The organism is Frateuria sp. GZRR35, from assembly GCF_051900415.1.
Lineage (GTDB): Bacteria > Pseudomonadota > Gammaproteobacteria > Xanthomonadales > Rhodanobacteraceae > Frateuria_A.
Window position 1 is genome coordinate 112969 of record NZ_JBHZGL010000009.1, and the last position, 48883, is coordinate 161851.

Here is a 48883-nt window from a genome sequence, read left to right on the forward strand (position 1 = left end):
ATCAGCTCGTTCGGATTGAGCTGGGTCACGTCGTCCTTCAGGCCGAGCGCCTGGCGCACCTGCGGCGAGACCGGGATCGATTTGGCGCTGCGCGGATAGATGCCGCCACCCTCGGAGATCAGCGACTTGTCGTAGTCCTCCCAGCTCGAGCGCGGGATCTTGAACATGCGCTGGCGCTCGGCAAACGACTTCGCCGCATCCGGGTTCGGGTCCAGGAAGATGTGGCGATGGTCGAACGCGGCCAGCAGGCGGATGTGCTCGGACAGCAGCATGCCGTTGCCGAACACGTCGCCGGACATGTCGCCGATGCCGACGCAGGTGAAATCCTGGCTCTGCGAGTCACGGCCGAGCGCGCGGAAGTGGCGCTTGACCGATTCCCACGCACCCTTGGCGGTGATACCCATGCCCTTGTGGTCGTAGCCGTTCGAGCCGCCGGAGGCGAACGCGTCGCCCAGCCAGAAGTTGTGCTCGATCGAGATGGCGTTGGCGATGTCGGAGAACGTCGCCGTGCCCTTGTCGGCCGCGACCACCAGGTAAGGGTCGTCCTGGTCGTGGCGCACCACTTCGTGCGGCGGCACCACCTTGCCCTCGACCAGGTTGTCGGTGATGTCGAGCAGGCCGTTGATGAACATCTTGTAGCAGGCGATGCCCTCGGCGATCTGCGCATCACGGTCGGCGCCGACCGGCGGACGCTTGACGAAGAAACCGCCCTTGGAACCGACCGGCACAATGACGGTGTTCTTGACCATCTGCGCCTTGACCAGGCCCAGCACCTCGGTGCGGAAGTCCTCGCGGCGGTCCGACCAGCGCAGGCCGCCACGGGCGACCGCGCCGAAGCGCAGGTGGATGCCTTCCACGCGCGCGGCGGAGACGAAGATCTCGCGATACGGCACCGGCTTGGGCAGCTCGGGCACCTTGTGCGAGTCGAACTTGAAGCTGATGTACGGGCGGTAGGCGCCGTCCCACTGCTGGAAGAAGCTGGTGCGCAAGGTGGCGCGGATCACCCCCAGGAAGCTGCGCAGGATGCGGTCGTCGTCGAGGCTGGAGACGTTCTCCAGCAACGTGGCGATGGCCTCCTCCAGGGTCGCCACCTGCTCGGTGCGCGGACGCGAGAGCATGCCGACCAGGTTGTCGACCAGGGCCGGCTGCGCGCCCTGCACGTTGCCCGGGATCAGCACGCGCATCTCGGCGTCGAGCAGCTCGCCGGCGGTCTTGAGCTCGTCGGCCGAGAGGCTTTCGCGGCGCGGGTCGAACTTGGCGTTGAACAGCTCCACCAGCAGGCCGGCGATGGCCGGATAGCGGTTTAGCGCATCTTCCATGTACGCCTGCGAGAACGACACGCCGGTCTGCAGCAGATACTTGCAGTAACCGCGCAGCATGGCGACCTGGCGCCAGTTGAGCTTGGCGCCCAGCACCAGCCGGTTGAAGCCGTCGTTCTCGGCATTGGCGCGCCAGACCTGCTCGAAGGCGTCCTCGAACAGCGAGCCGACCTGCTCCACGGTAAAGGTGAGGTGGCCGACCGGCTGCACCTCGAAGTCCTGGATGAACAGCGGCGTGCCGCCGGTGCGCACGTCATAGACGTGCTCGGTCAGCACGCGCAGGCCCAGGTTCTCCAGCTGCGGCAGCACTTCGGAAAGCGCGATGTCGCTGCCGGAACGGTAGACCTTGAAACGCAGTTCGTCCGGCCGCTGCGGCGGGTGGTAGAAGGACATGCGCACGGCATCGTCGCCCTCGAGCTGCGAGAGCTCGTAGACGTCCTCGGCGGCGACCTCCGGGCTCACCTCGTCGACGTAGCCAACCGGAAGCGACTTCACGTAGCGGTTGGCCAGCACCACGCCCTCGTGGTCGCCACGGGCCTGGACCAGCGCGTCGCGCACGTCGTCGTGCCAGTTGCGCACGATGGCGGCGACGGACTGCTCCAGCGCGGCGGCGTCATAGCTGGCGCGATCCCCGATCTTCGGGCGCACGACCACGTGCAGGCGGGCCAGCGCAGCCTCGCCCATCAGCACTGCGGAGTCGACGTGCTCGCCGTGCAGCGCGTCGCGCAGCAGGTTCTCGATGCGCTCGCGCACCGTGGTGTTGAAGCGCTCGCGCGGCACGTAGACCAGGCAGGTGTAGAAGCGGCCGTAGCGGTCGCGGCGCACGAACAGGCGCGTGCGGGCGCGCTGGCGCAGGTCCAGGATGCCGCAGGAGATGCCGAACAGCTCGTCCTCGCTGCTCTGGAACAGCTCGTCGCGCGGCAGCGTTTCCAGGATATGGCGCAGCGACTTGCCGGAATAGGAGTCGCGCTTGAGCCCCGAGCGGCACATCACCGTCTCGACCTTCTGGCGGATCAGCGGCACGTCTTGCGGACGGGCCATGTAGGCGTTGGACGAGAACAGGCCCAGGAAGCGCTGCTCGGCGACCGGCTTGCCGTTGGCGTCGAACTTGAGCACGCCCACGTAATCCATGTAGCCCGGACGGTGCACATGCGAGCGGGCGTTGGTCTTGGTGAGGATGACCGCATCGGTCGAACCCGACTGCGGCAAGGCGGAAGCCGCCAGGCTGCGAAGCGAACGCGGCGCGACCGAACGCTCGCTGCCGCGCAGGATGCCCAGGCCGGAGTCGTTGATGGCGCGCAGCACTTCTTCGCCATCGGCCTCCGTGACTTCGTATTCGCGGTAGCCCAGGAAGGTGAAGTTGTCGTCGGCCAGCCAACGCAGGAACGCAGAGGCCTCGCCCACGGCGCTCTCGCCCACGGGCAGCTTGCGCTGCGGCAGATCGGTGGCGATCGCCAGCGCCTTGTCACGCATGGTCGACCAGTCGTCCACGGCCACGCGCACGTCTTCCAGTGCCGCCTCGACGCGTGCCTTGAGCGCGGCCTGCGCCGCCTCGTCGGCCACGCGATCGACCTCGAAATGCATCACCGATTCGGGCTTGCCGCCCTCGCCGCCCAGCTGCTTCAGCTGGCCCTTGGCGTCGCGCGCGGCGCTGACCACCGGATGGATCACGGCATGGATCTGCAGGTCGTCGGAGGCGACCATGCTCACCGTGTCGACCAAGAAGGGCATGTCGTCGGTGACGACCTCGATCACGCTGCGGCCGGCATGGCCGCGCTCGGGATTGAACACGCGCACCTTGGCGCGGTCCGGTTCACGCTGCTGGACGAAATCCATCAGTCCGCCGATCAGCCCGGCCCACTCGGCCGGGGTATGCAGGTCCACGTCGCTGTGCGCCATCCGCGCGAAGAAGGCGCCGATAAAAAATTGCGCCTCATCAAGGCGCCCGGTCGCAAAGCCGCTTTTCTTCAGTTCCTCGAAGACAGCCGGGGGAACCGTGCTGTCGCTGGTCGCGCGAATGGCATTCATGGCATCTGCTTGTCAGTGGAAACGAGTGGTGCCCACGCTGGGGAGGCGTAAAGCCCGAAAAGGATACGCCTCGCGTCAGGGCGATTCCACCGATGAGGCCACTGTCGACGGGCCGTCGGGCACGCGCATACACCGTCAATTCAAGATGCCGGTGCACCCCCGTGCGTTGCGCACTTCACCGTGCGCCCGCGCACGGATGGGTCGTCCACGCGAACCATGCACGTGCCGCGGCTTTGTCCACATTCCCGTGCCATAAGCAAGTCTTGGCCGCGGCGGCTCACCATATGTAAACTGGCCGGTATAGTTGCGCTTCCCGGCCGGCGGTTGCCCCACCGCCGGCACGTCGTGTCACGACCACTGGCACTGGTCGGCCACGTCGACGCTCGTATGCTCGCCGGCTTCCCCGCCGCGTCCTCAAGAATCACGCCTCATAAGAATGGAGTTCCCATGAAGTCCACGACAACGCGCACCCTGGCCCTGTGCCTCGGCATGCTCGCCCTGGCCGCCTGTGGCGGCAAGGACCAGCCGCAGGGACAGCAGCAGATGCCGCCGCCGCAGGTGGGAGTGGTCACACTCAAGGCGCAGACCGTGCCGCTGAACAAGGACCTGGTCGGCCGCCTGTCGCCGTTCCGCAGCGCCGACGTGCGCGCCCGTGTGCCCGGCGTGCTGCTCAAGCGCACTTTCGATGAAGGCACCGACGTCGAGAAGGGGCAGTTGCTGTTCCAGATCGATCCGGCACCGCTGAAGGCGACGCTGGGCGCGGCGCAGGCCAGCCTGGCGCAGGCGCAGGCGAGCTACACCAATGCCCAGGTCAACGCCGACCGTGCGCGCGAGCTGGCGCCCAAGGGCTACGTTTCCAAGGCCGACCTGGACAGCGCCCTGGCCACCGAGCGCAGCGCCAAGGCCGCCGTGCAGCAGGCGCGCGCCTCGGTGCAGTCGGCGCAGATCAACCTTGGTTACGCCGACGTTCGCTCGCCGATCGATGGCCGGGCCGGCCAGCAGCAGGTCACCGAAGGCGCGCTGGTCGGCCAGGGTGAGGCCACGCTGCTCACCACCGTCGAGCAGATCGATCCGCTGTACGTGAACTTCAACATGAGCGTGTCCGAGCTCGAGCAGCTGCGCCAGGCGCAGGGCCAGGGCAACGTGTCGCTGGCGGTCGCCGGCAAGAGCGACAAGAACGCCAGCGTGCGCGTGACCCTGCCTGACGGCAGCACCTATGCGCAGCCTGGCACGGTCGACTTCTCCTCCACGTCGGTCGATCCGGCCACCGGCGCCGTGTCGCTGCGCGCGCGCATCCCCAACCCCGAGCACACGCTGCTGCCGGGCATGTACGTCACGATCGAGGCCTCGCTCGGCCAGCGCCACAATGTGTTCGTGGTGCCGCAGGCGGCGGTGCTGCGCGACACCGTGGGTGCTTACGTCTACGTGGTCGGCCCCGACGGCAAGGTTGCCCGCCATGACATCACCACCGCCTCCATGCAGGGTGGCAACTGGGTCGTCACCCGTGGGCTGAAGGCCGGCGAGAAGGTGATCGTCTCGGGCGTGCAGAACGTCAAGGAAGGCGCCCCTGCCAACCCGTCCCCGTGGCAGCCGCCGGCCCCGGCCGGCCAGGCTCCGGTTGCCGCCAAGGCGCCGGCCGCCGCCGCGACCGCGCACGGCAAGTAACGGAGCGACCTCATGCCGAGTTTCTTCATCGACCGCCCGATCTTCGCCTGGGTGGTGGCCATCCTGATCTCGCTGGGCGGCGTGCTGGCCATCCTCAACCTGGGCGTGGAGTCCTACCCGAACATCGCGCCGCCTTCGGTGACGGTGAGCGCCTCGTATCCGGGCGCCAGCGCCGAGACCACCGAGAAGGCGGTCACCCAGGTGATCGAGCAGCAGCTGACCGGCATCGATCACCTGCTGTACTTCAGCTCATCTTCCAGTGCCAGCGGCCGCGCCAACATCACGCTGACCTTCGAGAGCGGCACCGACCCGGACATCGCCCAGGTGCAGGTGCAGAACAAGGTCTCGCTGGCCACGCCGCGCCTGCCCTCGGAGGTGACCCAGCAGGGTGTGGTAGTGGCCAAGGCCAATTCCGGCTTCCTGATGGTGGTGGCGCTCAAGTCGGACAATCCGAACATCGACCGCGACCGGCTGAGCGACATCGTCGGCACGCAGGTGCTCGACCAGATCGCCCGCGTGCCGGGCGTGGGCAGCACCAACCAGTTCGGTTCCGAATACGCCATGCGCATCTGGCTCAACCCGGACAAGCTGCACGGCTACGACCTCTCGGCAACCCAGGTACTGGATGCGATCCGCGCGCAGAACGTGCAGTTCGCCGCCGGCTCGATCGGCGCGGACCCGGCGTTGCCCGGCCAGGGCTTCACCGCCACGGTATCGACCGAGGGCCGCTTCACCAGTCCCGAGCAATTCGCCGGCATCATCCTGCGCGCCAACCCCGACGGCACCACCGTCAAGCTCGGCGACGTAGCCCGGATCAGCTTCGGCCCCGGCAGCTACGGCTTCAACACCACGGTGGACGGCAAGCCGATCGGCGCCTTCGCGATCCAGCTGCTGCCCGGCGCCAACGCGCTCAACGTGGCCACGGCCGTGCGCGGCAAGATGGACGAGCTCGCTCCCAGCTTCCCGCCGGGCGTGACCTGGTTCAGCCCGTACGACAGCACCGCGTTCGTGAAGATCTCCATCGACGAGGTGGTGCACACGCTGATCGAGGCGATCATCCTCGTCTTCCTGGTGATGCTGCTGTTCCTGCAGAACATCCGCGCCACCATCATCCCGACGCTGGTGATCCCGGTGGCGCTGCTGGGCACTTTCCTGGGCATGCTGGTGCTGGGCTTCACCATCAACCAGCTGACCTTGTTCGGCATGGTGCTGGCGATCGGCATCGTGGTCGACGACGCGATCGTGGTGATCGAGAACGTCGAGCGCATCATGACCGAGGAGAACCTCTCGCCGAAGGATGCCACGCGCAAGGCGATGGGCCAGATCACCGGCGCGGTGGTGGCCATCACGGTGGTGCTGACGGCGGTGTTCGTGCCCTCGGCACTGCAACCGGGCGCCACCGGCATCATCTATCGCCAGTTCGCGCTGACCATCGCCGTGTCGATGGCGTTCTCGGCGTTCCTGGCGCTGTCGTTCACGCCGGCGTTGTGCGCGAGCTTCCTCAAGCCCGAGCACCACAAGAAGAAGAACGTCGTCTTCCGCAAGTTCAACCAGTTCTTCGACTGGACCACCCGCACCTATACCGGCCACGTCGGCAGCGCCGTGCGGCACGCGCCGCGCTGGATGTTCGTGTTCGTGCTGGTCGCGGTGCTGGCCGGCTTCCTCTACACCCGCCTGCCCGGCAGCTTCCTGCCCGAGGAAGACCAGGGCTACGCGATGTCGGTGATCCAGCTGCCGCCGGGCGCCACCAAGCAGCGCACCGAAGAGGTGATGGGCGAGATGCTGAAGATCCTGAAGAAGGATCCGGCGGTCGACACCGTGCTGCAGGTCGCCGGCTTCAGCTTCATCGGCTCGGGCGAAAACGCCGGCATGGCCTTCATCAAGCTCAAGGACTGGTCCGAGCGCGACGTCACCGCGGCGGAGTTCATCCAGCGGGCCAATGGGGCGCTGTTCCAGATCCACGATGCGCGCATCTTCGTGGTGAACATCCCGACGGTGCAGGGCCTGGGCCAGTTCGGCGGCTTCGATATGTACCTGCAGGACCGCGCCGGCTTCGGCCGCGACGCGCTGACCCAGGCGCGCAATACCCTGCTCGGCAAGGCCAGCCAGGACCCGGTGCTGACCGGCGTGCGACCCAACGCGCTGGAGGACGCACCGCAGCTGCATCTGGACGTCGACCGTGTGCAGGCGCAGTCGATGGGCCTGTCGGTGGGCGACATCTACAACGCAGTCGGCCTGATGCTGGCGCCGGTGTATGTCAACGACTTCACCTACGGCGGTCGCGTCAAGCGCGTGATCATGCAGGCCGATGCGCCCTACCGCATGAGCCCGGACGCACTGCAGCACTTCTTCACCCCCAGCAGCACGCAGAACACCGCCGCGGGTACGCCGGAGATGATCCCGTTGTCCAACGTGGTGCACGCCGACTGGCAGATGGGCTCGCCTTCGCTCAACCGCTACAACGGTTACGCGGCGGTGGAGATCGTCGGCTCGCCGACGCCGGGGCACGCCTCGGGTGAGGCGATGGCCGAGATGGAGAAAATCGTCACCAACGACCTGCCGCAGGGCTACGGCTTCGACTGGACCGGCCAGTCCTACCAGGAAATCCTTTCCGGCAATGCCGCCACGCTGCTGATGGTGCTGTCGATCGTGATCGTGTTCCTGGCGCTGGCGGCGCTCTACGAGAGCTGGTCGATTCCGGTCTCGGTGCTGCTGGTGTTGCCGCTGGGTCTGCTGGGTGCGGTGGTGTTCACGCTGCTGCGCGGGCTGCCCAACGACATCTACTTCAAGGTCGGCCTGATCACGGTGATCGGCCTGGCGGCGAAGAACGCGATCCTGATCGTGGAGTTCGCGGTCGAACAACAGCAACACGGCCGGACATTGCGCGAAGGCGTGATCGAAGCCTCGCGTCTGCGCCTGCGACCGATCCTGATGACCTCGCTGGCGTTCGTACTGGGCGTGTTCCCGCTGTTCATCTCCTCCGGCGCCGGCGCCAACGCCCGCCACGCGATCGGCACCGGCGTGATCGGCGGCATGCTGTTCGCCACGTTCCTTGGCGTGTTGCTGATTCCGGTGTTCTACGTGGTGGTGCGCCGCCTGCTGGGCGACAAACTCGATGGCAACGGTCCCGCGCAGCCAGGCATCGGCCACGGCCCGCACACGTTCGACTCCGATCCGCGCCGCGGACATTGATGCCTGTTCCCTCCTCCCCTCAGGGGGAGGACTGAGGCAAGAGGTTGGGGCACGCCTCAGTATCCAGAAAAAGAAAAAAGCCCGGGCGATGCCCGGGCTTTTCTTTGGGAGGCACAGGCGCCAAGGCGCAGCAAAACGCCGAAGAGCGGCCAAGCATCTGGCGTCACAGGCACCCCGCGAGCCCCGGCCCCTCACCCCAACCCTCTCCCCGGAGGGGAGAGGGAGCCAAGTGCGAAGCTCCCGCACCCGAACGCGCAAGCCCTCTTGCCTCAGCTCCCGAGCGCCCGCGGTAAAGCGGCGGCAGCTCCTCTAAGAGCAAGCGACTGACCAAGCAAAGCGCGCAGGCACCTAGCTTTTTAGCCACCCCGGGCTTAGCCGGGCCATTTCTTTGGTTACTTTCTCTTTGGGCCAGCAAAGAAAGTGACCCGAGCGCCGGCAGGCGATCGGAAGCCCGCCGCAGGCGAGCCAAGTCGCGAAGAGACCACGCAAGAACGACAACCAAAGCGTCCCAATGCGGGAAGCATGCCCGCGAGCCCGCCCCTTCACCCCAACCCTCTCCCCGGAAGGGAGAGGGTGGCAAAAACTCAGCGCAGGCCGGTCTCGTTGCGAGCGATCACGATGCGCTGGATCTCGCTGGTGCCCTCGTAAATCTCGGTGATCTTGGCATCGCGGAAGTACCGCTCCAGCGGCATCTCCTTCGAATAGCCCATGCCGCCATGGATCTGCACCGCCTGGTGGCTGATCCACATCGCCGCCTCCGACGCGGTGAGCTTGGCGATCGCCGCCTCGGTGCCAAAGCGGCCACCGTTCTTCTCCGCCTCGCCCTTGGCCCATGCCGCACGCAGCGTCAGCAAAGTGGCCGCGTCCAGCTTGCACTTCATGTCGGCGATCTTGGCCTGGGTCATCTGGAACGTGCCGATCGGCGCACCGAACGCCTTGCGGTCGCGAGACCACTGCAATGTGGCTTCATAGGCGGCGCGGGCAATGCCCACGGCCTGCGAGGCGATACCGATGCGGCCGGCATCCAGCACGCCCATCGCGATCGCGAAACCCTTGCCTTCCTGACCCAGCAGGTTTTCCTTCGGGCAGACGTAGTCGTTGAATTCGATTTCGCAGGTGGCCGACGCGCGGATACCGAGCTTGGGTTCGGTCTTGCCCGCGTGGAAGCCCGGGCGCTTGGTATCGATGATGAACGCAGACACGCCCTTGGCGCCGATGCCCGGCGTGGTGATCGCGAACAGCACGATGTAGCGCGCGACCGGACCGGAGGTGATCCAGCTCTTCTTGCCGTTGATCACCCAGTCGCCGTCGGCATTCCTTGTCGCACGCGTGTGCATGGCCGAGGCATCCGAGCCCGACTGCGGTTCGGTCAATGCGTAGGCGCCGATGGCCTCGCCCGAGGCGATGGCACGCACGTAGGTCTGCTTCTGCTCTTCGGTGCCGTGCTTGAGGATGCCGTTGCAGAACAGCGAGTTGTTGACCGACATGATGGTCGAGGTAGCGGCGTCGGCCGCGGCGATCTCGATCATCGCCAGCACATAGGCGATCGGGTCCATGCCCGCGCCGCCGTACTCGGTCGGCACCTCGATGCCCATCAGGCCAAGCTGGCCCATCTCCTGGATGTTCTCCAGCGGGAACTGGCCCTTGGCGTCCAGCTCGGCCGCCACCGGCGCGATGCGTCTCGAAGCGAAATCGCGGGCGATCGACTGGATCGAGAGCTGGTCTTCGGTGAAACGGAAATCCATGGGCGGCTCCAAGGCTTGGCGAAGCCCGCTAGTTTAGCCGAACCGGCATGCGCGCCCGTAGGGAGGCGCCACGTGCACGCGCTGACCTTGCAGGAGCCCGCTTGCGGGCGATGCTTTTGCCGCATGGGCAAAGAGCATCGCCCGCAAGCGGGCTCATACAGTGTCCGATCCGGGCCGGTCCCGCCCTTGACGTTCCCGATCCGGCCGCCTAGCCTATCCATCTCTGCATCGCGATAAAAGGATGAAAATGGATCTGGCGACCGCCTCCGGCGTCCTGCGCCTGCTGGCCGATCCCACCCGCGTACGCCTGCTCGCCCTGCTGGAGCGCGAGGAGCTGACCGTGGCCGAGCTGGCGCAGGTGCTGCACCTGGCACAGCCGCGCGTGTCCACGCACCTGGCCAAGCTCAAGGAAGCCGAGTTGGTGCGCGACCGCCGTGCCGGCGTGTCGGCGTACTACCGGGCCAACAACGAAGGTGGCTCGCACCAGCACGCGCTGCTCCATTCGCTGCGCGAGAGCATCGACGATGCCCTGCTGCGCGAAGATGCCGCGCGCCTGCCATCGGTCCTGGCCAACCGCGCCCGCGCCGAAGGTTGGGCCGACACCGTCGCCGGCGACATGGAACGCCACTACTCGCCTGGGCGCACCTGGGAAACCCTCGCCCGCTCGCTGCTGCAGTTGCTCGAAACCGGAGACGTACTGGACATCGCCTCGGGCGACGGCATCACCGCCGAGCTGCTGGCACCGCATGCCCGATCGATCGTCTGCGTGGACTCGAGCGAGCGCGTGGTCGCCGCCGCCGCGCAGCGCCTGCAGGCCTTCCCGAACGTGGAAGTGCGCGAAGGTGACATGCACGCGCTGGATCTTGGCAAGCGCCGTTTCGACCTGGTGCTGATGCTGCACGCGCTGACCTATGCCGAACGTCCGGCCCAGGCCGTGGCCGAAGCCGCGCGCCTGCTGCGCAGCGGTGGCCGGCTGCTGGCCGTGACGCTGGGCAGGCACGCCCATCCCACCGCGGTCGAGCCGTTCGATCATCGCAACCTTGGCTTCACCCGCGAGGAGCTGTCGCGCTTCGCCACTGACGCCGGGCTGACCGTCTCCAGTTGCGTGCGCCTGAGTCGCGAGCGCAAGGCGCCGCATTTCGAAGTGATCAGCCTGCTGGCCCGAAAACCGTAAAACCGCTCCTTCCCCGCGCACGGGGAAGTGCCCGAAGGACGGATGGGGGCAACCGCCTCACGCCCGCAAAGTCGAGAAAAACATGACCACCCTGCCCTGGCTCCACCCCGACCGCGTCGCCCGGCTCGAACAGGCCTTGCGCGAGCGCATCCTGATCCTCGACGGCGCGATGGGCACCATGTTGCAAGGCCATGCGCTGGACGAGTCGGGCTTCCGCGGCGAGCGCTTCGCGCACGGCCACGACACCCGGCATGACCATGCCCATCCGGGCGGCTGCGACCTGAAGGGCAACAACGACCTGCTCTCGCTCACCCGCCCGGAGCTGATCCGCGGGGTGCACGACGCCTACCTCGAAGCGGGCGCCGACCTGGTCGAGACCAATACCTTCAACTCCACCCGCATCAGCCAGGCTGACTATCACCTCCAGCACCTGGCGTACGAGCTCAACCTGGAGGGCGCCCGGCTGGCGCGCGCCGCCTGCGACGCGTACACCGCCAGGACGCCCGGCAAGCCCCGCTTCGCCATCGGCGTGCTTGGACCGACCAGCCGCACCGCCTCCCTGTCGCCGGACGTCAACGATCCAGGCTTTCGTAACGTGACGTTCGAGGAACTGGCGACCAACTACCGCGAATCGGCCGCCGGCCTGATCGACGGCGGAGCGGACATCGTGATGGTGGAAACCATCTTCGACACGCTCAACGCCAAGGCAGCGTTGTTCGCGCTATCCGAGCTGTTCCGCGAGCGTGGCGCACGCGTGCCGGTGATGATCTCCGGCACGATCACCGACCGCTCCGGGCGCACGCTCTCGGGCCAGACCGCCGAGGCGTTCTACTACTCGATCGCCCACGCCCGCCCGCTGGCGGTGGGCCTCAACTGCGCACTCGGTGCGGCCGACCTGCGCCCGCACGTGCAAACCCTGGCCGACATCGCCGACTGCTACGTCAGCACGCACCCCAACGCCGGCCTGCCCAACGCCTTTGCCGAGTACGACGAGACGCCCGAACAGATGGCGAGCGTGGTGGCGAGCTTCGCTCGCGATGGGTTGCTCAACCTGGTGGGCGGCTGCTGTGGCACCACGCCGGCGCACATCGCCGCGATCGCCGAGGCGGTGCGCGGTTGCGCGCCGCGGCGGTTGCCTGTGGCCTCGCGGGAAGCCGCGTGAATATCCGGAACCCGCTCCCTCTCTCCTCCGGGGAGAGGGTTGGGGTGAGGGGCCACTCTAGCGATGGTCCAGCACCAAAGCCCGCTCTTTTAGCCCTTCCCGCAAGCGCCGCCCCCTCACCCCGGCCCTCTCCCCGGAGGGGAGAGGGAGCACAAGAAAAAGCCAAAGCAGACGCATGACCACCATCCGCCACACTCGCCTCTCCGGCCTCGAACCGCTGGTCCTCACCCCTGACCTGCTCTTCGTCAACGTCGGCGAGCGCACCAACGTCACCGGCTCGGCGCAGTTCAAGAAGCTGATCAAGGAAGACCGCTACGAGGAGGCCGTCGAGGTCGCGCGCCAGCAGGTCGCCAACGGTGCGCAGATCATCGACGTCAACATGGACGAGGGCCTGATCGACTCCGAGGCAGCGATGGTGCGCTTCCTCAACCTGATTGCCGCCGAGCCGGACATCGCGCGTGTGCCGGTGATGGTCGATTCGTCCAAATGGAGCGTGATCGAAGCCGGCCTGCGCTGCCTGCAGGGCAAGGGCATCGTCAACTCGATCTCGATGAAGGAAGGCGAGGAAGCGTTCCTCGAACAGGCGCGCAAGGTGCGCCAGTACGGCGCCGCCGCGGTGGTGATGGCGTTCGACGAGGAAGGCCAGGCCGATACCTGCGCGCGCAAGGTGGAGATCTGCTCGCGCGCCTACGCCCTGCTTACCGGGCAGCTCGACTTTCCGCCCGAAGACATCATCTTCGACCCGAACATCTTCGCCATCGCCACCGGCATCGAGGAACACAACAACTACGCGGTGGATTTCATCGATGCCACCCGCGAACTGAAACGACGCTTTCCCGCCTGCCACATTTCCGGCGGGGTGTCCAACGTCTCGTTCTCCTTCCGCGGCAACAACGTGGTGCGTGAGGCGATCCACTCGGTGTTCCTGTATCACGCCATCAAGGCCGGCATGGACATGGGCATCGTCAACGCCGGTGCGCTGGCGATCTACGACGATCTGGATTCCGAGCTGCGCGAGCGGGTCGAGGACGTGGTGCTCAACCGCCGGGCCGACGCCACCGAACGGCTGCTGGAGATCGCCGACCGCTACAAGGCAAGGAAGGGCGAGGTGGTGGTGGAAAGCCTCGCCTGGCGCGCCAGGCCCGTGCGCGAACGGCTCGCCCACGCGCTGGTCCACGGCATCGACCAGTACGTGGTCGAGGACACCGAGGAAGCGCGCCAACAGTGCACGCGCCCGCTGGACGTCATCGAAGGTCCGTTGATGGACGGCATGAACGTCGTCGGCGACCTGTTCGGCGCCGGCAAGATGTTCCTGCCGCAGGTGGTCAAGTCCGCCCGCGTCATGAAGAAGGCCGTGGCCTACCTGCTGCCCTACATCGAAGCGGAAAAGGCACGCACGGGCGACACCGGCAAGAGCAACGGCAAGATCGTGATGGCCACGGTCAAGGGCGACGTGCACGACATCGGCAAGAACATCGTCGGTGTGGTCCTGCGCTGCAACAACTTCGACGTGATCGACCTGGGCGTGATGGTGCCGGCGCAGAAGATCCTGGACACCGCGATTGCCGAAAAGGCCGACATGATCGGCCTGTCCGGCCTGATCACGCCGTCGCTGGAAGAGATGGGCCACGTCGCCCGCGAAATGCAGCGCCAGGGCTTCAGCGTGCCGCTGCTGATCGGCGGTGCCACCACGTCGCGCGCGCACACCGCGCTCAAGATCGAGCCGCACTACAAGTCACCGTGCGTGTGGGTGAAGGACGCCTCGCGCGCGGTCGGCGTGGCGCAGTCACTGGTCAGCAAGGACCTGGTCGACGGCTTCATGGCAAAGATCCGCGCCGAGTACGCCGAGGTGCGCGAGCGCCACCGCCACCGCGGCCCCGGCAAGCAGCTGGTGCCGCTGGAAAAGGCCCGCGCGCAGCGCTTTACCTGCGACTGGGCGAACTACGACCCGCCGCAGCCGGCCCGCCCGGGCCTTACCGTATTCGACGATTACGACCTGGCGGAGCTGCGCGAGTACATCGACTGGACACCGTTCTTCCAGGCCTGGGAACTGGCCGGCCACTACCCGGCGATCCTCACCGACGAGATCGTGGGGCCCCAGGCGACCGAGCTGTTCAAGGACGCGCAGACGATGCTCGACCGCATCGTCGCCGGGAAGTGGCTGACCGCCCGTGCCGTCATCGGCTTCTGGCCTGCCACCCGAGTCGGCGACGACATTGAACTGGACCTGCTCCCTCCCCCCTCCGGGAATGGGGATAGCGTAAGGGGCCAAGGCTTGCCGGAAACTACGGCCGGCGCGGCCGCAGCAAAGGTCATGCTCCTCCACCTGCGCCAGCAGGCTGACAAACCCGTCGAGCGCCCGAACCTCTGCCTGTCCGACTTCATCGCGCCAAAGGAGCACGGCAAGCGCGACTGGATCGGCGGTTTCGCGGTCACCGCGGGCCTGGGCATCGAGCCGCACCTGGAGCGTTTCCACGCCGAGCACGACGACTACTCGTCAATCATCCTCAAGGCCCTCGCCGACCGTCTCGCCGAAGCCTTCGCCGAACGCATGCACGAACGCGTACGCCGCGAATTCTGGGGCTACGCCTCTGACGAAGCGCTGGACAACGAAGCCCTGATCGCCGAGAAGTACCGGGGCATCCGCCCGGCCCCGGGCTATCCCGCCTGCCCAGATCACACCGAAAAGACCACCCTGTTCCGGCTGCTCGACGCCCAGGCCAACGCCGGCATCGAACTCACGGAAGGCTTTTCGATGTATCCGGCCGCGGCCGTCTCGGGCTGGTACTTCTCCCATCCGGGCAGCCAGTACTTCGTGGTCGGCCGGCTTACCCGCGAACAGGTCGACGATTACGCCAAGCGCAAAGGCTGGAGCCGCGAGGACGCCGAGCGCTGGCTCGCATCGAACCTCGATTACGACCCGGACTAGCCCCCGGCGGGAGCGTACCTGGGCGCGACAGTACCCGGTCGCGCACGCGCGGCACCCGATTGCAGGAACGTACGCCCGCGTGACCCGTGTTTGCGTCTACCGTCGGCGTCGTGTCCAGGCGATCGCGCCCGCTTGCCGCCTCAGACCTCGTCGCCGGTGGCGCTGTTCCTGCGATGGCGCATGTGCACCACCAGGTTGTAGACCGACACGAACACCGGAAAGAAATTGGAGAGGATTCCAACCGAGTCGTTCTTGCCCACGGTGAAGTAGGCGAGCAACAGCGCGCTGCCGATCACCGACAGCCACCAGAAGGCCAGCGGCATCACGACCCGCTTGTACTTGCGCGTGTAGTACAGCTGCACGAACCAGCGGCTGGTGAACATGAACGTGCCGGTGAATCCGACCAGCTTCCACGGCGTCAGGTGGAACTGCTGCAACGCGTGCAGGATGGGAGCGAGAAGATCCATGAGGTCGGCGCCTGCCTGAAAGGCGGGCATTCTACCCAACGCCGTCCGCATGCGACGTGGGCATTGACCACGCCCTCGAGGGTCCGTATAGTTGCGCGCTCTCGGGCGATTAGCTCAGCGGTAGAGCACTGCCTTCACACGGCAGGTGTCGCAAGTTCGATCCTTGCATCGCCCACCACGTTCGAAAAAAAAACCCGGCCTTGTGCCGGGTTTTTTCCTTGGGGGCGCCGGCCTCAGCCGCAGCGGCCGCCGGCCTCGATTTTCCGGATCGACGCGCGCCCGGAAGTGGACAGCAACACCGCCGCGCCCTGCACCCGGTCGGTACTCTCGCCGACGGTATCGCCCTCGGACATGGGGCAAACCAGGAAGCTCAGCGGGGCATTACTGGTGGTCGAACCGTCCTGGCTGAACCCGACGTCGTTTACCGCCGTGCCGGTATCGTCTACCAGGCGGACGCTGATGCCTGACTTGGCCTGGGTGACGCGCAACACCTCGTCGGCCGAGGTAAACGTCGCCGCCGACCCCGGCGCGGTCTCCCGGTAAATCACCCAACCGGCCTCGAACGTGTTCGAACCGGTACATGCAGCACCGTCCGTGCTGCCGCAGAGCTCCGTGACCACCCGACGGGTGATGGCGTCGTTGCGCGCGTACTGCAAGTCGGCAAGCACGGCGTTGGACTGTGCAGTGACCGCGCTGCGGCGCATGAAGTCGCGGAAGTTGGGCAAAGCGATCCCTCCCAGGATCGCCAGCACGACCACGGTCACCATCAGTTCGATCAGCGTGAAGCCGCGCGATGGCCTGGACGCACGCGTGCTCATGGCTTGGTCCCCGTTTCGCAGAACTGGGTGATGCGATGCCTGGTGCGGAGCTTGGCCTGGTTGCGCTGTTCCGCATCGAGCTTGGTAGCTGCATCGGGGCTGTTGCCGCTGACCACCATGCGGTTCTTTTCGAGCACCGCCAGATCATTGCGTGCCGCGTCGCAGGCCTGCTTGCGGTAGGCCGCCTGTGCCTCCTCCAGTTGCGGCGTGGGCTCGGCTACCGACGCCGGCGGTGCGGGAGCGGCCTGCTCGCTGCCCTGCCCTTCAAGCGTGAGCGTCTCGGCCTTGTGGCCGGGCGGAGGTGAAGCACTGAAATGGACCGTGCCGCTGGCATCGGTCCACTTGTAATACGTGCCGTCCTGGGCCGTCGCGGCCAGGCACATGCACGCGGCGATACACCCGGCCAGGAGCTTTCCGCGCCTCATGTTCAGCGGCCCCAGCATTTGGGATCGTTGGCGGTCGATCCGGTCGACTCCTGGCGACCGGTCTCGTCGAGGCTGAGCGTCTGGCACTGCGTATCGTCGTCGTGCTGCGAGCCCGTCGCGGTGGCCACCAGGGTATAGGTGGTCGTGCTGGCGCTGGCCGGGTCGATGCTGACCGTGTAGTAGCTGCCGGCCATCGAACTTGTGCCACCCAGCTTGGAGACGCTGTCGGCGTAGGCGTTGTTGCTGTAGAGGAAACGCTCCTGCCTGGCCGCCAATTCGGTAAGCGCGCGCTGCGCATCCACACGATGGGAACGCACCACGTACCTGCGGTATGACGGAATCGCGACCGCCGCCAGGATGGCGACGATCAGCAACACGATCATCATTTCGATCAGCGTAAAACCCTGCTGCCTGCGCATGCGGCGCTCCTTACTTGTCCAGCGGTTCATGCCAGGATACCTCGCTGCTGAGCACCGACTTCAGGGTGGTGATCTCCTTGCAGATGATCGCGCCCGTCGAGGTCTGCACGCAGGCGGTGAGCTTGCGCTGGCCGGTGCCCTCACCCACGTGGAGGCTCGGCGGCGCCGGCAGGCCCGGCCCCATGTCGGTCGACTTGTTCACCCGTTCCTTGCCATCGACGCTGGTGGTGCCGAAGGGGTTGTCGGTCGGGTTGGCCGTGCCGCTCTTGTAGTTGAGGCTGTACAGCGCGCCACGTCCCACGTCCGTGCAGGTGTCGGTGCCGGGGAAGAACGTGGAGGTCAGCAGCACGCCGCCCAGCAGGCTCTGCGAGCTGACCACGCGCTCGGCTGGCGTCTTGTCGGTCGTGGTCGTCGGCGCGGTCAGCTTCTGGTACCAGCCCAGGCGCGTGTCCGTGTCGAAACTGCCCAGCAGCTTGTCGAAGGTATCGATGCTCTTGCCATCCGCATCGGTGCCCGCCCCCGACACCGAGGTGTCGGTGAAGACGTTGACATTCGTGACGTCGACCAGATCAGCCATGGCCAGCGGCAGCACCTTGTATTGCTGGTCGCTCGTCGACAGCAGCGAGGTGTCGATCAAACCCACGATCTTCTGTTGGGCTGTCGACGCCAGATCGTTCTTGGTATACGCACGGCCGGTGCCGAAGAACACCATGGGCGCACCGCGGTCATTGCGGCCGACCGTCGGACGAATGGTGACCGGCAGGTCCAGGTCCTTGAGTATGCGCAGCTTCGTCCAGTTGTTCGGGTCCGGATCGGCTGCGCCGTCGTAGATGAAGTTGAGCTTCCACAACGAGCCGCCGAATGCTCCCGTACCGGTGCCCTTGACGCTGCCGAAGTAGAGGCCTTCGGACCGGCCATCGAGGTTGTAGTCGGAGGCGATGAGATCGCCCGCGAAGCTGGTGGCGCCCGCGTCGGTAGCACCGATGTCCTTGAAATCGAACACCTTGGTTGGTGTGGCGGAAAGCGCCGCAAGATCGTAGGCACGGATCTTCAGCGAGGTGGATGCGACTGCGCTCCCGCCCTCGGTCGTGCCGACGCCGCCGTTGTCCGCCGTGCCCGAGCCGGTGAACAGGAAGAACTTGTTCGGGCTGCCCGAGGTGTTGTCGCGGAACATGGCCGCCGCCGGGATGGATGAGGTGTAGCTATCGACCACCTTGGTGATGTCCACGCACGACGGAGCGTTCAGCTTGTCGTCGCTGGCGCACTTGGCCGTGCCGTCCGACAACGCGGTGTTGGTCAGCTCGGCCAGCAGCTTGGGCGGATCTTCCGGATCGGTCACATCCAGCACGACGTAGGCGGAGAACGAGTTCTGCGTTGCCGTGGTGTTGTCGGTGGCGGTATTGACCGAGATCGGGCCACCGCCGAAGCGGAACGGCACGATCAGGATGGTGCCCCAGCCGTCGGGGTGAACCGTGTCTTCGGCAAAGATCTTCACGTCCTGGGCGATCGGGCTGCCATCGACGTAGAAGTTGTGCTTGTAAGCCGGGTCGGCCAGCCACCGCAGGTGGGGCAACAGGTTGCCTGGCACGTAGGCCCAAAGCTCGCCACCCAGCGGATCGGCCGTCGGCGTGAGGTCGGTGTCGGTCGGGGTCAGCTGCAGCCGATGCTCGCGGGCGTTGTAGAAGCCGCCGTTGAAGGCGTGCAGCATGCCGTCGTTGGCACCGACGTAGACGACCTGGCGACGGTTCCGGTACTTGTTCCTGAATTTGCCATAGCTGGTATCGCCGTATAGCAGGTCAAAGGCTTCCGACGGAGTACCCACGACGACAGGCGTGGAGTCGACGATGTCGCCCAGGCGCAGCACGCGCAGCGTGCCATTGTTGTCGTAGTCGACCGTCCGCGAGCGCCACAACGGGTTGCCCTTGGCATCCTTGTCCGTGAGCTCGTAACCACGGATCCAAGCGACGAGGCGCATGGCCACGTTCGGATCGGCGGTGTTGAGGTAGCGGAAGTTTCCGGTGGTGCTGTTGGTCTTCTTTTCGCCGTAGAAGCCCGCGGTACTGCTCTTGCCGGTGCCGCTGAACGCAAACGGCTGCTGCTCGCCGCTGTCGACCACGCCGTCATGGTCGTTGTCGATCCACGTGAAGATGTAGCGACCATTGCTGGAAAGCGCATCGTAACTGCGGTTCGCACTGGTCAGGTCGCTGCTGACGCCGGTGTCGAAACCGGTGCTCCACAGCTCCTCCTGCGCGCTCCACACTTTCCTCAGCTGATCCAGTTTCTGATCGGTGATGATGGCATCTTCTTTCTTGAAGACCGTCACGGGCGAGCCGTCAGCGTTGGCCGGCATGACCTCACGGTGGAACTTGGTCTGATTGTCGGTCGGATCGTAGAAGAACTCGATTACCGGATCGACGTCGTAGCCATCGAGCACGGCCGAGCCACTGGTGAAGCCGTTCCCGTTCTCCCGAAGGTGTCCAAAGCTGTCCGTCCAAAGGCCATTGAGCGTGCCGCTCCAGGCCGCGACGCGATCACTGGAATCCTTGCGTTCGGCCTGATAGAGCGCCTGGTAGACCAGGCCCACGCCCTTGGCGCTGTTGGCCACCACCGCAGCGGCCGTACCGGAGCCGGCGCGCTTGAGGATGGCATCGAACGTGCGCGAGAGCCGATCCTGCAGCTGGGCCGGGTTGCGGACCATGAAGTAGTTGTCCGGCAGCCCGTCCTGTCCGATGACACCCGAGTCGTTGACGATCGAGTCCCACTCGGGCGAGTCCGCCTTGTCCGGCTTGTTGTTCTTGTCCTGGTCGGTGAAGCCGCCGTACTTGGCGGCGTAGAACAGCGGATTGGGCAGCGGCAACTGCTCGGACGGACCGGTGCTCAGCTTGTCCGCGGACGGGCGGCTCCAGCTGTCGGCGTCGCCCTTGCTGCCGTACAGGAGACTGCCGTTCTTGTCGCCAGGCCTCAACACCGTGAACTTCGCAGCCTGTCCGGTGGAATTGTCCGCACCGGCCATGGTGTAGCCGATGCGCAGGGCATTGCCCGCATAGGCCGAAAGCGCCTGCACCCGGGTCACCAGGAACTGGCCGTTGCTGGTGTTGACCTTGCCGTTCTTGCAGATGTTGGAGTCGAGCGTGTCGACGCAGATGTCGTCGTAGCCGTCGTTGTTTCCGTCGTAGGAGCAGTAGGCACCCACGCAAAAGCTCAGCATCTCGACCACGTCGTTGTCGTGGTCGTTGCCCCATTGCGAGTCTTCCCACGTGATCGTAAAACTGCCGCGCACGGGGCGACGCTGCCCGTTGTAGGTCACATCCAGCGAGGGAAGGCCATAGACCTTGTAATTGCCCTTTGAGTCCTTCTGGGTCGTGGACGTCTTGGGACCCACGGTCAGGTTGCCCAGATAGCAACTGCGCCAGCCCGTAGTGCTCGCCAACCCTGCCGAGCCGTTGTTGTTGGCCTGGCATGCCGGCGTGATGGTGATGAAGTCGACCGGGCAATTCCCGATGTCGTTGCCGGTCTCGCACACCGGGATGGTGAAGCTCGGCAGCGACTCGGCCAGGGCGATCGCATAGGTCTGCACCTTCTGCGTTCCGGTCTTGTCCTTGCGCATGTCATTGGTCCAGGCCTCGTAGGCCAGACCCGCCATCTGGTAACCGCCTTCGAGCGAGGGCACGTCCGGGCAGATGCCGTGCGCCAGCGCGAGATCGTCGATCTCGTAAGGCGTACACACGTCCTGATACGTGGTGCCATCCAATGCGCCGTAGCGACCCACCAGATACTTCGGTGGCGAACCGCTGGTCTTGGAGCCGGCCAAATTCTCGTTGGTGCCGACCAGCGTAGTCGCCGCATCAGCCTGGGTCGGCAAGGACGCCACGCTCGGAATCTGATCGCTGTCGAACGAATTCAGGCCCGTGGTGATGACGATGATGCTGCAGTTGGCGCAGTACGCATTGCCGCCGTCTTCCGGCTTCCTGTAGGGGTCCTTCCAGGTCGCCAGCGGCAAGCCCGCGACGCCGTTGATGGACGCATCGCTGACGTTGAACAATGTGGTGGGTGCGCTCTCGCCGCCGATGTAGCGCAACGCCTCGGCATACATCTCCGCGAGCGGGTTGCCCGAATCCTTGCAATCGTACGCATCGGTGCCCGAAGCGCCCGGATCGTTCAGGTGCTTGGTACCCGCCGAGCCGCGCTGCAAGATGCCATAGGTGCCGCAATCGTCGTAATTGTCCGTGCTCGGATTCCATGACGTCAGGCGGAACCGGCTCAAGGTATTGACGATGCCTTCGTTTCCAGCGGCTACGTTGCAGAATTGACCGGTCTGCAGGTTGACTTCGTCCACCTTGCCGTTGGCCGGATCGTAGGTACAGCCGGTGGTGGCATTACCGGCAAACAGGCCGATATTGCGGCGCAGGACGCCGCCCGCACGGGGTTTGCTGTAGGTGCCGGTGATCAGTCCGAAACGCATGGAGCCGTTTTCACCGTAGCGCTGCAGCAACCCGGCGGGCTTCCAGTGATCGACCGACGTGCCGTCAGTGAGCGTTTCGGTGTACTTGCGGCAGAACTTTTCGCGATAGTCGGCCGCATTGCAGGCGAGCACGCGCACGGTGTAGACCGAGTTGCCCAGTCCGTCGCTCTTCTGCGGCGAGTCGGACTTGTTGATGTCGCTGCCCGACTCGGAAATGTCGTCGCGCCAACGGCATTGCTCGCGCGCGGTCGACGCCCACTCGGTATAGGAACCCTTCGCTACCCTCAATTGCGGAGCACCAGTGGTGCTGGGCGAAACGTTGCACATGGACAGACCCTTGCCACCCGTGCTTGTGGTGGTGAAGGGAGTGAACTTGTTGACGTCGGTGCCCAGGTAGACCTTGGACCAGGCATGCAGGTCGCTCGGGATGTAGGAGCGCTCCAGTACCGTGCTGGTCTTGGTATCGGTGGAGCGATTGCCGCCGTAGAGAACCAGCCGCAACACGTCGATACGGCTCATCGCGGCCCAGTTGAGGAAGTTGCCGCTCCACTTCGTGCCGTCGCACTCGTGCGCCTTCTCGTTGCCGTTGTCGTCCGTCGCGTCGGCGCCGGCAACGAACTGCCCGTTGTTGTAGCCGTAGCAGAGATTGGCGTCGAAATAGCCGGAGTAATCGAACCCGTCCTGATAGGTGGTGTCGACCACGCCATCGCCGTTGAGGTCGGTGTAGTCGGTGTACGCCTTGATGTAGAGCTGCTCGTCGCGGGACATTACCAGCATGACCAGCGGGGGCACCGAGCCGACGTTGAGCAGCGGGTAGGCGGTGTAGTTGTCCGCCGTCGCATCGCTGCCGTTGCTGGTGGTCGAGATCGGAGCATCCAGGCCGACGCCCGCGGTGATGCTCGCCGCGTGGGCGGGCGGCAGGTATGAAACACCGGAAACCAGCGTCAGCAGAGCCAGTGCGGTGACGTTGGAAAACAGTTTGCCAAGTTGCATGTTCATTCCCCTGCCCGCTTTAGTTGCGGATCGATTGGCGGTACTGGGCCATGGTGACGGCACGGCCGTCGCCCGGTACGGTGCCAACGCTCATTACTTCGAAATACATGCTGCCGCCGCCGGCCGCGGCACCGCCGCCAATGCCGCGGTAGCCGGCTGCCTGGGCGCCGCCGGAACCTTCCGCGAGCACCGTGCCGTCCGGGATGATCGATATCGTGGCCGAGACGTTGCGCGAGCAATTGCTGCTGGTCACGTCGCACAGGGACAGAATCGCGTCCGGATGCCAGGTGCCGCTGTCGTAGCGCTTCTCCTCCGGCAGAGTGCCGCAGGTCGGCTGCAGGTTGGCATAGAACAGATCGACCACGCCGTCACAATCCTTCTGCAGGCCGTCCTTGACCACGGCCAACATGTCGTCGGTGAGGCTGAAATCGAAGTCATCGTTCGGCAACGAGCCACCGAGATCTTCGGGCCAGCCACGCTGGAAGACGTGCTCGTCGAACATCGCAATCGGTACCGAGCGGAGGGTTTCGGAGGTCTCGAACGCCCGCTGGTGATTGGCCACGTTGGTGACCAGGCGCATTTCCATAAGGGTGCCGCGCATGGCGATCACTGCCACCAGCGAAAGCACCACGAGGAAGACGAGGCCGACAAAAAGCGCGATACCGCGCTGGCGTGAACGTGTCGCGGAAATGTTCATCGGGTTGCCACCAGCATGCGGATGCGGTTGCGCAATTGCACCACCTGGGTCAGTGGGGTGCGGGCGAATTGCCAAGGCTGGCTGCCGGCGACGGAGAAGCTGGCGCAGCCGGTCGTGGTCGTGGATGCGGTGCCGATGACGTAGGTGCAATTGCCGACGCTGAACGTACCTGTGTGCGGCATCGACACGTCGCGCTGTTGCGACACCGCCACCAGGCCGACGTTGACGGTAATCACGCGCGTCCACTCGTCGGCCGAGACGGTACTTGCATCCTCGTAGTTTGCCGGCACCAATTGGTTGATGTCCGTACCGGTAATGCCATAACGGAACTGCAGCTGTTCAATCCCCTCCACCAGCGGCTCCTCGGTGAGGTTGCCGGTGCTGTCCAGGCGCATGCGCATGAGCGTGGGGACCGGATTTCCGCCGTCGTCCGACGCGTCGCAATGGGACGCGTCCGAGCCACCGGACGGATCGCTGCAGGGCCGCAGGTAATACATGTCCAGGCGGTAGGGGTACACGTAACGACCGATGGCGGAGGCGGGCGGCGTGGTCGGCACCGAATCGCTGCCCAGGAACAATGCCGCCTGTTGCCCGATCGCCGACACCAGGTATACCTGCTTGGGTGCGGCGCCGATGGTGGTACTGGCGGCCGGGTCCATGCCGTCGGCATCGACGTAGCGCGTCACCAGTACATCGGAGCCCTTCACGTAATCCTTGTCGTCCACGCAGCCGGAAAGCGGGAACGCGGCACCGCCCTCGTAGCCGAAGACGCCTTCCCGGGTATCGAGGATCCAGGCTGCCTTGCAATCGCCGCGCGCGGTTACGGCGGGCGAACCGGTCACCACGCCACCCGCATTGCCGCCCCAGAAGTCGGCCATGCGCAGCGACCAGCCAATGCGGTCAGAGGCAAAGCGCACGTTCTGCTGCAGGATGTTGGTGCCCTGCTGCAACTGGTAGGACTTGCGATTCGCCAACAGCACCTGGATCAGGCCTGCGACAACGATAAGGCCCAATACCACGGCGATCATCATCTCGACCAGCGAGAAACCGCCGGCGGCGCGGCGGGAACGGCTCGATCCCATGCGTGGTGTCCTCATGGCAGCATGCTGAAGCTGTAGGTGCCGTTGTCGGCGGCGGTCAGCTGCTTGTCGCCGTTGAGATCCAGCCCGTTCCACGACACCGTGATGGTGAAGGTACCCAGGCTGGCGTCGCGCTCCACCTTGGCCGCCGGCACGCCCTTGGCGGCGATCGTGCTGTTCTTCAGGCTGTCCAGCCAGCCCTTGAGATCCCTCTTGGCCTGGGCGCACGGCGCATTGCTGGTACAGCTGGCCGGATCCGGTGCGACCGAACCGTCATAGATGTAGTAGCTGCTGCTGCCATCGGCCGGGTCGACGCCCTGCGGATTGGCGCGCATGGCATCGGCCAGGCTGCGCGCCTGGATGATCGCGTTGGTGCGCGAACTCGATTCCTTGGTGAACTGGGCGCCCTTGGTCTGCAGCAACGCCAGGCCAAGCATGCCGATGCCGAACACGACGATCGCGACCATCACCTCGATCAGCGATACGCCGCGCTGGCTGCGCGCGTAACGATTCATTTCCGTCCCCTACCGGATCACGCCGACTCCAGCATAGGCGGCCCCGCGGCAACCGCCAGACCCGGACGGACGAAAGGCGGCTTTTTTCCGACGAACGGCATCCACCGTCCGGCCGGATGAGGCATGCGTCACACCACCTGGGCGCGGCCGCCGACCTCCACGCGGTTGCGCCCGGCATCTTTGGCGCGGTACATCGCATTGTCGGCGCGTCGAATCAGTTCCGCGAGATCGTCCGCATCATGGTCGGCCATGGCCGCGCCGACACTGGCGGTGATCCGCAACCCCGGAGCGAGATGGGCCAACGGGAGGCATTCGACCCTCCGGCGCAGGCGTTCGGCGATCTGCAGGGCCACCTCCGGTGTGGTGTCCGGCAGCACCACCAGGAATTCTTCACCACCCATCCGCCCGATCATGTCGAAGCGGCGCAGCGCCTGTTTGCACGATTGCGCCACGCGCACCAGCACCTGGTCGCCGACGGCATGCCCGAAGGCGTCGTTCACCGCCTTGAAGTGGTCCACGTCCACCACCAGCACGCACAACGGCTCACCGTCGGCGCCGGCACGCGCCAGCGCCCGCTGGGCCAGTTGTTCGATATGACGGCGGTTGGCGATGCCGGTAAGCGGATCGGTCATCGCCAGCCGGTGCAACTTGCGCGAGCGCCGGAATTGCCGGGCCGCCAGCCATAGCAGCAGCACGATCAGCACGCCGCCCAGCACCAGCGCCAGGCGCTGCCAGTGGCGCACATGCTCGAGCGACTCCAGTTGCTGCTCCTTCAACGCACGATCCGCGGCCAGCCGGCGGTTCTCCTGGTCGCGCTGGGCGGTCTGGAACTGGTAATTCATCAGCGTGGCGTTGTCCGAGTGCGCCTTGCGATCCAGCGCCTCGTGCACCGAAACCAGCCGGCGCAGGTCCGCCACCGCCAGATCCAGATGGTCGAGCGCCTGGTAACTGCGCGCGCGGGCATCGAGCAGTTCCGCCAGGTAACGCAGGTTGCCGCTCTGCCGAAGCAGCTTCTCGGCCTGGTTGTATTCGTCGATCGCCTGGGCGTGCTTGCCCATGCCCGCATGCGCCTCGGCGGTCTGCAGCATGATCATGTCGCGATTGGAGCGATCACCAATGCGCGCGAAACCGGGCTTGGCCCGTTCCAGCTCCACCAGCGCTTCCTGGTGGCGCCCCTGCAGGTTGTCGACCTGGGCCAGTCCCAGATGAATGCTCGCGCCGCGCGAACGGCTGTCCACCTCGTGCGCGAGCACCAGCGCCCGGTGCAGATGCCGCTCCGCCGCCGCCTGGTTTCCCGCTTCGCTTTCGAGGAAGCCCAGCTCCATGTGAGCGCCGAGCTGCTCCGCGCGGTCATGACGCTGTTGGCCGATGGCGAGCAGTTTGTCGAGGTATGCGCGCGCCTGCGTTTCCTCGCCCAGCCGACGATAGGCCACCGCGATATTGAACAGGTTGTCCTCGCTCTCGACCGGGGCACCGCTGCTTTCGTAGAACTTCTGCGCCTCCAGGAAATCGACCAGCGCCAGCGCGTGCTCGCCCAACAGCGACTGCACGCTGCCGCGCCAGGTCAGGCCGTCGGCGACCAGCCGCTGGTCTTCGTGCTGGCGGGCCAGGGAGATGCCGGCGTCGTAGTCGGCCAGCGCATCTCGCGGCGTGGTCAGCGCTTCCTGGTTGGCGCCGCGGCAGAAATGGAAATTGACTTCCGCCTCGAAGTAACCGAGGCGCCGGGCGTCGGCAATGCCCTTGTCGGCGTACGCGATAGCCTGTTCAGGAGAGGTGTCCAGGCCAAGGACGCAGTACATGTAGCGGTAGCGCAACTCGCGCCGGGGATCATCCGGCGGCAGCAGGTTCTTCATGTGCTGCAACGCTTCGAGGACGCCCGCCTGGGTATCGGGCGAGATTTCGCCCCGCTCAAGTTGGCCTGCGTACTGGTCGAAGGCAGCCGCCTGGTCGGACGGCACGGCGGCGAGCGCCCGCCCCAGGAACAGCAAGGCGATCAGGATCGACACTGCCCGCAGCAGCGGTTTTGCTCTGGCTGTCGATTTGGGCAAGGTCGAGGAATCCGTTAGGTGCCTCTCCCTGGCGAGCTCTGGCTGCATGTCTCCCCCATGTAGCGGCAGAAGACCTGGAAACTGTAGTGGGCGGCGCCCCCTCCATCCATCCACCATCCACTGCAGTCCCCAAGCTTGCCACGGCTCGCGCGCTTGCGTGTGCCGCGGTCGATCCGTAGAATTTCCGTCTCTTTGCCGGAATAGCTCAGTTGGTAGAGCGGCGCATTCGTAATGCGTAGGTCGTAGGTTCGATTCCTATTTCCGGCACCAGCTCATGAAAAAGGCCCGCGCGAGCGGGCCTTTTTTCTTTTGTGAGAGCCACTTGCGTCAGAGGCTGGCAGGTACGTTGCCGCCATCCAGGCGCAGCTCGCGCGGCAGCGCGAAGGTGATGGTTTCCGCCTCGCCCTGCAGCTCGCGTACGTCCCCGGCACCCCAGGACTGCAGGCGGGCGATCACGTCGCGCACCAGTTTGTCCGGCGCCGAGGCGCCGGCCGTGAGGCCGATCCGGGTGACGCCATCAAGCCAGGCGCGGTCGATGTGCTCGGCACCGTCGATCAGGAAAGCGCGCACGCCCTGCTTTTCGGCCAGCTCGCGCAGGCGGTTGGAGTTGGAACTGTTGACCGAGCCGACCACCAGCACCAGGTCGACCGCTGCGGCCAGCCGGCGCACGGCGTCCTGGCGGTTCTGCGTGGCGTAGCAGATGTCGTCCTTGCGCGGCCCCTCGATATCGGGGAAACGTTCGCGCAGCGCGGCGATGATCGCCTTGGTGTCGTCCACCGAGAGCGTGGTCTGGGTGACATACGACAGCTGGTGCGGAAAGCGCGGCGCCAGCGAGGCGACGTCCTCGACCGACTCGACCAGCAGGATCTCGCCGCTGTTGGCCGGATTCCACTGGCCCATGGTGCCTTCGACCTCCGGGTGGCCGGCATGGCCGATCAGCACCACGCTGCGCCCGGTGCGGCCCAGCCGCGCCACTTCCATGTGCACCTTGGTGACCAGCGGACAAGTCGCGTCGAACACCTTCAGTGCGCGCTGGCCGGCTTCCTCGCGCACCGCCTGCGATACGCCGTGGGCGCTGAAGATCACCGTGGCGCCGTCAGGCACCTCGTGCAGTTCCTCGACGAAGATGGCGCCGTCGGCGCGCAGCTTTTCGACCACGTAGCGGTTGTGCACCACCTCGTGGCGCACGTAAATCGGCGCGCCGTAAGACTCCAGTGCACGCTCGACGATGGCGATGGCGCGGTCGACGCCGGCGCAGAAGCCGCGGGGATTGGCGAGCAGGATATCCATGGGCATTCGCAGAAGTGGAACAGGTTTCTGTAGGAGCGCACCTGTGCGCGACCGCCATGCATCCCGGTCGCGCACAGGTGCGCTCCTACAGTGGCCGCATTATCGCACGTCGGCCTTGCCGCTCCTGAAACCGAACAGGATCAGCAGCACTGCGCCCACCGTGATGCCGCAGTCGGCCACGTTGAACACCGGATAGCTCCACTGCCGGTAGTAGACGTGGATGAAATCGGTCACCTGCGCCGCGTGCAGGCGGTCGACCAGGTTGCCCAGCGCGCCGCCGATGATCAGCGCCAGCGGCAGCGCCGTGCGCCAGTCGCGGCGCGCGGTGCGCGCCAGCCACACGACCAATACGCCACTGATCACCAGGGCGAGCGCCACGAAGAACCAGCGCTGCCAGCCGTCGCTCTGCGCGAGGAAGCTGAAGGCGGCACCCGTGTTGAAGGCCAGTGTCCAGTTGAGGAAGCCCGGAATCACCGGATGCGGCATGCCGGGCGGCTGCAGGGCGTGCAGCGCCCAGGCCTTGGTGAGCTGGTCGAGGCCGATGACCAGCAGGGAGAGCAGCAGCCAGGGCAAGGCGTTGGGTTTGGGGTGCATGGGTTTCTCGCTTCGTTCCCTCTCCCGCCGGGAGGGGTGCCCGACAGGGCGGGTGAGGGCTCGGGCGGAGCGCGCTGTCGAGGCTCGCCCGGACCCTCACCTCACCCCTCTCGCTGGGAGAGAGGGGCTTTCAGGTCAGAACCAGCGGCGCTTTTCGCCCTGCCCCGCCACGTTTTCGACACAACGGCCGCACAGTTCGGGATGTTCCGGATGGCTGCCCACGTCAGGGCGGCGGTGCCAGCAGCGCACGCACTTGGGCGCGTCGCTGGCGACGGCCGAAACCCAGGCCTCGCCATCGGCCAGCTCCACCTTCGCCGCCTCGTCGGCGCGCGCCGCCAGCGGCGCCAGCGAGGCGTCGGACGTGATGAAGAAGAAGCGCAGTTCGTCCTGTGCCGGCGCATACCGCTCGACCAGCGCCGGATCGGCATGGATCGCCAGGTTCGCCTCCAGCGACGCGCCGATCTGCTCGGCCTTGCGCATGCCCTCGAGCACGCGCGCGCCGGCTTCGCGGATCGCCAGCAGGTCGGCCCACCAGCGGCGCTGCTCGGGCGAGCCCTGCGTCGCAGCCAGGCCGTCGTACCAGGTTTCGAACAGCACGCTTTCGCCACGCTCGCCGGGCAGCTGCTGCCAGATCTCCTCGGCGGTGAACGCCAGGATCGGCGCCAGCCAGCGCACCAGCGCCTCGGCGATGCGGAACATCGCGCTCTGCGCGCTGCGCCGGCCGTGGCTGTCGGTCGGCATGGTGTAGAGGCGGTCCTTGGTGATGTCCAGGTACAGCGCGCCCATCTCGTTGGTGCAGAAGTTCTGCACCCGCGCGACGACGTCGGGGAAGTCGTAGCGCTCGTACGCGGCGATGACCGCCTGCTGCACGTCGAACGCCTGCTGCACGGCCCACTGGTCCAGCGGCAAGGTCTGCTCCACCGGCAGCAGGTGTTTCGCCGGATCGAAGCCGTCCAGGTTGCCGAGCAGGAAGCGCGCGGTGTTGCGGATGCGCCGGTAGCTGTCGGAGACCCGCTTCAGGATCTCGTCGGAGACGGTCATCTCGTTGCGGTAGTCGGCCGAGGCCACCCACAGGCGCAGCACGTCGGCGCCGAGCGTGTCCATTACCTTCTGCGGCGCAACCACGTTGCCGAGCGACTTGGACATCTTGCGGCCGGACGCATCGACGGTGAAGCCGTGCGTGAGTACCTCGTTGTACGGCGCGCGGCCATGGATCGCCGAGGAGGTCAGCAGCGAGGACTGGAACCAGCCACGGTGCTGGTCCGAGCCTTCCAGGTACATCACCTTGTACTGCGCCGCGTCGCCCTGCTGCAGCTCCGGCCGCTGGCCGATCACGCAGAAGTGCGTAACGCCCGAATCGAACCAGACGTCGAGAATGTCGGTGACCTTCTCGTAGTCGTCCGCCACCTCGCCCAGCAACTGGCCGGCATCCAGCTCGTACCACGCGTCGACGCCGCCCTGCTCGACCCTCTTTGCCACCTGCTCGAGCAAGGCGACCGAATCCGGATGCGGCTCCTGCGTGGCCTTGTGCACGAACAGCGCGATCGGCACACCCCAGGTGCGCTGGCGGCTGATGCACCAGTCGGGGCGGCCGGCCACCATTCCGGCGATGCGCTCCTCGCCCCAGGTCGGCACCCAGCGTACGTCCTTGATCGCCTTCAGCGCGGTGGCGCGCAGCTTTGCCTGCTCCATGCCGATGAACCACTGCGGCGTGGCGCGGAAGATCACCGGCGTCTTGTGGCGCCAGCAATTGGGGTAACTGTGCTCGATCTTCGCGTGCGCGAGCAGCACGCCGCGCCCGCGCAGCAACTCGACGATGGCGTCGTTGGCCTTCCAGATGTGCATCCCGGCCAGGGCGACGCCATCGGCGGCCGGCACGTCGTCGCGGTAGGCCCCACGTGGGCCGACATAATTGAGCGTACCCAGGCCGTTCTCGCGGCCGACGATGAAGTCCTCCATGCCGTGGTCGGGCGCGGTGTGCACGGCGCCGGTACCGTCCTCGGCGGAGACGTGCTCGCCGAGCAGGACCGGCACTTCACGCGGGTAGAACGGGTGGTGCAGCTTCAGGCCATCGAGGTCGGTGCCTTTGACGTGGCCGAGCACCTTCGGCGCATCGACGCCGTAGCGCTTGAGCGCCGGCTCGACTAGCGCACTGGCAACCACCAGCAGCATGCGCCGGCCATCGCGCGCCGGTCCTTCGACCAGTGCATATTCGAGATCCGCACCCAGCGCCACTGCCTGGCTGGACGGCAACGTCCACGGCGTGGTGGTCCAGATCGGCACCGCGACGATCGCATCGCCCGGATCGACGCCGAACTTGCCGGCCAGCGCTCGTGGATCGACCGCGTCGTAAGCCACGTCCACCGCCGGCGACTGCTTGTCGCCGTACTCGATCTCGGCCTCGGCCAGCGCCGAGCCGCAGTCGAAGCACCAGTACACCGGCTTGGCGCCGCGCACCACATGGCCGTTGTCGACGATGCGCGCCAGCGCGCGCAGCATGTCCGCCTCGTAGCGGAAGTCCATCGTCTTGTAAGGGTGCGACCAGTCGCCCAGCACACCCAGCCGCTTGAAGCCCGCGCGCTGGCCGTCGACCTGCTCCTGCGCGTACTCGCGGCACTTCTGGCGGAACGCACGCGCGTCGAGCTTCTCGCCCGGCTTGCCGTGCTTCTTCTCCACCGCGATCTCGATCGGCAGGCCGTGGCAGTCCCAGCCAGGCGCGTACGGCGAGCGGTAGCCGGCCAGCAGCTTGGACTTGACCACCATGTCCTTGAGGATCTTGTTGACCGCGTGGCCGATATGGATCTCGCCATTGGCATACGGCGGGCCGTCATGCAGCACGAAAGCCTTGTCGCGACCGGCAACCTTCTGCTGGATCTGCGCGTAGCGGCCGACCCTTTCCCACTCGGCAAGCCAGTGCGGCTCGCGCTTGGGCAGGTCGCCGCGCATCGGAAAATCCGTCTGCGGCAGGTTGATCGTGCTCTTGTAGTCGTGCGTCATGAGGAGCTGTCCGTGGGGCGACGCCGGCAAGGCGCGAAACGCGCCGGCGAACCGTTGAAAATAGTGGAAATTGCTGCGTTGCGGTAGAGGACGATTCGTGTAGGAGCGCCCTTGGACGCGACCGCCATGGTGGTCGCACCCAAGGGCGCTCCTACAAACAGCGACCAATCAAGCTTCTGCCAATCGCGGGTTCATGCCCAGTAGCTCGCGCGCCTGGCGGGCGTCGTCATGCATCTGCGCGGTCAGCGCCTCCAGGCCGTCGAATTTCTGCTCGTCGCGCAGCTTGGCGACGAATTCCACGGCCATGCGCCGGCCATAGAGATCGCCTTCGAAATCGAACAGGCAGGTTTCGAGCACCGGCTGCGCGACCTGGTTGATCGTCGGTCGTAATCCGAGCGAAGCGACGCCGGGCCAACTGCACGGGGCTTCTCCCAGCCCAACGCGCACGGCAAAAATCCCCTGGATGGGACTGACCCGCCCGCGCAGATGGATGTTGGCCGTAGGGAAACCCAACGTTCGACCCAACTGGTTGCCGCGCTCGACCCGCCCTTCGATCACGAACGGACGCCCCAACAGGGGCGTGGCGCCGGCGAACTCGCCGGCAGCAAGCAGCGCCCGCACGCGGGTAGCAGACACGCGTGCGCCATCGAGCAGTACCGGCGGCATCACCCGCGTGATGAAACCGAGCCCGGCACCCATGCGTTCGAGCATGGCCACGTCGCCCGACCGCTTGTGGCCGAAACGGAAATCCTCACCGACCCAAACCTCGCGCGCCGCCAGCCGGTCGACCAGCACGCGCCGTACGAAGTCTTCGGCAGACATCGCGGTCAACGCCTCGTCGAAGCGCAGGAGCAGCGCGTGCACCATGCCCGCCGCGGCAAAGCCCTTGAGTTTCTCGCGCACGCTGGAGAGTCGGGGCACGGGTTCGCGCGAGAAGTACGCCCGCGGCAGCGGCTCGAAGCTGATCACCGCCGGCGCTGCCTCCAGCGCCTGCGCGCGAATGCGCACCTCGGCCAGGAGGGCCTGGTGCCCGCGATGCAGGCCATCGAAGGCGCCGATGGCCACCACGCTGCCTTCGGGGGCCAGGCAGGGGCCCGCAAGGTCCCGGGAGAGTCTCGTCATCCGGCCAGTATAAGCGGACGTCCGTCGCGAGCCGTTCACGTTCCTGCGGGAGGCTAGACCCCGCGTAGCTCGCCCATACGAAAGCCCATGGCAAAAAGCGCGACGACGTATGTCAGGCCGCCGGCGCCTACCAGCACCGCCAGGTGCCAGACACGCGTGACGGTCGCCACCGAGGTCCAGTCCTGCCACAGCCAGCGCCCGAGCAGCAGCACCGCCACCATCGCCGTGCAGGCCACCGCCAGTCGCACGAAATGGCGCGCCCAGCCGTGCTGGCGCTCATACACCCCAGCCTGCTTGAGCCAGCGCCACAGCAGGCCCAGGTTGATGTAGCTGGCCAGCGCGCTGGCCATGCCCAGCGCCATGTGCAGGCCCGGCACCTCGGCCAGCGCCTGCAGCCATGGGGCCTGCTTCTGGCTCGGGGTCGCCCACAGCGCGAACAGCAGCGCCACGAACAGCACATTGAGCGCCATGTTGGCGATGAGCGAGGCCACGCCCGCCCGCACCGGCGTGCGCGTGTCCTGCCGCGCGTAGAACGCCGGCAACAGCACCTTGACCAGCGCGAACGCCGGCAGGCCGAAGCTCAACGCGGTGATCGACAGCGTTGCCATGCGCGTGTCGAACGCATCGAAGCGGCCATGCTGGAACAGCGTCGCCACCAGCGGCTCGGCCAGCAGCATCAGGCCAAACATCGCCGGCACGGCGATCAGCAGCGTGGTGCGCAAACCCCAGTCCAGCGCGCGCGAAAAGCCCGTGCGGTCGGTAGTGACATGGTGGCGCGACAGCGAGGGCAGGATCACCGTGCCCAGTGCCACGCCGAACACACCCAGCGGCAGTTCGAGGAAGCGGTCCGCCTGCGACAGCCAGCTCTGCGAGCCGGCAATCAGCAGCGAGGCGATCACCGTATCCAGCAGCAGGTTGATCTGCGCCACCGAGGAGCCGAACAGGGTCGGGACCATCAGCCGCATGATCCGGCGCACTTGCGGATGGCTCCAGCCCCAACGCGGCAGCGCAAGCAGGTCCAGCCCGCGAAGTGCGGGCAACTGGAACAGCAACTGCAGGATGCCGGCAGCCAGGATCGCCCAGCCCAGCGCCAGGATCGGCGTATCGAGCCACTTGGACAGCCACAGCGCGCCGGCGATCATGCACAGGTTGAGGATCACCGGCGTCAGCGCCGGCAGGCCGAACCTGTGGAAACTGTTGAGCGCACCGCCCGACAGCGCGGTCAGCGAGACAAACAGCAGGAAGGGGAAGGTCAACCGCAGCAGTTCTACCGTCAGCGCGAATTTCTTCGGCTCGTCCAGCGCACCGGGCGAGAAAAGCATGGTCACTTCCGGCGCGAAAATCAGCCCGATCGCCGTGACCACCAGCAGCACGCCACCCAGCGTGCCCGACACCCGCGCCATCAGCTCCTTGAGGTCGGCGTGGCTGCCCTTCTCCTTCACCTCAGTAAACACCGGCACGAAAGCGGTGGAGAACGATCCCTCCGCGAACAGCCGTCGCATGAAGTTGGGGATGCGGAACGCCACCCAGAACGCGTCGGTCGCCGCGTTGGCGCCAAAGGCCGAGTTGATCGCCATGTCGCGCACCAGGCCGAGCACGCGGGAAATCATGGTCATGCTGCTGAACGAGAGCAGCCCACGGAACATGCTGGGGGATTTCATGCGTGGAACGGAACCTGGCCCGGCCAAAGGCGCTAGTGTGACAGCCCCCCGGGGCGCGCAGGTAGCCGGGACATGGCAGCGGCGGGGAACCGCCGCTCGTAGGAGCACGCCCTGTATGCGACCTCGGCCTGCCGGTCGCGCACAGGGGGCGCTCCTACAGGGGCGTGTGCCGCCCTGCGCCCCCTAAACAGTTGACCGGCCAGCGCATTGCCCGCATAATTGCCCGTCTTTTTCCAACCCAAGCCTTCTCTGGAGTTCTACCTTGGCCAACATCAAGTCCGCGAAGAAGCGCGCGCGCCAGTCCGAGCAGCGCCGTCTGCGCAACGTCAGCGCCCGTTCCATGGTGCGCACCGCCCTGAAGAAGGTCGTCAAGGCCATCGAGGCGAAGGACAAGGCCGCCGCCGTGGAAGCCTTCGCCGCCGCCCAGCCGGTCATGGACCGCTACGCCGCGCGTGGTCTGATCCACAAGAACAAGGCCGCTCGCCACAAGAGCCGCCTCAACGCGAAGATCCGCGAGCTGGCGTAAGCCGGCCTCGCACATCACGGGTTGGTGGAAAGGCCGGCGCAAGCCGGCCTTTTCGTATGCGCGTAAGAAAGGCAGGCAGCCACCCGGCTGCGCCTCTGCTCCCGATCAGGAAAAGCTGGTCGTGTACACGCTGGGCGAGGCGAACAGGCCATCCTGCTTCTTCGCATCGCACACGGCGTAGGTGAAGCCATGCTGGATCGCGTGCGCACCCACGGCACCGTCGCGCCGCAGCGCAAGGAAGCCCACCTGCATTTCCTTCGCGCCGTCCGGGCGCTTCTTCACGATCCGCCGCACGGCCTCCTCGCAGGCCTCCTGCGGGCTGCGTCCCTGGCGCATCAGCTCGACCACCAGGAAGCTGCCGGCATTGCGGATCACCTCCTCGCCCACGCCGGTGGAGGTGGCGCCCCCCACCTCGCCGTCCACGTAGAGGCCCGCGCCGATGATCGGGCTGTCGCCCACGCGGCCGTGCATCTTCCACGCCATGCCGCTGGTGGTGCAGGCGCCGGCCAGGTGGCCATGGGCGTCGACGGCGAGCATGCCGATCGTGTCGTGGTTGTCGTGGCCGCCGGGCAGGCTGCGGCGATAGTCGAGGTTCTCGCTGTTGGCGACGGGCTTGTATTTCGCGGTTTGCAACCATTCGTGCCAGGCCTTCTCGGCCTCAGGCGTCAGCAGGTTTTCCTCGTGGAAGCCTTGCTCGCGGGCGAACTGCAGCGCACCGTCGCCGACCAGCAGCACGTGCGGCGTGGCTTCCATCACCCGTCGCGCCACCCGGATCGGGTGCGCGATGTTCTCCAGACACGCCACCGCGCCGCAGCGGCCATCACCGTCCATGATGCTGGCGTCCAGAGTCACGTGGCCGTCGCGGTCGGGATAGCCGCCCTTGCCGACACTGTGGTTGGCCAGGTCCGATTCGGGCACCTGCGCGCCCTGCTCCACCGCGTCCAGCGCCTTGCCGCCGCGGGCGAGCACGGCCCAGGCCACCCGGTTGGCGGGAACGCCGAAGTCCCAGGTGGAGATGACGCGGGCGCCGTCGGTGCCTGGCAGCGCTCCTTTCGAAGGCGTGGCACTCGCGGCTGCAAAGCGGGGCGCAGCAAGCGCACCAGCGGCCAGCACGGAGGTCTTCAGGAATTCGCGGCGGGACGGCATGGCGGGGCTCCTCGGACGGAAGTCCCGCATCATGCGCGAATCGGGCTGGGCAGGCGAATGCGGTTTCCGGCAAGGCTTCCCCATCCGCCCTTCGGGCACCTTCCCCCGTGGAACGGGGGAAGGAGACAGGTGCGGCGCCCCTCCTCAATGAGCCTTCCCCCGTCCCACGGGGGAAGGTGCCGACAGGCGGATGGGGGAAGCCTTGCGGGAAGCCGCCCTACGGCTCCCCACGCAGCCGCACGTCGCCCGGCTGCATATCGACGCGCTCCTCGCGCACCTGCCGCTGCGATTCGAAGAAGCGCTGCACCTGCTGGCAAACGGCCATGGTGTTGTCGCGCGCGATCGCCGACACAAGGAACCACGGCTCCTTCCATTCCAGCCGGGCCACGATGTCCTCGGCCACTGCCTGCCGCTCATCCTCCGGCAGCACGTCGGCCTTGTTGAGCACCAGCCAGCGCGGGCGCTCCAGCAGCTCGGGATCGAACTTGGAAAGCTCCTGCTCGATCGCCCGCACCTGCTCTGCCGGATCGGTGCCGTCGATCGGTGCGATATCCACCAGATGCAGCAGCAGGCGCGTGCGCGAGACGTGGCGCAGGAACTGGATGCCCAGGCCGGCGCCTTCGGCGGCGCCCTCGATCAGGCCGGGAATGTCGGCGATCACGAAGCTCTGGTCGGTACCCAGGCTGACCACGCCCAGGTTCGGGTGCAGCGTGGTGAACGGGTAATCGGCCACGCGCGGCGTCGCGGCCGAGACGGCACGGATGAAGGTTGACTTGCCGGCGTTGGGGAAGCCCAGCAGCCCCACGTCCGCCAGCAGCTTGAGCTCGAGCTTGAGCTCGCGTACCTCGCCCGGCGTGCCCGGCGTGGACTTGCGCGGGGCGCGGTTCACCGAGCTCTTGAAGTGGATGTTGCCCAGCCCGCCCTTGCCGCCTTCGGCGACCAGCAGGCGCTGGCCATGCTGGGTCAGGTCGCCGATCACCTCGTCGGTATCGACGTTGGTGACCACGGTGCCCACGGGCACGCGGATGGCGGTGTCCTCACCACCCTTGCCGTACATGTCCGAGCCCATGCCGTTCTCGCCGCGCTGTGCCTTGAAACTGCGCTGATGACGGAAATCGATCAGCGTGTTGAGGCCCTCGTCGGCGACCAGCCAGACCGAACCGCCGTGGCCACCGTCGCCGCCGTTGGGGCCGCCGAACGGGATGAATTTCTCGCGACGGAAGCTGACGCAGCCGTTGCCGCCGTCACCGGCCTGGACTTTGATGATCGCTTCGTCGACGAATTTCATGGTGGGAACCGGAACTGGGGAAGTAACTGGAAGATGGAAGCGGAAGGGTAACCGGGAAGCTGCATGTTCCCCGTCCCCCGCTCGCCGATCCTTGCTTCACAAAAACAAAAGCCCCGCCGAAGCGGGGCTTTCGCTTGAGCGTCGGGAGCGATCAGCCCTTGACGACGCTGACGAACTTGCGGTTGTTCTCGCCGCGGGTCTTGAACTCGACCACGCCGTCGGTCAACGCGTAGAGCGTGTGATCACGACCCAGGCCCACGCCGGTGCCGGCATGGAACTTGGTGCCGCGCTGGCGGACGATGATGTTGCCGGCCTCGATGGCCTGGCCACCGTAGATCTTCACGCCCAGGTACTTCGGGTTCGAGTCGCGACCGTTGCGGGACGAACCTACGCCTTTTTTATGTGCCATGACTTAAATCCTCGGCTGGTGTATCAGGCGTTGATGCCCGTGATCTCGACTTCGGTGAAATGCTGCCGGTGCCCCATCTGCTTCTTGTGGTGCTTGCGGCGGCGGAACTTGATGATGCGGATCTTGTCCGCACGACCGTGGCGGCGCACGGTGGCCGAGACGGTGGCGCCGGCAACGGTCGGCACGCCGACGTTGACCGAATCGCCCGAGCCGACCAGCAGGACCTGGTCGAAGCTCACGTTGGCGCCTTCCTCGGCATCCAGCAGCTCCACGCGCAGCACGTCGCCCTGCTGGACGCGGTACTGCTTGCCGCCGGTCTTGATGACTGCATAACTCATGGGATGGTCCCTTCTGTCGTTATTCTCTTGGGTCTCACCGCGCGCGTGACGGCCGTGGTGAACGGCGAAGTATAGCGGCACCCTTCGTCGCTGGTCAATCTTTAAGCAACCCGCTCAAGGCGTGGCGGACGAGCCCCCGGACGCCGGCGCCGCCAGCTTCGCGCCGGACGTGGCGGCGGGCGACGCCGGGCAGCGGCCCTGGGCGCCAATCCGCCCGCTTTTCTGCAGTTCGGCCAGCATCTCCTGGGCGCGTTCGCGGCCCCATTCCTGCCCCAGTTTCATGCCCTCGGCCATGGTCGCGGGCATCTCGATAACCACCTTCCTGCCCAGCGGCGATCGGTAGAACTCGAGCAGCCCCTGGATATCGGCCGCGCTGAAATGGCGCTGGTAGATCGGCACCATGCGCTCGGTCAGCTCCTGCGCTCCCTTGGCATCGATGAAGCCCTGCCAGTAGCTGGCCGGCACGCAAGGCAGCTGCTGCTGCATCATCGCAGCCATCTGGCTGTTCATCTGGCCCAGCATGCGGTCGACGCCGAACACGTCCATCAGCGCGCGCACCTGTGCCTCGCTGGGGGGCTTGGGCGTAGCCGCGAGCGCGGTTCCCGTCGCCAGCCACAGGGTCAGGCCCAGTCCGGTCCACTTGCGCATGTGAGTTCCTCATCGCGTCGCAGGGCTCGGCATTTGGCCACAGCCAGCGGCCGACGGAAAGCGCGGATCCGCGTCCTCGGGAGGCGGCGGAAGGCTGAAGCCCACCCTACCGAGTCTCAATTTCTGACCTTGGCAGGTTGGTATAGTGGCCGGTCTCCCCCATATCCCTGCGCGCATGGAAACCATACGCATCCGCGGCGCCCGCACGCACAACCTCAAGAACATCGACCTGGACCTGCCGCGCGATCGCCTGATCGTGATCACCGGCCTGTCCGGCTCGGGCAAATCCTCGCTCGCCTTCGACACGATCTACGCCGAAGGCCAGCGCCGCTATGTCGAGTCGCTCTCGGCGTACGCGCGGCAGTTCCTGTCGATGATGGAGAAGCCCGACGTCGACCATATCGAGGGCCTTTCGCCAGCGATCTCGATCGAGCAGAAGTCGACCTCGCACAACCCGCGCTCGACTGTCGGCACGATCACGGAGATCTACGACTACCTGCGCCTGCTCTACGCCCGCGTCGGCACGCCGCGCTGCCCCGACCACGCCATTCCGCTGGAGGCGCAGACGGTCAGCCAGATGGTCGACGCCACGCTGGCACTGGACCCCGACAAGCGCTGGATGCTGCTCGCGCCGGTGATCCGCGAGCGCAAGGGCGAGCACGTGCAGGTGTTCGACCAGCTGCGCGCGCAGGGCTTCGTGCGCGCCCGCGTCGATGGCGTGGTGTACGAGCTCGATGCGGTACCACCGCTGACCCTGCGCCAGAAGCACACGATCGAGGTGGTGATCGACCGCTTCCGCCCGCGCGAGGACTTGAAGCAGCGCCTGGCCGAGTCGTTCGAGACCGCGCTGCGGCTGGGCGATGGCTTGGTGATCGTGGTCGACATGGATGACGACAGCGCGCCCGAGCAGCTGTTTTCCTCGCGCTATTCGTGCCCCGTCTGCGACTACTCGCTGCCGGAACTCGAGCCGCGCCTGTTCTCGTTCAACTCGCCGATCGGCGCCTGCCCGAGCTGCGACGGCCTGGGCGTGACCCAGGTGTTCGACCCGGCGCGCGTGGTCGGCCATCCGGAGCTTCCGCTCTCCAACGGTGCGATCCGCGGCTGGGATCGGCGCAACCCGCACTATTTCCAGATGCTGCTTTCGCTGGCCGCGCACTACGGCTTCGAGGCCGACACGCGCTGGCGCGACCTGCCGCCGCACATCCAGCAGGCGATCCTGTACGGCAGCGGCAAGGAGAAGATCGCCTTCCGCTACCTCACCGAGCGCGGCGGCCGGGTGACCCGCGAGCATGCCTTCGAGGGCATCCTTCCCAATCTCGAGCGGCGCTACAAGGAGACCGAATCGAGTGCGGTGCGCGAGGAGCTGGCCAAGTACATCAGCGACCACCCCTGCCCGACCTGCGAAGGCCAGCGCCTGAACCGCTCGGCGCGCAACGTGTTCGTATCCGACCAGCCGCTGCCGGCGCTGACCAACCGTTCCATCGACGACGCGCTGGCGTTCTTCGAGGACCTCAAGCTGGCCGGCTGGCGCGGCGAGATCGCGGCCAAGATCGTCAAGGAAATCCGCGAGCGCCTGACCTTCCTCAACGACGTGGGCCTCAACTACCTCACGCTGGACCGCCAGGCCGACACGCTCTCCGGCGGCGAGGCCCAGCGCATCCGCCTGGCCAGCCAGATCGGCGCCGGCCTGGTCGGTGTGATGTACGTGCTGGACGAGCCTTCGATCGGCCTGCACCAGCGCGACAACGAGCGCCTGCTCGGCACGCTTACGCGCCTGCGCGACCTGGGCAACACCGTGATCGTGGTCGAGCACGACGAGGACGCCATCCGCATGGCCGACCACGTGCTCGACATCGGCCCGGGCGCCGGCGTGCACGGCGGCGAAGTGGTGGCCCAAGGCACATTGAAAGACATCCTCGGCTCCGAGCGCTCGCTCACCGGCCAGTACCTGTCCGGTACGCGCGCCATCGAAGTCCCTACCGAGCGGCGCAAGCCGGTCGACGAGGACGCCTGGCTGCGCCTCAAGGGCGCGCGCGGCAACAACCTGAAGAACGTCGACCTGGCGATCCCGGCCAAGCTGTTCACCTGCGTCACCGGCGTGTCCGGCTCGGGCAAGTCCACACTCGTCAACGACACGCTGTTCCGCCTGGCCGCCTCCGAGTTGAACGGCGCGAGCGCACAGCCGGCACCGTTCGAATCGGTCACCGGCATGGACCTGTTCGACAAGGTGGTCGACATCGACCAGTCGCCGATCGGCCGCACGCCACGCTCCAATCCGGCCACCTACACCGGCCTCTTCACGCCGCTGCGCGAGCTGTTCGCCCAGGTGCCGGAGGCGCGCGCGCGCGGCTACACGCCAGGCCGTTTCAGCTTCAACGTGCGAGGCGGACGCTGCGAGGCCTGCGAAGGCGACGGCATGATCAAGGTGGAGATGCACTTCCTGCCGGACGTGTACGTGCCCTGCGACGTCTGCCACGGCAAGCGCTACAACCGCGAGACGCTGGAGATCCACTACAAGGGTCACACCATTGCCGACGTGCTCGACATGACGGTGGAGGACGCGCTGAAGCTGTTCGAGAACGTACCGACGATCGCGCGCAAGCTCGACACCCTGCGCGCCGTGGGCCTGGACTACATCAAGCTCGGCCAGAGCGCGACCACGCTTTCCGGCGGCGAGGCGCAGCGCGTGAAGCTGTCGAAGGAGCTGTCCAAGCGCGATACCGGCCGCACGCTCTACATCCTGGACGAGCCGACCACCGGCCTGCACTTCCATGACATCGAGCAGTTGCTCGACGTGCTGCACCAGTTGGTCGACCAGGGCAACACCGTCGTGGTGATCGAGCACAACCTGGACGTGATCAAGACCGCCGACTGGATCGTCGACCTCGGCCCCGAGGGCGGCGCGGGCGGTGGCCGCATCCTGGTTGCCGGCACGCCGGAAGAAGTGGCTGCGTCGCCCGAATCCCACACCGGACGGTTCCTGGTGCAGCACCTCAAGACGCCGGCACCTGTCGAGAAAAAGCCGGCGGCCAAGCGCGCCAAGAACACGCTCAAGCACATTGCCTCGGCGGACAAGCACCGACCCATGCCGCGCAAGAAGAAGAAGACGCCATGAGCCCGCGCAAGTCGGCGACCAAGAAGGCGGCCAAGGCCGAAGCACCTGTCGAACAAGCGGCCACACCCACGCCGCTGTTCACCGCAACCCTGCCGGTGCGCTGGCGCGACCTGGACGCGTTCAACCACGTCAACAACTCCAACTACCTCACCTACCTGGAAGAGGCGCGGCTGCAGTGGCTCAGCCACGTACCGGGCCCTTGGTTCGACGACCACGCCATGCCGGTGATGGCCGCCGTCCAGCTCAACTACCGCCGCCCGATCGAATGGCCTGCGCAGATCCGCATCGAACTCTTCTGCGAGCGGCTGGGCAACAGCTCGATGACCATCGGCCACCGCATCCTCGACGCCGAACATACCGACCGCCTGTACGGCGACGGCCACGTAGTGATGGTCTGGATGGACCCGGCTACCGGCAAGCCGGTACCGCTACCCGAGGCAATCCGCGAGGCGGTCGGCGGTCACTCGTAACCTTGCGCAGGAACCAGTGTAGGAGCCCGCTTGCGGGCGATGCCTTAACCGGGATGAGCGCAACCATGGCATCGCCCGCAAGCGGGCTCCTACCGTTTCGAGTCGATGTTCGTGTAAAGGTTCAGCCCGTCCGCACCGTGCCTCTATGATGGCCCTTCCCCACGAAGGAGCCCGTCATGACCCTGCCCCCTCGCCGTGCCCTCGCATTCGCCTGCGTTGCCGCCTGCCTGGCCCCCGCCGTACAGGCAACCGACACCGAACTGACCCTCTACCGCAGTGACAACCCCGCGCTGTACACCGCCGCGGGCGACGGCAGCGTGGCCGAAGGCCATGCGGTGGCGCGCGAACAACGCACACTGCAGCTGAAAGCCGGGACCCAGGACATCACCCTGGGCGACCTGCCGCTCTACCTCGACCCCGAAGCCATCGCCCTGTCCTTCGCCAACGACCAGGCCCGGGTGATTTCCCAGCGCCTGTTGCTGGGACAGGGCAACGAGGCGGCGCTCGCCGGTCTGGTGGGGCAGGACATCACCGTGCTCGGCGGCAACGGCGAATCGCTGGCGCAAGGCACGCTGCTGCGCGCGGGCAACGGCCTGCTGGTCAAGGGCACGCTCGGCAACACGCTGGTGCGCGACTATGCCGCGGTGCGCAGCGCCGGCGGCGACTTCCCCACCGGCGCGAGCCTGCGCCTGCGCGTGGATGCCGCACGCGCCGGCAACGCCACCGCCACGCTGAGCTATCCCACCGCCGGCCTGGGTTGGCGCGCCGCCTACGTGGGCACGCTCGAGCCGGGCAATGCCTGCCGCATGCAATTCGAATCACGCGCCAGCATCGCCAACCGTAGCGGGCGGGACTGGCACAACGCCACGCTCAAGCTGGTCGCGGGCGAACCGCGCTTCACCAAGCCGGACGCGCCCCAGCCGATGATGGCGATGGCACGCGCGTACAAGGGCGAAGCCACCGACATGCCGCAGCAATCTTCCCTGGGCGATTACCGCCTCTACACCCTGCCCCAACCGGTCGACCTGCCGGACGGCAGCGTAAGCCAAGTGCCGCTGTACACGCCACGGACGCTGGCTTGCGAACGGACGGCGCTGTACGAGAACGGCAGTGCGTGGTCGCCGCGCGAGCCGATGCTCTCTCCGGATTTCAATACAGGCGGCGGCAACTCCATCGAAAGCACCCTGCGCTTTACTGCCTTCGACAGCCTGCCGGCCGGCTACCTGCGCGTGCTGGGCAACGACAACCGCGGCACGCCGCAATTCCTGGGCGAAGGCCGTATCGAGGACACGCCCAAGGGCAGCGATGCCACCCTCACCCTGGGTACCGCGTTCGACCTGCGCGCCGAGCGCGAGCGCACCGCCTTCAAGGTGGACAAGGCCGCCCGCACGATGGACGAAGCCTTCCGCATCACGCTCACCAATGCCGGCGAATCGGCGCGCGTGGTGACCGTGCGCGAACACCCCAGCCGCTGGCGCGAATGGATGCTGGCGTCCTCGTCGGCAAAGCCGAGCAAGCAATCGCCGGACGTGCTGGAGTTCAAGGTAAATGTGCCGGCCGGCGGCAAGGCGACGCTGGACTACGCGGTGCACTACCGCTGGGCTCAATAGGCGGGTCCGCGGCAAGGCCTCCCCCATCCGCCTGTCGGCACCTTCCCCCGCGGAGCGGGGGAAGGCTCGATCACGGACTGCCACCCACTGGTCCTTCCCCGCCCTGCGAGGGAAGGTGCCCGAAGGGCGGATGGGGGCAAACTTGCGACAATCCCACCAGCTTGCGCCGACGAACCAAGGAATCCCCATGCTCGACATCCTTCCGCACGACGGCGACATCGCCGAGATCCGCCTGGCCCGCCCACCGGTCAACGCATTGAACGTGGACCTCATCGCCGCCCTGCGCGATGCCCTAGCCCAGGCGCCACGCGACGGCGCGCGCGGCCTGGTGATCTCCGGCGCCCAGGGCTTGTTCTCCGCCGGCGTGGACGTGCCCGAACTGCTCCAGCGCGACCGCGCCGGCGTCCGCGCCTACTGGCGCGCGCTGTTCGACCTGTGCGCAGACCTCGCCTACCTGCCGATCCCGGCGGTCGCCGCGATCACCGGCCACAGCCCGGCGGGCGGTGCCGTGCTCGCCTTGTTCTGCGACTACCGCGTGATGGCGCAGGGCCCGTTCCGCATCGGCCTCAACGAGGTGCAGGTGGGCCTGATGGTGCCCGACTGCATCCAGCTCGCACTGCGCCGCGTGGTCGGCACCTACCGCGCCGAACGGCTGCTGGTCGCCGGCGCCATGATCGAGGCCGAGCAGGCGCTGGCCTGTGGCTTCGTGGACGAGCTCACCGGCGTGGACCAGGTGGTCACCCGCGCGGTCCACTGGCTCACCGAACTGCTGGCGCTGCCTCGCCACGCCATGCTGGCGACGCGCGAACTGGCCCGCGCCGACCTGCGCGAGGCGTGGAAGGATGTCGATGCACTGCCAATGGACAGCTTTCTCGAGGCGTTCTTCAACAGCGAGACGCAGGCGACCCTGCACGGCCTGGTGGCACGCCTGAAGGCCAAGAGCAGCTGAAGCCCCTCTTCCTGTAGGAGCCCGTTTGTGGGCTCCTACAAATCAGCGGACGGGCGAGGCCGAACCCTGCGACGGGCTGGTCAGCCGGTGGCGATCGGCCGCGACGGGTCGCTCACCCAGCCGCTCCACGAGGGCGCGTACAGGCGCGAGCCGTGCAACCCGGCATGCTCCATTGCCAGCAGGTTGTGGCAGGCAGTGACACCCGAGCCACACATGTGCACCACCTTCTGCGGCGGCGTGTGGCCCAGCACCGCCGCGAACTCCTCGCGCAAACGCGCCGGCGGCTTGAATCGGCCGCTGGCGTCGAGGTTGTCGGCAAAGGGGCGATTGAGGGCACCCGGCACGTGGCCGGCAGCACGATCCAGCGGTTCGGTCTCGCCGCGATAGCGCGCGGCGGCGCGGGCATCCAACAGCACCGGCGCCGGATCGGCGTGCAGCGTGGCGTGGTCGGTAATCGCCTGGTGGGGATCGAAGTGCAGTTCGGCCTGGCTGGGCGTGCGTTCCACGGTACCGCTTTCAACCGGCAAGCCGGCTTCGCGCCAGGCGGCGAAGCCGCCATCGAGTACCGCAACCTCACGCACGCCCGCCAGCCGCAGCAGCCACCAGAGCCGGGCGGCCGCCAACGCGCTGCTGCCGGCATCGTAGGCCACGACCTGCAGGCCCGGACGCCAGCCCCAGCGGCTGAGCACGGCGGAAAACGCCTGTTCCAGCGGCAGCGGATGACGTCCCAGCCCCTGCCCCTCGCGGCGAAGATCGGACAGGTCGTGTTCCAGGCTGGCATGCACCGCGCCGGGGATGTGCGATTGGCGGTACTCGCGCTCGGGCTTGTCCGGATCGGCCGCGCCGGCGCCGGCAGGATCGGCCCGGCAGTCGACGATCAGCACATCGTCCGGAGGCAGCGCGGCCAGCGTGGCCGCATCGATCAGCGTGGTATGCAGGCTCATGCGTCTTTCATCCTTTCGAGGAGGTTGAGCAGCATCGCGGCGGTGGCGCCCCATATGCGATGGCCGCCGTGCACGAATTCCACCATCGGCCGCTGATGCCCGCGGTAGTCCATCACATAGCGTTTGAGGTTTGCCGGTTCAAGGAAGAACGCGAACGGCACTTCGAAAACCTCGGCCACCTCCGCCGGCGTCGGGTAGAGCACGGCGCCCTCGTCGATGCGCGCGACCACCGGAGTGACGCAGTAGCCGCTGATCGTCTCGAAACAGTCGAGGAAGCCCAGCGGCTGCACCAGCGCGCGCTCCAGCCCGATTTCCTCCTCGCTCTCGCGCAGGGCGGTGTCGATCGCGTCGACGTCCTCCGGGTCCTGCCGGCCACCCGGAAAGGCGACCTGCCCCGCGTGCGACTGCAGGTGGGCGGTGCGCACGGTGAAGACCAGCCGCGGCTGCACGCCTTCGCGCACGCCAATGAGAACCGCCGCAGGACGCCTGGGCGTGTCGCCAAGGAGGTCGGCCATCTGGGCATGGTTCCATCCGGGGGCCGCCGGTGGATCGGAAAGCGAACGCAGGGCCTGCGGCAACCCATCCAGCAGCCTTTGGAACGGTCGCTCGGGCGCGCCGTCCATCACGTCCTCGCGCGCGCGGGCAGGATCTCGCGCATGTAAAGCAGGCGCTCGGCGTCGTCCATGGACCGCCAGCGGGCGATTTCCTCGCCGCTGCGCAGGCAGCCCTCGCACCAGCCGCGCGCGTCCAGCCGGCAAATGCCGATGCAGGGCGTGAGTGGCGCGGCGGGGACAAGGGGATCGTGCGGCATTCGTGCGATTTTAGCCGATGTGCACAGGGGTGGCTGTGCGAATGGCCGCGACATCCGCTTCGACTTCGCCCCCCCCGGGCTGCGCTTGGCGCGAACGGTCTTGCCTCTCGTGCGCGAAGGACTCGCCTACTTCGCGATGTCGAGCAATTCGATCTCGAACACCAGCGCTTCGTTTGGCCCGATGCGCGGCAGCTGGCCGCGTTCGCCGTAAGCGAGCCGGGGCGGGATCACCACCTTCCAACGATCGCCCACGTGCATGCGCGGTATCACGTCCTGCCAGCCGGGGATGACCTTGTCGACCTGGAAGGTGACCGGCGCGCCGTGTGCCCACGAACTGTCGAACTCGGTGCCGTCCACCAGCATGCCGCGGTAGTTGACCGTCACGGTGCTGGTGACCCTGGGACTTTCGGTCCCCTTGCCCGACGCGATCACCGCGTACTGGATGCCCGAAGGCAACTGGACCACACCGGGGCGCTTGCGGTTCTGCGCCATGTAGTCGGCGCTCTTGCGTGCGTTGGCTTCGGCGATGTGCTTGAACTCGGCCACGGCGTTGGCGTGCAGTTGCTGCTCCAACCGCTGGAGCTGGGCATGCATGTCCTGCATCGAGACGGCCGGATGGCGCTTGGCGTACGCATCGGTCATGGCCTTCTGCACGGTGGCCAGGTCCACGTCCGGCTCGCCGCCGGCAAACTGGCTGCCGATCTGGTAGCCGATCGCGTAGGACAGCTTGTGCTTGTCCAGCTTGACCTGCGACGTCGGCGCGTCGGCGCGGTCCTGCGCATGCGCGACGCTTCCCAGCAGCAGCATGCCAAGCGCCAACCCACCCAGTCGTGTCATGCCTTGCCTCCAACGTCGACGGTACCGCGACATGCTATGCGCATTGGCGACGCCATGCAGCGCCGCAACCGGCGTTTGCTTCGAACCCGCACAGCCGCAAAGGTTCCCGCGCTACCATGCGCGTTTACCTTTCGCCGGAGCGCTTGTCATGGCCTATCGCAACCTGGAAATCGCCAACCGCGGCGCAGTGCGCGTCATCACCGTCAACCGCCCCGACAAGCTCAACGCGCTCAACCGCGACACGCTCAATGAACTGACTCTCGCCTTCACCCAGGCGGCGCAGGACGATGCGGTGCGCGCGGTGGTACTCACCGGCGCGGGCGAGAAGGCGTTCGTCGCCGGTGCGGACATCGCGGAAATGAATGGCTACACGCCGGTGCAGGCGCAGTCGTTCTCGCGCACCGGGCAGCGCCTGATGAGCACGATCGAGCGGCTGGGCAAGCCGGTGGTCGCGCGCATCCAGGGCTTCGCGCTTGGTGGCGGCATGGAGCTGGCAATGGCCTGCCACCTGCGCGTGGCCAGCGAGAAGGCCAGGTTCGGCCAGCCGGAGATCAACCTGGGCCTGATCCCCGGCTTCGGTGGCACCCAGCGCCTGCTGCGGCTGGCCGGTCGCAGCGCCGCGCTGGAGCTGTGCCTGACCGGCGCACCGATCGGTGCGGCGCGGGCCTACGAGTTGGGGCTGGTCAATCGCGTGGTAGCGCCCGAGGCGTTGGACGAAACGGTCAACGCGCTGGCCGACCAGTTGGCCGCCGCTGCGCCGCTGGCCGCCGCCGGCATCCTCGATGCGATCCTGCTTGGCGGTGAAACGGCGCTGGACCAGGGCCTGGAGTTCGAAACGCAGGGCTTCGCGCTGGCCTTCGCCACCGAGGACATGCGTGAGGGAACCCAGGCGTTCCTGGAAAAGCGCAAGGCCGCGTTCAACGGCCGCTGATTTTTTTGTAGGAGCGCACCTGTGCGCGACCGCCATGCATCCCGGTCGCGCACAGGTGCG

Annotated in this window: 34 protein-coding genes, 2 tRNA genes and 1 pseudogene (1 of these 37 cut by a window edge); 13 read left to right on the plus strand and 24 right to left on the minus strand. The window is 66.7% G+C overall.

Annotation, left to right across the window (positions count from 1 at the left end; all coding sequences use genetic code 11):
• On the minus strand, positions 1–3347 hold the 5' portion of the coding sequence (locus tag ACFWZ3_RS12045; protein WP_439707963.1) for an NAD-glutamate dehydrogenase. 1585 nt of this gene lie to the left of the window's left edge; only the first 3347 of its 4932 coding nucleotides appear in the window; the start codon lies at positions 3345–3347; its stop codon lies off the left edge, out of view.
• 447 nt (positions 3348–3794) lie between these two features.
• On the opposite strand from ACFWZ3_RS12045, the gene ACFWZ3_RS12050 reads away from it, so the two are divergent.
• Both ACFWZ3_RS12050 and ACFWZ3_RS12055 read left to right on the plus strand, forming a co-directional pair.
• Positions 3795–5012 carry an efflux RND transporter periplasmic adaptor subunit gene (locus tag ACFWZ3_RS12050; RefSeq protein ID WP_439707964.1) on the plus strand — a complete coding sequence of 406 codons (1218 nt, stop codon included), beginning with the start codon at positions 3795–3797 and terminating at the stop codon, positions 5010–5012.
• Between the two features lie 12 nt (positions 5013–5024).
• Complete coding sequence (locus ACFWZ3_RS12055; RefSeq protein ID WP_439707965.1) at positions 5025–8204, plus strand: multidrug efflux RND transporter permease subunit; 3180 nt, start codon at positions 5025–5027, stop codon at positions 8202–8204.
• A 584-nt stretch (positions 8205–8788) separates the two neighbouring features.
• Here ACFWZ3_RS12055 and ACFWZ3_RS12060 read toward each other — a convergent pair.
• A complete protein-coding gene (locus tag ACFWZ3_RS12060; RefSeq protein ID WP_439707966.1) occupies positions 8789–9949 on the minus strand; it encodes an acyl-CoA dehydrogenase family protein in 1161 nt (386 codons plus the stop codon).
• A gap of 247 nt (positions 9950–10196) precedes the next feature.
• Here ACFWZ3_RS12060 and ACFWZ3_RS12065 point away from each other — a divergent pair, with 247 nt between their 5' ends.
• The 3 genes from ACFWZ3_RS12065 to metH all read left to right on the plus strand — a co-directional run bounded on the left by ACFWZ3_RS12065 (position 10197) and on the right by metH (position 15214).
• The gene (locus ACFWZ3_RS12065) at positions 10197–11123 is read left to right on the plus strand and encodes an ArsR/SmtB family transcription factor (protein ID WP_439707967.1); all 927 of its coding nucleotides are present in this window, start codon (positions 10197–10199) and stop codon (positions 11121–11123) included.
• Positions 11124–11205: 82 nt separating this feature from the next.
• On the plus strand, positions 11206–12285 hold the full coding sequence (locus ACFWZ3_RS12070; protein ID WP_439707968.1) for a homocysteine S-methyltransferase family protein: 1080 nt from the start codon (positions 11206–11208) through the stop codon (positions 12283–12285).
• A 175-nt stretch (positions 12286–12460) separates the two neighbouring features.
• Positions 12461–15214, plus strand: a complete 2754-nt coding sequence (metH, locus tag ACFWZ3_RS12075) for a methionine synthase (protein WP_439707969.1) — start codon at positions 12461–12463, stop codon at positions 15212–15214.
• A 140-nt stretch (positions 15215–15354) separates the two neighbouring features.
• Here metH and ACFWZ3_RS12080 read toward each other — a convergent pair whose 3' ends face one another.
• The gene (locus ACFWZ3_RS12080) at positions 15355–15681 is read right to left on the minus strand and encodes a lipid-A-disaccharide synthase N-terminal domain-containing protein (protein ID WP_439707970.1); all 327 of its coding nucleotides are present in this window, start codon (positions 15679–15681) and stop codon (positions 15355–15357) included.
• A 103-nt stretch (positions 15682–15784) separates the two neighbouring features.
• Here ACFWZ3_RS12080 and ACFWZ3_RS12085 point away from each other — a divergent pair.
• Positions 15785–15859: transfer RNA gene (locus ACFWZ3_RS12085), tRNA-Val, on the plus strand.
• Between the two features lie 55 nt (positions 15860–15914).
• Here the strand turns inward: ACFWZ3_RS12085 and ACFWZ3_RS12090 are convergent.
• The 8 genes from ACFWZ3_RS12090 to ACFWZ3_RS12125 all read right to left on the minus strand — a co-directional run bounded on the left by ACFWZ3_RS12090 (position 15915) and on the right by ACFWZ3_RS12125 (position 27137).
• Positions 15915–16499 carry a GspH/FimT family pseudopilin gene (locus ACFWZ3_RS12090; protein WP_439707971.1) on the minus strand — a complete coding sequence of 195 codons (585 nt, stop codon included), beginning with the start codon at positions 16497–16499 and terminating at the stop codon, positions 15915–15917.
• Entirely contained in the window at positions 16496–16942 is a 447-nt protein-coding gene (locus tag ACFWZ3_RS12095) for a DUF4124 domain-containing protein (RefSeq protein WP_439707972.1), read from the minus strand. The genes ACFWZ3_RS12090 and ACFWZ3_RS12095 overlap by 4 nt, the downstream gene beginning before the upstream one ends.
• The gene (locus ACFWZ3_RS12100; RefSeq protein ID WP_439707973.1) at positions 16927–17343 is read right to left on the minus strand and encodes a type IV pilin protein; all 417 of its coding nucleotides are present in this window, start codon (positions 17341–17343) and stop codon (positions 16927–16929) included. Before ACFWZ3_RS12100 ends, ACFWZ3_RS12095 begins: the two co-directional genes overlap by 16 nt.
• Before the next feature lie 10 nt (positions 17344–17353).
• Positions 17354–22798: a pilus assembly protein gene (locus ACFWZ3_RS12105; RefSeq protein WP_439707974.1), complete on the minus strand. Its 5445-nt coding sequence runs from the start codon at positions 22796–22798 to the stop codon at positions 17354–17356.
• Positions 22799–22817: 19 nt separating this feature from the next.
• Positions 22818–23495 (minus strand): PilX N-terminal domain-containing pilus assembly protein, encoded by a 678-nt coding sequence (locus tag ACFWZ3_RS12110; RefSeq protein WP_439707975.1) that lies wholly within the window; start codon positions 23493–23495, stop codon positions 22818–22820.
• Positions 23492–24577, minus strand: coding sequence for a PilW family protein (locus ACFWZ3_RS12115; protein WP_439707976.1), 1086 nt, complete (start codon positions 24575–24577; stop codon positions 23492–23494). The genes ACFWZ3_RS12110 and ACFWZ3_RS12115 overlap by 4 nt, the downstream gene beginning before the upstream one ends.
• An 11-nt stretch (positions 24578–24588) precedes the next feature.
• Positions 24589–25089, minus strand: coding sequence for a type IV pilus modification protein PilV (gene pilV / locus ACFWZ3_RS12120; RefSeq protein ID WP_439707977.1), 501 nt, complete (start codon positions 25087–25089; stop codon positions 24589–24591).
• Between the two features lie 128 nt (positions 25090–25217).
• The gene (locus tag ACFWZ3_RS12125) at positions 25218–27137 is read right to left on the minus strand and encodes a diguanylate cyclase (protein ID WP_439707978.1); all 1920 of its coding nucleotides are present in this window, start codon (positions 27135–27137) and stop codon (positions 25218–25220) included.
• A gap of 194 nt (positions 27138–27331) precedes the next feature.
• Here ACFWZ3_RS12125 and ACFWZ3_RS12130 point away from each other — a divergent pair.
• Positions 27332–27407 (plus strand) — tRNA-Thr (locus tag ACFWZ3_RS12130).
• Between the two features lie 57 nt (positions 27408–27464).
• Here the strand turns inward: ACFWZ3_RS12130 and ispH are convergent.
• The 5 genes from ispH to murJ all read right to left on the minus strand — a co-directional run bounded on the left by ispH (position 27465) and on the right by murJ (position 34801).
• Positions 27465–28427, minus strand: coding sequence for a 4-hydroxy-3-methylbut-2-enyl diphosphate reductase (gene ispH, locus ACFWZ3_RS12135; protein WP_439707979.1), 963 nt, complete (start codon positions 28425–28427; stop codon positions 27465–27467).
• A 99-nt stretch (positions 28428–28526) separates the two neighbouring features.
• The gene (gene lspA / locus ACFWZ3_RS12140) at positions 28527–29021 is read right to left on the minus strand and encodes a signal peptidase II (protein ID WP_439707980.1); all 495 of its coding nucleotides are present in this window, start codon (positions 29019–29021) and stop codon (positions 28527–28529) included.
• Between the two features lie 135 nt (positions 29022–29156).
• Positions 29157–32018, minus strand: coding sequence for an isoleucine--tRNA ligase (ileS, locus tag ACFWZ3_RS12145; RefSeq protein ID WP_439707981.1), 2862 nt, complete (start codon positions 32016–32018; stop codon positions 29157–29159).
• A 168-nt stretch (positions 32019–32186) separates the two neighbouring features.
• Positions 32187–33140: a bifunctional riboflavin kinase/FAD synthetase gene (locus tag ACFWZ3_RS12150; RefSeq protein WP_439707982.1), complete on the minus strand. Its 954-nt coding sequence runs from the start codon at positions 33138–33140 to the stop codon at positions 32187–32189.
• Between the two features lie 53 nt (positions 33141–33193).
• Entirely contained in the window at positions 33194–34801 is a 1608-nt protein-coding gene (gene murJ, locus ACFWZ3_RS12155) for a murein biosynthesis integral membrane protein MurJ (RefSeq protein ID WP_439707983.1), read from the minus strand.
• Positions 34802–35063: 262 nt separating this feature from the next.
• Between murJ and rpsT the strand changes: the two genes are divergently transcribed.
• The gene (rpsT, locus tag ACFWZ3_RS12160) at positions 35064–35327 is read left to right on the plus strand and encodes a 30S ribosomal protein S20 (protein WP_017460878.1); all 264 of its coding nucleotides are present in this window, start codon (positions 35064–35066) and stop codon (positions 35325–35327) included.
• A gap of 105 nt (positions 35328–35432) precedes the next feature.
• On the opposite strand, the gene ACFWZ3_RS12165 is transcribed toward rpsT, so the two are convergent.
• From ACFWZ3_RS12165 to ACFWZ3_RS12185, 5 genes are all read right to left on the minus strand, one after another.
• Positions 35433–36473 (minus strand): N(4)-(beta-N-acetylglucosaminyl)-L-asparaginase, encoded by a 1041-nt coding sequence (locus ACFWZ3_RS12165; protein ID WP_439707984.1) that lies wholly within the window; start codon positions 36471–36473, stop codon positions 35433–35435.
• A gap of 217 nt (positions 36474–36690) precedes the next feature.
• Positions 36691–37761: an Obg family GTPase CgtA gene (cgtA, locus tag ACFWZ3_RS12170; protein WP_439707985.1), complete on the minus strand. Its 1071-nt coding sequence runs from the start codon at positions 37759–37761 to the stop codon at positions 36691–36693.
• 151 nt (positions 37762–37912) lie between these two features.
• Positions 37913–38170, minus strand: coding sequence for a 50S ribosomal protein L27 (rpmA, locus tag ACFWZ3_RS12175; protein WP_439707986.1), 258 nt, complete (start codon positions 38168–38170; stop codon positions 37913–37915).
• A 23-nt stretch (positions 38171–38193) separates the two neighbouring features.
• On the minus strand, positions 38194–38508 hold the full coding sequence (gene rplU, locus ACFWZ3_RS12180) for a 50S ribosomal protein L21 (RefSeq protein WP_209614596.1): 315 nt from the start codon (positions 38506–38508) through the stop codon (positions 38194–38196).
• A gap of 114 nt (positions 38509–38622) precedes the next feature.
• Positions 38623–39156, minus strand: coding sequence for a DUF2059 domain-containing protein (locus ACFWZ3_RS12185; RefSeq protein WP_439707987.1), 534 nt, complete (start codon positions 39154–39156; stop codon positions 38623–38625).
• A 175-nt stretch (positions 39157–39331) separates the two neighbouring features.
• Between ACFWZ3_RS12185 and uvrA the strand changes: the two genes are divergently transcribed.
• The 4 genes from uvrA to ACFWZ3_RS12205 all read left to right on the plus strand — a co-directional run bounded on the left by uvrA (position 39332) and on the right by ACFWZ3_RS12205 (position 45300).
• Positions 39332–42271, plus strand: a complete 2940-nt coding sequence (gene uvrA / locus ACFWZ3_RS12190) for an excinuclease ABC subunit UvrA (RefSeq protein ID WP_439707988.1) — start codon at positions 39332–39334, stop codon at positions 42269–42271.
• Complete coding sequence (locus tag ACFWZ3_RS12195; protein WP_439707989.1) at positions 42268–42741, plus strand: acyl-CoA thioesterase; 474 nt, start codon at positions 42268–42270, stop codon at positions 42739–42741. Before uvrA ends, ACFWZ3_RS12195 begins: the two co-directional genes overlap by 4 nt.
• 176 nt (positions 42742–42917) lie before the next feature.
• Positions 42918–44351, plus strand: coding sequence for a DUF4139 domain-containing protein (locus ACFWZ3_RS12200; protein WP_439707990.1), 1434 nt, complete (start codon positions 42918–42920; stop codon positions 44349–44351).
• A gap of 187 nt (positions 44352–44538) precedes the next feature.
• A complete protein-coding gene (locus ACFWZ3_RS12205) occupies positions 44539–45300 on the plus strand; it encodes an enoyl-CoA hydratase/isomerase family protein (protein WP_439707991.1) in 762 nt (253 codons plus the stop codon).
• Positions 45301–45380: 80 nt separating this feature from the next.
• On the opposite strand, the gene ACFWZ3_RS12210 is transcribed toward ACFWZ3_RS12205, so the two are convergent.
• From ACFWZ3_RS12210 to ACFWZ3_RS12220, 3 genes and pseudogenes are all read right to left on the minus strand, one after another.
• A complete protein-coding gene (locus tag ACFWZ3_RS12210; protein ID WP_439707992.1) occupies positions 45381–46244 on the minus strand; it encodes a sulfurtransferase in 864 nt (287 codons plus the stop codon).
• A pseudogene (locus tag ACFWZ3_RS12215) lies at positions 46241–47055 on the minus strand (NUDIX hydrolase). Before ACFWZ3_RS12215 ends, ACFWZ3_RS12210 begins: the two are co-directional and overlap by 4 nt.
• Positions 47056–47181: 126 nt before the next feature.
• On the minus strand, positions 47182–47892 hold the full coding sequence (locus ACFWZ3_RS12220) for an FKBP-type peptidyl-prolyl cis-trans isomerase (RefSeq protein ID WP_439707993.1): 711 nt from the start codon (positions 47890–47892) through the stop codon (positions 47182–47184).
• 148 nt (positions 47893–48040) lie between these two features.
• On the opposite strand from ACFWZ3_RS12220, the gene ACFWZ3_RS12225 reads away from it, so the two are divergent.
• A complete protein-coding gene (locus tag ACFWZ3_RS12225) occupies positions 48041–48823 on the plus strand; it encodes an enoyl-CoA hydratase-related protein (protein ID WP_439707994.1) in 783 nt (260 codons plus the stop codon).
• The last annotated feature ends 60 nt before the right edge of the window (positions 48824–48883 follow it).

What these genes read in the sequence shown, in the direction of transcription:
- ACFWZ3_RS12165 (WP_439707984.1), bottom strand. Translation starts at nt 36,473, where the DNA reads ATGCCGTCCCGCCGCGAATTCCTGAAGACCTCCGTGCTGGCCGCTGGT.
- uvrA (WP_439707988.1), top strand. Translation starts at nt 39,332, where the DNA reads ATGGAAACCATACGCATCCGCGGCGCCCGCACGCACAACCTCAAGAAC.
- ACFWZ3_RS12195 (WP_439707989.1), top strand. Translation starts at nt 42,268, where the DNA reads ATGAGCCCGCGCAAGTCGGCGACCAAGAAGGCGGCCAAGGCCGAAGCA.
- ACFWZ3_RS12105 (WP_439707974.1), bottom strand. Translation starts at nt 22,798, where the DNA reads ATGCAACTTGGCAAACTGTTTTCCAACGTCACCGCACTGGCTCTGCTG.
- ACFWZ3_RS12185 (WP_439707987.1), bottom strand. Translation starts at nt 39,156, where the DNA reads ATGCGCAAGTGGACCGGACTGGGCCTGACCCTGTGGCTGGCGACGGGA.
- ACFWZ3_RS12110 (WP_439707975.1), bottom strand. Translation starts at nt 23,495, where the DNA reads ATGAACATTTCCGCGACACGTTCACGCCAGCGCGGTATCGCGCTTTTT.
- ACFWZ3_RS12050 (WP_439707964.1), top strand. Translation starts at nt 3,795, where the DNA reads ATGAAGTCCACGACAACGCGCACCCTGGCCCTGTGCCTCGGCATGCTC.
- cgtA (WP_439707985.1), bottom strand. Translation starts at nt 37,761, where the DNA reads ATGAAATTCGTCGACGAAGCGATCATCAAAGTCCAGGCCGGTGACGGC.
- ispH (WP_439707979.1), bottom strand. Translation starts at nt 28,427, where the DNA reads ATGGATATCCTGCTCGCCAATCCCCGCGGCTTCTGCGCCGGCGTCGAC.
- ACFWZ3_RS12055 (WP_439707965.1), top strand. Translation starts at nt 5,025, where the DNA reads ATGCCGAGTTTCTTCATCGACCGCCCGATCTTCGCCTGGGTGGTGGCC.
- ACFWZ3_RS12150 (WP_439707982.1), bottom strand. Translation starts at nt 33,140, where the DNA reads ATGACGAGACTCTCCCGGGACCTTGCGGGCCCCTGCCTGGCCCCCGAA.
- ACFWZ3_RS12205 (WP_439707991.1), top strand. Translation starts at nt 44,539, where the DNA reads ATGCTCGACATCCTTCCGCACGACGGCGACATCGCCGAGATCCGCCTG.
- pilV (WP_439707977.1), bottom strand. Translation starts at nt 25,089, where the DNA reads ATGAATCGTTACGCGCGCAGCCAGCGCGGCGTATCGCTGATCGAGGTG.
- ACFWZ3_RS12225 (WP_439707994.1), top strand. Translation starts at nt 48,041, where the DNA reads ATGGCCTATCGCAACCTGGAAATCGCCAACCGCGGCGCAGTGCGCGTC.
- ACFWZ3_RS12115 (WP_439707976.1), bottom strand. Translation starts at nt 24,577, where the DNA reads ATGGGATCGAGCCGTTCCCGCCGCGCCGCCGGCGGTTTCTCGCTGGTC.
- ACFWZ3_RS12220 (WP_439707993.1), bottom strand. Translation starts at nt 47,892, where the DNA reads ATGACACGACTGGGTGGGTTGGCGCTTGGCATGCTGCTGCTGGGAAGC.
- ileS (WP_439707981.1), bottom strand. Translation starts at nt 32,018, where the DNA reads ATGACGCACGACTACAAGAGCACGATCAACCTGCCGCAGACGGATTTT.
- ACFWZ3_RS12200 (WP_439707990.1), top strand. Translation starts at nt 42,918, where the DNA reads ATGACCCTGCCCCCTCGCCGTGCCCTCGCATTCGCCTGCGTTGCCGCC.
- ACFWZ3_RS12065 (WP_439707967.1), top strand. Translation starts at nt 10,197, where the DNA reads ATGGATCTGGCGACCGCCTCCGGCGTCCTGCGCCTGCTGGCCGATCCC.
- metH (WP_439707969.1), top strand. Translation starts at nt 12,461, where the DNA reads ATGACCACCATCCGCCACACTCGCCTCTCCGGCCTCGAACCGCTGGTC.
- ACFWZ3_RS12060 (WP_439707966.1), bottom strand. Translation starts at nt 9,949, where the DNA reads ATGGATTTCCGTTTCACCGAAGACCAGCTCTCGATCCAGTCGATCGCC.
- ACFWZ3_RS12090 (WP_439707971.1), bottom strand. Translation starts at nt 16,499, where the DNA reads ATGAGCACGCGTGCGTCCAGGCCATCGCGCGGCTTCACGCTGATCGAA.
- rpmA (WP_439707986.1), bottom strand. Translation starts at nt 38,170, where the DNA reads ATGGCACATAAAAAAGGCGTAGGTTCGTCCCGCAACGGTCGCGACTCG.
- lspA (WP_439707980.1), bottom strand. Translation starts at nt 29,021, where the DNA reads ATGCACCCCAAACCCAACGCCTTGCCCTGGCTGCTGCTCTCCCTGCTG.
- rplU (WP_209614596.1), bottom strand. Translation starts at nt 38,508, where the DNA reads ATGAGTTATGCAGTCATCAAGACCGGCGGCAAGCAGTACCGCGTCCAG.
- murJ (WP_439707983.1), bottom strand. Translation starts at nt 34,801, where the DNA reads ATGAAATCCCCCAGCATGTTCCGTGGGCTGCTCTCGTTCAGCAGCATG.
- ACFWZ3_RS12070 (WP_439707968.1), top strand. Translation starts at nt 11,206, where the DNA reads ATGACCACCCTGCCCTGGCTCCACCCCGACCGCGTCGCCCGGCTCGAA.
- ACFWZ3_RS12095 (WP_439707972.1), bottom strand. Translation starts at nt 16,942, where the DNA reads ATGCTGGGGCCGCTGAACATGAGGCGCGGAAAGCTCCTGGCCGGGTGT.
- ACFWZ3_RS12100 (WP_439707973.1), bottom strand. Translation starts at nt 17,343, where the DNA reads ATGCGCAGGCAGCAGGGTTTTACGCTGATCGAAATGATGATCGTGTTG.
- ACFWZ3_RS12080 (WP_439707970.1), bottom strand. Translation starts at nt 15,681, where the DNA reads ATGGATCTTCTCGCTCCCATCCTGCACGCGTTGCAGCAGTTCCACCTG.
- ACFWZ3_RS12210 (WP_439707992.1), bottom strand. Translation starts at nt 46,244, where the DNA reads ATGAGCCTGCATACCACGCTGATCGATGCGGCCACGCTGGCCGCGCTG.